A 56,071-nucleotide genomic window follows, 5' to 3' on the forward strand; every position below is an offset into this window, starting at 1 on the left:
GGCGCCAAGGCGGGCTGTCGATCCACCATCCGCTGATGAGGCGGACGGACGGATCGGAAAGACCAGTGTCACACGAGATCTGCCCGTAAACTCCGCCGGAGAGCGGAATTGGCCTCCTAAAAGAAGGCCCACACCCAAAGGTGCGTCCGGACATATCTTCTCTTCACGATGTCAGAAATCCTGCAAACCCTCACGCATGGCGGGATCTGCGAAACTTGCACTTTCTTCTCACGCGCGTCACCCGAACACCCATCATATCCAAAGAAATGGTGGAGCCAGACGGGATCGAACCGACGACCTCCTGCTTGCAAAGCAGGCGCTCTCCCAGCTGAGCTATGGCCCCAGCCGGTCATGATCGCCGGGCAAATGGTGGGCCTGGGTAGATTCGAACTACCGACCTCACCCTTATCAGGGGTGCGCTCTAACCGACTGAGCTACAGGCCCTTGCCATCCCATCGCCCGAAGACGACCGGATCCGTCAAGGACGCCGCCCCGGCGTACCCTGAGGCGAACCGGCAGTCCAGCACCCGAGCGCTGATCACGCGTATGTCGAAGAAAGAGAAACGAAGACGGCGACGACCGCCTTGTGTTTGATCGGCCGACCTGACTGGTCGGCCATGTTCCAAGAGATCCGAAACGGCAGTGCCTCATAAAGAGACGACCGTAAGGGATCTTCCTTAGAAAGGAGGTGATCCAGCCGCAGGTTCCCCTACGGCTACCTTGTTACGACTTCACCCCAGTCGCTGACCCTACCGTGGCCGGCTGCCTCCCTTGCGGGTTAGCGCACCGTCTTCGGGTAGAACCAACTCCCATGGTGTGACGGGCGGTGTGTACAAGGCCCGGGAACGTATTCACCGTGGCATGCTGATCCACGATTACTAGCGATTCCACCTTCATGCCCCCGAGTTGCAGAGGACAATCCGAACTGAGACGGTTTTTGGGGATTTTCCCACTGTCACCGCCATTGTAGCACGTGTGTAGCCCAGCCCGTAAGGGCCATGAGGACTTGACGTCATCCCCACCTTCCTCTCGGCTTATCACCGGCAGTCCCCTTAGAGTGCCCAACTGAATGCTGGCAACTAAGGGCGAGGGTTGCGCTCGTTGCGGGACTTAACCCAACATCTCACGACACGAGCTGACGACAGCCATGCAGCACCTGTCACCGATCCAGCCTAGCTGAAGGAAACCGTCTCCGGTAACCGCGATCGGGATGTCAAGAGCTGGTAAGGTTCTGCGCGTTGCTTCGAATTAAACCACATGCTCCACCGCTTGTGCGGGCCCCCGTCAATTCCTTTGAGTTTTAATCTTGCGACCGTACTCCCCAGGCGGGATGCTTAATGCGTTAGCTGCGCCACTGATGAGTATACCCACCAACGGCTAGCATCCATCGTTTACGGCGTGGACTACCAGGGTATCTAATCCTGTTTGCTCCCCACGCTTTCGCGCCTCAGCGTCAGTCTCGGACCAGTTGGCCGCCTTCGCCTCTGGTGTTCCTCCGAATATCTACGAATTTCACCTCTACACTCGGAATTCCACCAACCTCTTCCGGACTCGAGATTGCCAGTATCAGAGGCAGTTCCAGAGTTGAGCTCTGGGATTTCACCCCTGACTTAACAATCCGCCTACGCGCGCTTTACGCCCAGTAATTCCGAACAACGCTAGCCCCCTTCGTATTACCGCGGCTGCTGGCACGAAGTTAGCCGGGGCTTCTTCTGCGGGTACCGTCATTATCTTCCCCGCTGAAAGAGCTTTACAACCCTAGGGCCTTCTTCACTCACGCGGCATGGCTGGATCAGGGTTTCCCCCATTGTCCAAGATTCCCCACTGCTGCCTCCCGTAGGAGTCTGGGCCGTGTCTCAGTCCCAGTGTGGCTGATCATCCTCTCAGACCAGCTACGGATCGTTGCCTTGGTAGGCCGTTACCCCACCAACAAGCTAATCCGACGCGGGCTCATCCAATGGCAATAAATCTTTCCCCCGAAGGGCGTATACGGTATTAGCTCGAGTTTCCTCGGGTTATCCCGTACCACTGGGTAGATTCCCACGCGTTACTCACCCGTCTGCCACTCACTCCGAAGAGTGCGTTCGACTTGCATGTGTTAAGCCTGCCGCCAGCGTTCGTTCTGAGCCAGGATCAAACTCTCAAGTTGAATGAGAACTTTGATCGGCTATTGATCGCACGTCTTGACGAGGTCACACCGTCAAATACCCACCGCTCGCGCAGCGTGCATCGACATGTGAGCTCAGAGAAAACGTCGACCGCCGAAGTCTCGTTCAGCTCTCAATATCCTCCGAAAAGGACATCAGAGCCGGCGGACATCGCCGTCCACGCTTCTCTTTCTTCAATAAACCAGATTGTCAAAGAACAGGCGATATCAACCGCCCCGGTCGCTCAAGTGAGCCTCTCGCGACCGCCAGAGTTTCACCGGTCTCGCCGGGATACGCCCTGGATAAGAATGGAAGCCGGCGATGAAGCGTCGAGCTCCGAAGAGCAGTGCTCCCCGCCGCCGGTGTCGCGGTATATATTCAGGCCGCCCCGACCTGTCAACACCGAGTTTTAAAAACATCGGCGCTTTTCAGAAAAAGCCGTCGAAAGCCCGGATTTCCGCGGCTTTCACTCGGTCGCGTTGACAGGGGGCCCCCCCGCTGGCACGACGCGTCACGAAGCAGTCACATTCGCAACCCTATCGGAAGGCTGTCACACATCGCGCACGCGAGCTATACAGAGACGCGCATGCGGCGCGCATGCGGGGAAAGGAAAACGACGGGGTGCACCCTTTCTTGAAACAGCGCCCGGTTCCGTCCGTCGATCTGGGTGACGACGAACCGCTCTATCATCTCTCGCTGAAGCGGCGGCCAGACCGGCGGCGGCTCAGCCTGCGCTGGCTGGGTGGATCTGTCGTCACGGCCGTGTTCTCGGTGATCCTGGTCGGCGGCGCGCTGCAGGCGGCGATCGGGCTGAAGCCGGAAGGCATCATCCGTCCGGCCCTTGCCGCCATCGATCCGGGCCGTCTCGTCGGTGGCACCGTCGGGCGCAAGAGCGATCGTATTCGCGTCGAGCCCGACGGCGAAGAGCTGAAGCGCGTCATCCAGGTTTCGACCGTCACCCGCGTCGACGACCGCGAACACATCAAGGTCCGCCCCTTCGTGCATGTCAGGCGCGCGCTCGCCGCCCCGGTCTCCGAAGACATCGTCGCCCGGGTGCCGAAGTTCAACGCGCTCGCTTTGTTTGCGGAAAGCAATTCGCCGGAGCCGTCCGAGACGGCGGCAGCCGAGACGATCTACGGCGCCGAGGTCGACGGCGAAGTGACCATCAAGAGCGAGCCCTTTCCCGTCAACGCCAAACGCTACGACGAGACGGCGGCGCTGAAGACGGCCGAAGTGGAGCGCATCATCCGTGAGAACGCGCCCTTCCTCGCCGAAGGCGCCGTGGAAGTCGCCTCGCTTCCCTATGTCGATCCCGGCCGCTTCGACGTGAGTTCGGCCGATCCCCTCTCCCTCAACAACCTCGCCGTCGCCATCGTCCCGGAAAACGTCTCTCTCATCGAGAAGAACGACGAGGCACCCGTCGACGAGGCGATCGAGGAAAAGATCGTCCAGGTCGCGACCGGCGACGCGCTGACCAAGCTTCTGGAGGCCGAAGGCGCCACGGAGGTGGAGGCGGCCGAGATCCAGTCGACGATGATCGCCAATTTCGCCTTCGATTTCCGTGCCGGCCAGAAGCTGCGCCTCGGTCTTGCCGAGGACGAAGCGGGCCGCGTCCGTCCGGTGCGCGTCAGCCTTTATTCCAACGGCCAGCATCTGGCGACGGTGGCGCTCTCCGATGGCGGCGCCTATGTGGCGGCGGCCGAGCCGAACTTCAGCGACGGAGATTTCGAGACCGCCAACATCGCCGACACGCGCTCCCGCTCTTCTCTTCCGAGCGTCTACAGCGCGCTCTGGCGCTCCGCCCTCAGCCTCGATATGGAGCCCGAGCTTGCCGAAAAGCTCGTGCGCATCTTCTCCTTCGACACCGATCTGCAGAGCCGGACCTCGAGGCGCGACGAATTCGAGGCCGTCTACACGGGCGATCCCGACGCGGAGGAGCTCATCTACGCCTCGCTCACCGTCAACGGCGCCAAGCATCGCTTCTATCGCTACCGCGACGAGGAAGACGGCTCGATCGGCTATTACGATCCGGACGGCAAGAGCGCCAACAAGTTCCTCCTGCGCAAGCCGGTCCCGAACGGCGTCTTCCGGTCCGCTTTCGGCATGCGCAAGCACCCGATCCTCGGCCGCTACAAGCTGCATTCGGGCGTCGACTGGGCGGCGCCGCGCGGTAGCCCGATCATCGCCGCCGGCGACGGCATCATCGAGCGCGCCAGCTGGTTCTCCACCTATGGCCGGCGCGTCGAGATCAAGCACGCCAACGGCTATGTCTCCACCTACAACCACATGTCCGGCATCGCCAAAGGCATCAAGGTCGGCATGCGCGTCCATCAGGGACAGATCATCGGCTATATCGGCTCGACGGGTCTCTCGACCGGCCCGCATCTGCATTTCGAGGTTCTGGTCAACGGCCGCTTCGTCGACCCCTTGAAGATCCGCGTCCCGCGCGGCCACACTCTGACCGGTGCCGAGCTCGCCCGTTTCAACAAGGAGCGTCAGCGCATCGACGCCTTGATCGCACGCGACAATTCCTCCCGCGTCGCGACCCTCACCGACTGAGCCCGCAGCCCGGGCGCCGATCCCGAAAGGCGCCGGATCTCTCGTGGCGAAACCTGCCTGAAAGGAGCCTGACGACATGCGACGCGGCATCTTGATTGGACTTTGGATCGCGGTTGCCGCCGCTCTTGTCGGCGTCACGGCCCTCTGGGTCCTTTCCCGCAATCAGGGCGGCATCGCCGGCGGCGAACGGCTCGGCGCCGATTTCACTCTCGTCGATGAACAAGGCGCGCCGGTCACCGAAGAGATTTTTGAGGGCCATCCCTCCGCCGTCTTCTTCGGCTTCACCCATTGCCCCGATGTCTGCCCGACGACGCTCGCCGACATGGCGAGCTGGCGCGAAGCGCTCGGCGACAAGGCGGACGATCTCGCCCTCGTCTTCGTCACCGTCGATCCGGAACGCGACACACCCGAAGTGATGGCCGATTACGTCTCAGCCTTCGACGCCCGAATCCGGGGCATCACCGGCGAGCCTGACAAGGTGCGGGCCATGCTCGACGATTACCATGTCTTCTATCGCAAGGTGGAGACGGAGGGCGGCGACTACACCATGGACCACACCGCCTCGGTCTTCCTGCTCGACGGGGACGGTCGCCTCGCCGGCACCATCAATTTCAACGAGGACCGCGACGCAGCGCTCGCCAAGCTCAACCGCCTGCTCGACGGCGCTGCTTGAACGCCTGCCTGACGGCGCTGCTTGACGGCCGCGCTTGACGGTGAAGCGCGCGCCGGCGAAACATCGCCTCCATGAAGCTTCCCTTCGACGGCTCGCTCGCCTTCATCGCCGCCTCGGCCCTGCTCGCGCTCGCCGCGATCGTCTCCGTCTTTCTCGGCTGGCAGCTGAAATCGGATGCGATCTTCATGTCGGTGCTGGTCTCGGGCCTGCCCGGCTGTTTCGGCATCTGAGACGCCTGTCCCGTCCGCGATTCATCACCGCGGCGGGAACGTTTCGGCGGTCTTCCTCATTGCTTCGCTCGCGGGACCGTTGTCGGCATCCCGCCTTGTCTTAAGGTCACGATGACGCTTTCCATCCCGCCGCAGGTCGCGCCGATCCTGCTTCTGTCGGCATCCAATCTCTTCATGACGGTCGCCTGGTACGGGCATCTGCGCTTCACCGACCGGCCGCTGCCGCTCGTCATCCTCATTTCTTGGATGATCGCGCTGTTGGAATATTGCTTCGCCGTGCCGGCGAACCGCATCGGCTACCGCGCCTATAGCGCGGCGGAGCTGAAGACGATTCAGGAGGTCATCACCCTCGTCGTCTTCGTCGGCTTCTCCGCCATCTATCTGAAAGAGCCGATCACGCTCAACCAGCTCGTCGGCTTCGCCTTCATCGGGCTCGGCGCGTTCTTCATCTTCCGCGCGCCGCTCTAGGCTGCGCCTCCGGGTGGCGCTCCGTCAGCTTCGCCCGGCCATTTTCGAGGCCATCACCGAGATCGTCTTCACGTAGACGTCGGCTTTGTTCCACTGGTGCAGCACGTTGTAATTCGTCGTGCCCGGTTCCCAGCCCTGCCCCGGCTGCCAGCCATAGGCCCGGAGATAATTGGCGGTGGAGGCGAGCACGTCCGGCACCGAATTAATGAGGTCGCGCCGCCCGTTGCCGTCGCCGTCGACGGCGAAGCGCAGATAGGACGAGGCGAGGAACTGCGTCTGGCCGAGCTCACCGGCCCAGGCGCCGCGCATCTGCGAGGGAGCGATGTCGCCGCGCTGAACGATCTTCAGGGCCGCCAAGAGCTCGCCGGTGAAGAAGGCGGAGCGCCGGCAATCATAGGCGAGCGTGGCAAGCGACGGGAACGTCGCCATCGATCCGGAATTGCGGCCATAGCCGGTCTCCAGCCCCCAGATCGAAACGATCACCTCCGGCGGCACGCCGGTGCGCTTTTCGATCGACGACAGGAGCGACGAATACTGGCCGATGAGCTTGTGCCCCTTGCGGATCATCGCGTCGTTCACCCGCTTGCGGTAGAACTCGTCGAAGGAGAGCTTGAAGGAATGCTGGCCGCGATCGAGGCGAATGACCTTCGACTGATAGGAGACGCCCGACAGCGCCGAATCGATCACCCGCTGTGAGATGCCGGCTCTTGCCGCCTCCTGCTTGAAATCCTGCAGCCAGGCCGGAAAGCCCGCCGGCCCGTTGCCGCAGGATGCGGCCTGCGTCGTGGCGGAAAAACCTGCCGCCGCGCAGGCGAAAACCGCCGCGGCAACAACGCGTCTCATTGAAAGCATGAATATGCCCCTGCCCTGTCATCCAAACGCTGCGACGTTAGCGCAGCCGGGAAAGACAAAGTCTTAAGGGCCGCGGGAGTTCCCGGCAGAGGCGTGCGCCCCGCCGCTGAAACGAGGCCGCTCGCGTGAGATGCGGAAAAAATGCGGGACCGCACGAAAAAACGCCCTCCCCGGCTCCGGGAAGGGCGTTCGCATCTTGAATGAGAGAGCATGGCGCCTCGCCGGTGGCGGGGCGCCGTCGCCAAACAACCTCAGGCGGCGATCGATTCGCCCTCCGTGCCGGTCTTGGAGCCGACGACATGGAAGAGGAGCCGGTCGGACCCCGCCGTCACCTTGACCTCAGCGCCGTCGCGGATCTCGCCGGCGAGGATTTTTTCCGCCAGCGGATCCTGCACCTGCTTCTGGATCACCCGCTTCAACGGCCGCGCCCCATAGGCGGGGTCGTAGCCCTTGTCGGCGAGCCAGGCCGTGGCGCTGTCGTCGAGCGAGAGCTCGATCTTGCGGTCCTCCAGGAGCGTCTCGAGCCGCTTCAGCTGGATCGCCACGATCGCGGCCATCTGCTGACGCTTCAGCCTGTGGAACAGGATCACCTCGTCGACGCGGTTGAGGAATTCCGGCCGGAAGTTCGCCCGCACCACCTGCATCACCTCCTCACGCACGGCATCGACGTCCTCCGTCTCCTTGAGGTTGGAGAGGAACTCCGCGCCCAGATTGGAGGTCATGATGATGAGCGTGTTGCGGAAGTCGACGGTGCGGCCCTGGCCGTCCGTCAGCCGCCCGTCGTCGAGCACCTGCAGAAGCACGTTGAAGACGTCGGGATGCGCCTTTTCGATCTCGTCGAAGAGCACGACCTGATAGGGCCGCCGCCGGATCGCTTCGGTCAGCACGCCGCCTTCCTCGTAGCCGACATATCCCGGAGGCGCACCGATCAGCCGCGCCACGGAATGCTTCTCCATGAACTCCGACATGTCGATGCGCACCATGGCGCTCTCGTCGTCGAACAGGAAGTCGGCGAGCGTCTTCGTGAGCTCCGTCTTGCCGACGCCCGTCGGGCCCAGGAACATGAAGGAACCGATCGGCCTATGCGGATCCTGCAGCCCGGCGCGCGCACGCCTGACTGCGGTCGAAACCGCATGCACCGCCTCGGCCTGACCGATGACGCGCCGCGACAGCTCGTCCTCCATTCTGAGGAGCTTGTCGCGCTCGCCTTCGAGCATCTTGTCGACCGGAACGCCGGTCCAGCGCGACACGACATGGGCGATATGGTCGGGCGTCACCGCCTCTTCGACCAGTCCGCCGCCGCCCTCACCATTGGAGGCCTGCGCCTCGCGCTTTTCCGCTTCCTTCAGCTTCTTCTCGAGCTGCGGGATGACGCCATAGGCAAGCTCGCCCGCTTTGGCGAGATCGCCGCGGCGCTGCGCCTGTTCGAGATCGAAGCGCGCCTGGTCGAGCTCCTCCTTGAGCTTGGAGGCACCGGCGAGCTTTTCCTTCTCCGCCTGCCAGCGCTGGGTGAGCGCGGCCGATTCCTCTTCGAGGTCGGCAAGCTCTTTTTCCAGCTTTTCGAGCCGCTCATGCGAGGCCGCATCCGTCTCCTTCTTCAAGGCTTCCCGCTCGATCTTGAGCTGGATGATGCGCCGGTCGAGCTCGTCGAGCGCCTCCGGCTTGGAATCGACCTGCATGCGGAGCCTGGAGGCGGCCTCGTCCATCAGGTCGATCGCCTTGTCCGGCAGAAACCGGTCGGTGATGTAACGGTTGGAAAGCGTCGCCGCGGAAACGAGCGCCGAATCGGTGATGCGGACCCCGTGATGCACCTCGTACTTCTCTTTGAGGCCACGCAGGATCGAGATCGTGTCGGCGACGTTCGGCTCGTTGACGAAGACTGGCTGGAAGCGCCGCGCCAGGGCTGCGTCCTTCTCGACATATTTGCGGTATTCGTCGAGCGTCGTCGCGCCCACGCAGTGCAGCTCGCCGCGCGCCAGGGCCGGCTTCAAAAGGTTCGAGGCGTCCATGGCGCCTTCCGCCTTGCCCGCGCCCACAAGCGTGTGCAGCTCGTCGACGAAGAGGATGATGCCGCCGGCCGCCGCCTCGATTTCCGAGAGGACCGCCTTCAGCCGCTCTTCGAACTCGCCGCGATATTTCGCGCCGGCGATGAGCGCACCCATGTCGAGCGCGAGGAGCTTCTTCTCCTTCAGGCTCTCGGGCACGTCGCCATTGGCGATGCGCAGCGCCAGCCCTTCCGCGATCGCGGTCTTGCCGACGCCCGGCTCGCCGATCAGCACAGGATTGTTCTTCGTGCGCCGCGACAGCACCTGGATGGCACGACGGATCTCTTCGTCGCGGCCGATCACCGGGTCGAGCTTGCCCGCCCGCGCCTCTTCGGTGAGGTCGCGCGCATATTTCTTCAAAGCGTCATAGCCCTGCTCGGCAGACGCCGAATCGGCCGTGCGCCCCTTGCGGATGTCGTTGATCGCGTCGTTGAGCCCGTTTGCCGTCACACCGGCCTTGGAGAGAATCCCGGAGGTCGCCGCGCCCTTTTCGATGGCGAGCGCGAGAAGCAGCCGTTCGACGGTGACGAAGCTGTCGCCCGCCTTCTGCGCCACATCCTCGGCGGTCTGCAGAACCTTGGCGAGCGGCTGCGCCAGATAGAGCTGGCCGTTGCCGCCGGACACTTTCGGCAGCTTGGCGAGCGCCGCATCGTTGGCGAGCTGCGCCTCCTTCGGCCGGCCGCCGGCGTGCGAAATGAGGCCCGCCGCCATGCCTTCCGGATCGTCGAGGAGAACTTTCAAAAGATGTTCGGGAAGGAACTGCTGATGCCCCTGCCCCAACGCGTAAGTCTGCGCAGACTGGATGAAGCCGCGCGCGCGTTCTGTGTATTTTTCAAAATTCATCGTTTGACCCCTTCCGGCGCCGGGACCCGAAGCATCCCGCACCTGACATGAGATTGAGGCCTTCTTCGGAAGCGCCCCGTATCGGGACCTCATATGGGTGTGGCTGATTTGCCACGCAATGGTCGCGGGGCCGATTTTCGAGCCTCGGCAGCCGCTCTTTTGAGAGGGACCGAAAAGCCCGCATTTGCGCAGCCGGCAGCACCCAGAACCGCACATCCGCGCCCTCCGGCGCGCACCGCGGTTGACTTTCCCACCGCCGCAGCGGAAGCGAAGGCCCATGATCAAGGTCACCGCGCTTTACCGCTATCCCGTCAAAGGCCTGTCGCCGGAACGCCTCGCAGACGTGCGGCTCGACGAGGGCGAGACCATGCCCTTCGACCGCGCCTTTGCGATCGAGAACGGCCCTTCGGGCTTCGATCCGGAAAACCCGCAGCATCTGCCGAAAATCCGCTTTTTGATGCTGATGAAGAACGAGCGGCTCGCCACCTTCGAGAGCCGCTTCGACGAGGCGACGCAAGAGCTGTCGGTCAGGCCGAAGGATGGCGGCTCGGCCGGCTTTTCTGGCTCGCTGGCCACGGCGGAAGGCCGTGCGGCGCTCGAAGCCTGGGTGGCGGAAGAGTTCGCCGCGGAGCTGCGCGGTCCGCCGCGGCTTCTGCGCGTGCCCGGTCATTCCTTTTCCGACGTGAGCACGAAATCGCTGCATCTCGTCAATCTCGCAAGCCTGCGCGCATTCGAGGAAAAGCTCGGCCGCAGCCTCGATCCCCTGCGTTTCCGGCCCAACATCGTCATCGACGGGGCGCCGCCCTTTGCCGAATTCGACTGGATCGGCAAGACACTGGACCTGCCGGAGATCACTCTCTCAGGGCGAAAGCGCACGCAGCGCTGCGCCGCCACCAATGTCGATCCAAAGACGGGTGCGCGCGACGCGGCCCTCCCGCGAGCCCTCTTGGAGCTCTACGGCCATTCCGATTTCGGCATCTATCTCACGGCCGCAACCGCCGGCTCGCTGCGCGAGGGCGACGCGTTTTCGCTTCCGGCCTGACGGCCTGAAACGGCAGGGTGAGGCAGGCGCCGAACCCGTAAATCGCGCAGGGCGGTAAGGCCGTCCGCCCATTCCGCGGAGCCGATAGCGGATACGAAAAAGGCGCGGGCCGAGACCCGCGCCTGATATCAGTGTTTCGACGAAACGAAACTTATTCCGGAAAGGCTGCCAGAGCCGCAGCACCGTCGCGCGTCGGCTCGCCTTTTTCGTCGCTCTTGCCGTCGGCCTTCATCTCGACCTTGGCTTCGCCATTGCCATTGCCGTTGCTTTCGCCGTCGGCAGCCGCCGCCTTCTTGGTGCGGCGGCGTGGCTTCGGAGCCGGCGCGGCTTCGGCCGCCCCATCGTCGCCGTCCGCGCCGTTCTCGGCCGCCTTGGCGGCTTTGCTGGAGCGGGAAGCACGGGCGGGCTTGGGCTTCTCGGCAGCGGGCTCATCCGAGCTCGCATCGTCCGAGTTGCCGGTGTCGGCGCTCTCGGCGACCGCGGCCGGACGACGGCGGGTACGGCGCGGACGGCGCTCGCTGCGCTCCTCGCCATCACCCTCGTTGTCGTCGTCGTTGTCGCTCGATGCGGCCTGTTCGTCGCGATTGCGGCCGTCGCGATTTCCCCGCCGTCCATCATCGCGGCGTCCGTCATCACGACGGTTATCGTCCCGATTTCCCGAGCCGCGCGTCTCGCGCTCGTCGGAATCGCGGTCGTCCTGGCGCGAATCGTTGCGCGAGGGCTGGCGATGGCCGTTCATCGGACGGTAGTCGTCGCTATCGTCGTCGTCGTCCTGATCCTGATTGTTGACGCTTTGCTGCTGCGGCATGTTCGCCTGCGCAGCCATCAGGATGCGGTTGTAGTGTTCTGCGTGCTGAAAATAGTTCTCGGCCGAGACATTGTCCCCCGAAGAAAGCGCATCGCGTGCCAGCAAGGCGTATTTGTCGGCGATGTGCTGAGCCGTTCCACGAACTTTGACGTCCGGCCCATTCGATTCATAGCTTCTCGAAAGAGGATTAGGCCCCTTGCGGTTGCGTCCCCGCGACCGCCTGTTCTGATTATGCCTCATCAACCGTTCTCGCTGGTTTAGAGCTTTTTGATCCGTGCCCCTACTCGCCACGGCTTGACCGAGGCTGAGTTTTCCAATCGCACGATTCCCAATTCAGCCGGAGCTGCCCGTGTCTTTAATGACCATCGGTGGCGAAGACGTGCAAACGATCCGCGCTGGGGGCGAAAACTTCGCCTGTCTCAAGGACATTTGTGTGGCGTTGTGCCCCGGATCGCCTCTTGACCGTAGCGAGATTGACTTGGATTTCCAAGTTATTTTTTCGCATTGCGGCAGGCGAAAGCAGCGTGTGCAACACTGTCATCACAAGCTTTCCTGGCGCTGACCACACGCACGATTCCGGCAAGATCGACTGTCTCGGAACATGCAGAAAGTCCGTTTTCCTTGAGAAGTGCCGTGACACTCTCCGCCTGGCCCGCGCCGATCTCAAGGATAAGTGCACCGCCTGGTTTCAAAAATTCGGGAGCGACCTCTGCGATCGCCCGGTAGGCGGCCAGCCCGTCTTCGCCGCCATCGAGCGCCATCTTCGGATCGAAGCGTTCGACCTCCGGCATCAACGTCGCGACGACGTCGCTCTCTATATAGGGTGGATTGGAAACGATAAAAGTCAGGTTTTGCGGCGCGACCGCCTCTCCGAGATCGCGAAAGTCGCCGTGAAACGGCAAAAATCGCTCGTCGACCCCGTGCCTTGCGGCATTCTGCCGGGCCACATCGAGCGCTGCGGCGCTGAGATCGACCGCGACACATCGCGCTTCGCGAAGCTCCCGCAAGAGCGCCACCGCGATGGCGCCGCTTCCCGTGCCGAGATCGGCAAAGAGGAGCGGCTCACCACGCCCCTCGGCCCCAAGGAAGGCGAGTGCGGTTTCGACGGCATGTTCCGTCTCCGGCCGCGGCGTCAAAACGTCCGGCCCGACCAGAAACGAAAGCCCCCAGAATTCCGCTTCTCCAAGAATGCGGACGACGGGCTCGCGCGCCACACGGCGGGCGATGAAGGCGGAAAACCGCGCCTCCTCCTCGCTCGTCACCAGCGCATCACCCGCAGAAATCAGCTGTTCGGCGGAAATCCCGCAGGCGGCAGCAAGAAGCAGCCGCGCGTCGCGCCCCGGATCGGCGATGCCGGCCGCCTTCAGGGTTGCGCGCGCTTGCTTCACAAGCGCGTCGCGGCTTGGCGCCCCGCGACCGGCCGGACGGCTCGCTATCGCCCCGCCCTCACGCCTGCGTCCTCATGTCCCGCCTCATGCCCGGGCGCTCATGCCGGCTCGGCTTCGATCGCGGCAAGCCGGTTCGCCTGATCGTCGGCAACGAGCCCGTCGACGAGTTCGTCGAGCGCTTCGCCGGCCAGAACCTTGTCGAGCTTGTAGAGCGTCAGGTTGATGCGGTGGTCGGTCACCCGCCCCTGCGGGAAATTGTATGTACGAATGCGCTCCGAGCGGTCGCCCGTACCGACCTGGCTCTTGCGGGCCGAGGCGCGTTCGCTGTCGGCCTTCTCGCGTTCCATGTCATAAAGCCGCGCCTTCAGAACCTGCATGGCGCGCGCCCGGTTCTGGTGCTGCGACTTCTCCGACGAGGTCACGACGATGCCGGTCGGAAGATGCGTGATGCGCACCGCCGAATCGGTCGTGTTGACGTGCTGCCCGCCGGCGCCCGAGGCGCGCATCGTGTCGATGCGCAGATCTTCCTGGCGGATCTCGATATCGACGTCCTCCGCCTCCGGCAGGACGGCGACCGTCGCCGCCGAGGTATGGATGCGGCCGCCGCCTTCGGTCTCCGGCACGCGCTGCACCCGGTGCACGCCCGATTCGAATTTGAGCCGCGCATAGACGCTGCGCCCGGAGATGGAGGCGATCACTTCCTTGTAGCCGCCGACTTCGCCCTCCGAGACGGAGAGGATTTCGACCTTCCATTTCTTGAGGTCGGCATAGCGGCAATACATGCGGAAAAGGTCGCCGGCAAAAAGCGCCGCCTCGTCGCCGCCGGTGCCGGCTCTAACTTCCAGGATGGCGCTTTTGGAATCCGCCTCGTCGCGCGGCAGAAGCAGAACCCGGATCTCGTCGGCGAGCACGGCGATGCGCTTGCGCAGCGCATAGGCCTCTTCTTCGGCGAGTTCGCGCATCTCCGCATCGCTGTCGCGGTCGGCGGTCAGCGCCTCGGCGTCTTCGAGCTCCTGCTGGGCCGCAAGCAGCTCTTCGGCCTTGCCCGCCACCTCCTCGATCTCGGCAAGCTCGCGCGACAGGCGGATGAAGACCTCCGTCTCCGGCGCCTTGGTGAGTTCCGTGGTGATGGCGTTGCGGCGGGCGATGAGCCCGTCCAGTCGTTCTTTCGGTATCATCCGCTCTCTATAGCGAGAATTCGCTCACACGGGGATGCGTTCGATATTCGCCCAGGCCCGCAATTCGGTGCGGAGTTCCGAGGCGCTCACATCCCCGTCCAGCATGGCATTGAGCCGTTCGGCAAGGGGTTCGAGCCGCAATTCCAGGATCATCGCCTTGATCGGCCCGATCGACGACGGCGCCATCGACAGGGACCGATAGCCGAGCGCCAGAAGCGCCATGGCTTCGAGCGGCCGCCCGGCGATTTCGCCGCATACGGAGACCGGCTTGCCCATATCGCGCGCCCGATGCGCGACCTTGCGCAAGGGGCGCAGAAACGCCGGCGACAAGGCATCGAAACGGCCGGCAAGCCGCGTCGAGCCGCGGTCGGATGCCATCAGGAACTGAAACAGATCGTTGGAGCCGACCGACAGGAAATCGACTTTCGCCAGAAGCTCGTCGAGCTGCCACAGAAGCGACGGCACCTCCAGCATCGCCCCGAGCTCCACCTTGTCGGCGGTCGGATGGTCGTGGCGCCGCAAATGCGCCTCTTCGCTCCGAACGATCTGCGCGGCGCGTTCAAATTCCGACACCTCCGTCACCATCGGGAACATGAGGCGCAAAGTGCGTCCCGCCGCTGCCTTCAACAAAGCGCGGATCTGCGTCTTCAGAAGCGCCGGCCGGTCGAGGCCGAGCCGGATCGCGCGCCAGCCGAGCGCCGGATTTTCTTCCGGATGCGTGCGGATATAGGGCAGCACCTTGTCGCCACCGACATCGAGCGAGCGGAAGGTCACGGGCTTGTCGCCGGCCCCTTCCATCACGTCGCGATAAAACGCCTCCTGCTCGCCGAGCCGCGGAAACGACGAGGCGATCATGAACTGCAATTCGGTGCGGAAGAGCCCGATGCCCGACGCCCCCGATTCCATGAGATGCGGCAGATCCATCATCAGGCCGGCATTGATCATCAAGGAGACGTCGACGCCGTCCTTGGTCGAGGCCGGCGTGTCGCGCAGACGGCGGAACTGCTCCTGCCGCCGTGCCCGGAAGCGCACCTTGTCGATATAGGCGAGCTCGATATCGGCCGGCGGGCGCAGATGCACCTCGCCCGTCTCCCCGTCGACGATGACGGGATCGCCCGATTCGGCGAGCGCCACGACGTTTTCCACCTGGCCGACGGTGGCGATGCCGAGGGCCCGCGCCACGATCGCCACATGGTTCGTCGGCGCCCCGTCTTCGAGCACCAGGCCGCGCAGCTTGTCGCGGTCGTAATCGAGAAGTTCGGCCGCCCCCATATTGCGCGCGACGACCACCGCATCGGACGGCATCTGCGCGCTGCCCGGGCCGTGCGGGCGGCCCATCAGCGTGCGCAACAGCCGGTTGCCGAGATCGTCGAGATCATGCAGCCGGTCGCGCAGATAAGGATCGGCGCTGCGCGCGAGCCGCGCCCGCATATCGCTCTGCACCTTCTCCACCGCCGCTTCCGCGGTGAGGCCCGCCGCCACCGCCTCGCGCAGCCGCCGCACCCAGCCCTGATCCTGCGCGAACATCCGGTAGGCTTCGAGAATGTCGCGATGTTCGCCTTGGCCCGCCTCCACGCCGCGCGCCAGAAGATCGTCGACGGACAGCCTCAGGCTCCGCATCGCCTCGTCGAGGCGCACGAGCTCCTGATCGACATCTTCCGCAATGAGCTGCGTCACCACCACGCGCGGTTCGTGCAGAAGCACTTTTCCGAGCCCGATTCCCTCCGAAAACGCCGCGCCTTCCAGACGAAAGGGACGGTTGAGATCGAGGTCGGCGCCGGGCGTGGCGAGGTCTTCGATTTCGCCGGCGGCAAACATTTCGGCGAGCACCATGGCTGTCGTCTGCAGGGCTTCCACCTCCTCCTCGGTGTAGGAGCGGTGGGCGCGGTTCTGGACGACGAGTACGCCGAGAGTGCGGCCGGCGCGCAGCACCGGCACGCCGAGGAAGGAATTGTAGATCTCCTCCCCGGTCTCCGGCAGATAGGCGAAGGCCGGATGCTTCTGCGCATCGGGCAGATTGAGTGGCCGTGCCTCCGCCGCGATCAGGCCGACGAGGCCGCGGCCGACGCGCAAGGTGGCGCGGTGGACGGCCGAGGCCTTCAGACCTTCGGTGGCGAAGAGCTCGAGCGCCCCGTCGGCGCGCAGGATGTAGACGGAACAGACCTCCGTCACCATGTTGGCGGCGATCAGCCTGACGATCTTATCCAGACGATCTTGTGCGCCGATCGGCTCCGCCATGACTTCGCGGAGCCGCCTGAGCAGCACTCTCGGTCCGGCAAGCGTCTCTCGCATTGCGGGCAGACCCCCTCATCCCGTCGCCGTGCACAGTCTCTCACGGCCGCCCCGTCCCCCGTGGGCGCCGTATTCGACGTTAGCCCGTCAAGTCTTGTCCAGTTCGTATATTGAATGGAGGGTGCGTACGGCAAGTTCGGTATAGGCGGCGTCGATCAGGATGGAGATCTTGATCTCCGAGGTCGTGATCAACTGGATGTTGATGCCGCGCGCCGCGAGCGCCTTGAACGCCTCCGCCGCGACGCCCGCATGGCTGCGCATGCCGATGCCGATGACGGAGACTTTCGCAACGTCGCTCGACCCCGAGACCATCTCCATCGCCACGCCCGGCCGCATCCCCTCGATGAGGGCGAGCGCGCGCTCGAAATCGGTCGTGGTGACGGTGAAGGTGATGTCGGTGGTGCGCCCGTCCTCGGAAATGTTCTGCACGATCATGTCGACATTGATCGCCTGATCGGCGAGCGCGCCGAAAATGGTCGCGGCGACGCCGGGTCGGTCCTCGACGCGTCGGAGCGTGACCTTCGCCTCGTCCCTCGAATAGGCGATGCCGGTGACAAGCTGCTTTTCCACGATTTCGTCCTCGTCACAAATGAGCGTGCCTATGGGCAGATTGCCCTCGCCGACCTGCGGCGCTTCCGGGTCGTCGAAGGAGGAGCGCACGAAGGTTCTGACCCCGTGCACCATGGCGAGTTCGACGGACCTGACCTGCAGCACCTTGGCGCCGAGAGACGCCATTTCGAGCATTTCCTCAAACGCGATCTTCGGCAGGCGCCGGGCGCCCGATACGATTCGCGGATCCGTCGTATAGACGCCGTCGACGTCCGTATAGATGTCGCAGCGCTCCGCCCCGAGGGCCGCCGCGAGCGCCACCGCGCTCGTATCCGAGCCGCCGCGGCCGAGCGTGGCGATGCGGTTGTCGGGCGCGACGCCCTGAAAGCCCGCGACGACCGCCACCTGCTGGCGGCTCATGCGCTCGAGAAGCGTGCGGGAATCGATGTCGGCGATGCGCGCCACGCCGTGGGCGGCATCGGTGCGAAGCGGGATCTGCCAGCCGAGCCAGGAGCGCGCATCGACGCCGATCGATTGCAAGACGATGGCGAGAAGCCCGGCCGTCACCTGCTCGCCCGAAGCGACGACGGCATCGTATTCGCGCGCGTCGTGCATGAGGGAAGCTTCGCGGCACAATTTGACGAGCTTGTTCGTCTCGCCGGCCATCGCGGAAACGACGACGGCGACTTCGTGGCCGGCATCGACTTCACGTTTCACATGGCGCGCAACACGGCGGATGCGGTCGAGATCGGCGACAGAAGTGCCGCCGAATTTCATCACGAGGCGGGACATTTTCGGCTCGGCTAGGCCTGATGGAATTTGTGGGTACGACCCGCCAACAAAATGGCGCAAGGCCGCGGCCGGGCACCCCGGCGCGCCGCTTTTAGCCGGGAATGCGCCCGGGGGCAATCGGGGCGGGGCTTCTCCCTCTCCGCATCTCGAAGCTTGATCTGAATCAGCGCCGCCGCCGGCAGAGGGAGCATCATCGCAGGTTGCAGCAGCGAGCAGGGCGATGGCCGAAAATCCCGTCGAGATCGCACTTCTTTTGCGGCTTGCCGCAGCCCTTGCGATCGGCCTTCTGATCGGGCTTGAACGCGGTTGGGAGACCCGCCGCGCGGAGGGGCGCACCCGTGCCGCCGGCCTCAGAACCTTCGCCCTTTCCGGTCTCCTCGGCGGCGTATCGGCGGCCGTTGCGCTCCCGCTCGGCGGTTTCGTCTTCGCCGCCGCCTTCCTCGGCTATGCCGGGGCGCTCATTTCTTTCTCGATCCTGCAGGCAGAGGCGGAACACCGGTTCAGCATGACGACGGTCATCGCCGGCCTTCTCGCCTTTCTTCTCGGCGCGATGGCCGTCACGGGCGATGAACGCCTGGCGATCGCCGCCGCGGTCGCAGCCACGCTCATCCTGGCGCTGCGAGAGCCTTTGCACCGCTGGCTTGCGGGGCTCAGTTGGGAAGAGATCCGGGCCGTCCTCGTGCTTTGCGCCATGACCTTCCTGCTGCTGCCCTTCCTTCCCAATCGCACCATCGATCCCTGGAACGCGATCAACCCTCATGAGATCTGGCTGCTCGCCATCCTGATCGCCGTCATTTCGTTTGGGGGCTATGTGGCGGTGCGCCTCTTGGGAAGCCGTCTCGGCATCCTCGCCACAGGGCTCGCCGGCGGTCTCGCCTCCTCCACGGCAACCACCGTCACCTTATCGCGGATGGCGCGCGACGAGCCGGCCTCCGCCCATCTTCTCGCCGCAGGCATTCTCGTCTCCGGCATGGTCATGATGCTTCGCGTCGCCACGGTTGCGATCGCCCTCGCACCGGCCCTTGCAGCCGGTCTCGCGCCGCCCCTGGTGTCTGCCGCCTTCGGACTTGCACTCGGCGCCCTGGTTCTCGCCGGACGTCGCCATCGGGGCGTCGAGGCGCAGCTTGAGGTCGGCAATCCCCTCGCCCTCGGCGCCACGTTGAGGCTCGCCGGCCTTCTCGCCCTCATCATGCTCTCCGTCGGGCTGGTCTTGCGGAAAGCGGGCGAGACGGGCGTGCTCGCTGTCGCAGGCCTTTCGGGTCTCGCCGATGTCGACGCGGTGACGATTTCCATGGCGCGGCTGTCGCCAGGACCGCTCGGCGTGGCCACCGCGACCACCGCAATTCTCGTCGCCGTGTGCAGCAACACCCTGTCGAAGGCGGCGATTGCCGTCGCCATCGGCGGTTGCGGCGTCGGTATCCCTGTCGTCGCCGCAAGCCTGCTGGCGCTCGCCGGCCTCACGGCGATGGCCGCGTGGCTCGAGATCGCCTGAAAAGCGCGATCGCTCGCGCCCCTCGATTGTTGCCATGGAAAGCAGGTCGCAGCCGGGAAGGCTTGACTTCCGACCCGTTCGCCACCTCTTCTCCGCACGCGCCCAAGCGGAGGACATCATGCAGGCCGGCTCATCCACCATCGATCCCAAGGAAGTCGCCAAATTCGAGCAGAGCGCTCAGGATTGGTGGGGCGGCATCAAGAACAGCCCGCTGCATAAGCTCAATCCGGTGCGGCTCGATTATATCGTGCGCCATGTGTGCGAGCAGTTCGACCGCGACCCGCGTGCCCCGAAACCGTTTTCGGGGCTCGACATCGTCGATGTCGGCTGCGGCGGCGGGCTTCTCGCCGAACCGATGGCGCGTCTCGGCGCCAAGGTGACGGGCATCGATCCCTCCCCCGCCAACATCGAAGTGTCGACCGGCCACGCCGCCGAAAGCGGCCTCGTCATCGATTATCGCTGTGCGGCGGCGGAGGATCTCGCCGCCGAACGCGCTCTCTTCGATGTCGTCCTGTCGATGGAAGTGGTGGAGCACGTCACCGATGTGGAAGCCTATATCGCGGCCGCCGCAGCGCTCGTGAAGCCGGGCGGCCTCATGTTCCTCGCCACCTTGAACCGCACCATGAAATCCTTCGCGCTCGCCATCGTGGGCGTCGAATATGTGCTCGGCTGGCTGCCCCGCGGCACGCATGAGCACCATCGTTTCGTCAAGCCGCGCGAATTGGCCGACGCCTTGATGGCGGGAGGTCTCACGATCAAGGACGAGACCGGCGTCGTCTACAACCCGCTGACGGACAGAATGCGCCTGTCACGGGACATGGATGTGAACTATATGATGCTGGCAGAGCGGCCGGCACGCTGAGCGTCGACAGCCGCACGTTTGAGCCTTTTCTTTTCGAACCTGCCAGTCACGTGATCACCAGCGCCGAGATCTGGTCGTTTCTGACCGTCGTCATGATCGACGTCGTGCTTGCCGGCGACAATGCCGTCGTCGTCGGCATGGCGGCGGCGGCGCTGCCGGCGAAGCAGCGCACCAAAGTCATTGCGATCGGCATCGCCGCGGCGACCGTCATGCGCATCGCCTTTGCGCTCGTGGCCGTCGAACTTTTGGAGATCATCGGCCTGTTGCTGGCCGGCGGCATCCTGCTTCTCTGGGTGTCGTGGAAGCTGTGGCGGGAACTCGAGGCCGATCGCAGGGCCTGCCACGAGAGCGGGCATCACACCGCGTCCATCGAAAACCCGCAGCCCAAATCCATGGCTCAGGCGGTCTTTCAGATCATTCTGGCGGATCTGTCGATGTCGCTCGACAACGTTCTCGCCGTCGCCGGGGCCGCGCACCAGCACCCCTGGGTGCTCGCCTCGGGCCTCGTTTTGTCGGTCGCGCTGATGGGCGTCGCGGCAAGCCTCATTGCCGACCTCCTGCACAAGCAGCGCTGGATCGCTTACGTCGGCCTTCTGATCATCGTCTATGTGGCCGGCCACATGATCTGGGAAGGCGTCGAAGAGATCGCCACGGTCGTCGCCTGAGAGCCCGCCCCGGCGACCTGGCCGCTCACGCGGCCGCGCTCTTCAACACGGCGACGAAATGGATGGAGGCGGCCGCCACCACGAAGGCGTGCCAGATGGCGTTCTGGAACAGAAGCCGCTCCCAGACGTGAAAGATGACGCCCGCCGAATAGACGATGCCGCCGCCGATCACGAGCCAGACGACGGACGACGACAGCGCCTCCGTCAGCGGTCCGTAGGCGACGATGCCCGACCAGCCGAGGCCGAGATAGGCGACGAGCGCGACGCGGTCGAAACGGTGCGGCACGAAGAGTTTCCCGAAGACGCCCGCCGCTGCCACGCTCCACACGAAGGCGAGAAGCCACCAGGTTTCGCTCACCGCCATGAAGGGCGTGTAGGTGCCGGCGATCAGAAGGAAGATCGCCGAATGGTCGAGCCGCCTCAAGACGGCCTTCACGCTTCCCGCCGGCCACAGATTGTAGGCGGCCGAAATCCCGAGCGAGAGAACGAGCGTCCCGAGATAGACGCCCACCGCCGCCATTTCGCCGGCGGGCACGCGCCCGCTCAGGGCGAGCGGCACGGCGATCGCGGCCGCGATCGCCAGCGACAGGCCGAGCCCATGCACGATCCCGTCCGCCCACAATTCCGCCGGCGAATATTTGAACCGTGGTCCCGCCGCTCTGCGCATTCTGCCTCCTGTTCGCGACGCCGCCTGTCGCGATGGTTCGTCATCGTGGCTGATCATTGCGGCGCGTCATTCGCTTTCGAGAACCACTTAGCGGGCACGACTGCGGCAGCAAGGCGGCTGCCGAACACGCTTGCGTCAGCGACTGTTGCGCACCCGCCACAGACTGGAGCGGTTTCGCGCAACGTGCCGGAACCGCTTCTCCCGCCTTCAGGTTGTAGCGCCATCAATCTGAACGGAGACGATCATGCGATTTGCCAAAAACGCGACGCTCGCAGCGGCCGCTCTTGCAGCGCTCTCGACCACCGCCCTCGCCCAGAGCGCGGCAACCGCCACCACCGACCTCAACATCCGCTCGGGCCCCGGGCCGGAATATCCGATCGTCGGCTACATTCCGGGCGAGGACGAGGTCACCGTGAACGGCTGCCTCCAGGGCAGCAAATGGTGCACCGTCACCCATGAAGGCACGCAAGGCTGGGCTTATTCCGATTATCTGACGGCACCGATCAGCGGCGCGCCCGTCGTCATGACCGACCATTACGCCGATGCCGGCGTTCCCGTCACCACCTACGAGCCTTCGGGCGCCGAAACCGGCGGCACGGCGGGCGGCGCGACCGGCATGGTCGGGGGCGCCGTCGCCGGCGCCTTGATCGGCGGCCCGGTGGGTGCGGCGGCGGGCGCCGCGATCGGCGGGGCCGCTGGAACGGTCGGCGGCTCTGCGGCCGGCGCCATCATCGACCCGCCGGAGACCGTCACCACCTATGTGCAGACGAACCCGGTGCAGCCCGTCTATCTCGACGGCGAAGTCGTGGTCGGCGCCGGCGTGCCCGAAACCGTCACGCTGACGCCGATCCCGGATTACGACTACGAATACGCCTATGTGAACGGCCAGCCGGTCCTCGTCGAGCCGGGCAGCCACCGCATCGTCTACGTCGTCCGCTGATCCCGCATGAGAAGGCCCGGGACCCGGGTCTTCTCAACCCCACAGCGGGCCTCCCCCCGGCCCGCAAAGACCCAAACCGGAGACCCGCCCGCGTGGCGGGTCTTTCTGTGCGGCTCTCCTGAAATGCAGCCACCTGGCAAGATTGCACGATCTATGCCATATTGAATGGCATGTTTAGCGGACGTTTTGCCCGCGAAAACGCAGGAGCCTCAGATGACCTCGCAACCGGCAGCGAGCCTTCCGTCCAGGCGCCCGGCGCCGGGCACGCCCTTAGAGGGTGCCGGTCTCGTGGCGGCTTTTGTCGACGAAAAGGGCGGCATCGCCCTCGACGGCGTCGCGGAGCATTTCGGCATGTCGAAAACGCAGCTCGCCGAAACCATCGGCGTCAAGCGCGATACGCTCTACCGCACCTCCCGTCTCACGGCGCCGAAGACGCAGGCACGAGCCTTGGAAATGCTGGAAATTCTGGGCCGTATCGCCGGCTGGGCAGGCGGCGAGAGACAGGCCATGGCCTGGTACCGCGCCGAGCCGATCCCGGCCTTCGGCGACCGCACCGCGGAAGCTCTGGTGAAAGACGGCAAGGCCGCAGCCGTGCGCGATTATCTCGACCATATCGCGCTCGGCGGCTTCGCCTGAGCCACCTCACGCGGAGGAAACGATGCGCTGGCAGGGGATCGCCTACCGCGCCCATGATCCGCGCTTTGCCTTCGCGCCGACATGCGGCGAAGGCGCCGCCGCCAAAGGCGGCCGCTTCAATCCGGTCGGCACCCCGGCGCTCTATCTCGCGCTTACCCTGGAGGGCATGTTCGTCGAGATGGGCCACGGTTTCGGCCATCGCCTCGAGCCGCTGACGGTCTGCTCTTACGACATCGACGTCGACGATCTCGTCGATCTGCGCGACGAGCCATCGCGGGGCTAGGCCGGCGTGACATTGTCCGAGATGGCCTCGCCTTGGGCACTCGATCGGGCGGAAGGCCGCATTCCCGCCTCCTGGCGTCTGTCGCGCCGTCTCGTCGATGAAGGTGCCGCCGGCATTCTCGCCCCGTCCTTCGCACGCGGCGCACGGTCCGACATGGCCAATCTGGTCTTGTGGCGCTGGGGCCCGGACCTGCCGCACAAAGTGACCGTCCACGACCCGTCCGGCCGCCTCCCGAAAGACATCTCGTCCTGGAGTGCCGACGAGAGCTGAGGCTGCCACTCGCTGGCCACCCCCGCCCCGCGGACTGACTCACGCCCCCCGAACGAACCTAAGACGCGCGCTTCATCGCCTCGTCGGCGCAATGCAGGCCTTCCACCTCAATCGTCGCATGATCGATGTCGAAGCGCTCGGCGATTCGCGCCTTGATCGCCCGCACGGTGATATCGGTCGCCACCCCGTCGGCCAGCCGCGCATGCAGTGTCACCATCGGCCGCTCCTCGCTGATCGCCCAGGCATGCACGTGATGCACGTTGAGGACGCCTTCGACCGATTGCGGCAGATCGCGCTCGATCTCCCGGACATCGACGCCCGCCGGCGCGCCTTCGAGCAGGATATGCCCCGCCTGGCTCGTCACATACCAGGCGCTGCGCAGGATCAGGAGGCAGACGAGAAGCGACAGAAGCGGGTCGATCGGCATCCATCCCGTCATCAGGATGACAATCGCGGCGATGATCGCGGCGACGGAGCCCAACAGATCCCCGAGCACATGCAGGATGGCGCCGCGCATGTTGAGGTTCTGCTCCTCCGAGCTGTGCAGCACGAAGAAGACGGCAATGTTGATGATGAGGCCGAGGACGGCGATCACCAGCATCGGCGTGCCCATCACCTCGACCGGCGCATTGAAGCGCCGCACCGCCTCCACGATGATCCACACGCAGATGGCGAGAAGCGCGATGCCGTTGACGAAGGCGATCAGAACCTGAAAGCGGTCGAAGCCATAAGTGCGCTTCCAATCCGCCGGGCGCCGCGCGATGCGAAAGGCGAACCAGGCGAGCGACAAAGACGCGAAATCGGTGAGCATGTGGCCGGCATCGGCGAGAAGGGCGAGCGAGCCGGAGAGAAAACCGCCGATCGCCTCGGCGAGCATGAACGAGCCGGTGAGCGCGGCGGCGATCGCCATGCGCTTTTCGTTGCCGCCCGCCCCGTGCGCATGCGCATGGCCGTGAGCATGGGAATGCCCGTGCGCGTGATCATGGCCATGATGATGATCGTGATGTCCGCCGATGGGAGCCTCCCGTGCCAATCCCCGCCGGTTTAGAAAACTCGACGGAAAAGGTCTAGATTGCTTTCACGCGGGACGGGCGCGGCCTAGTTGAAATCTTCCGGCAGGACCGGCAGCGGCTGAAATTCGATGCCCTCGTCCTTGAGCTCTTTGATCTCTTCGCGGCTCGCCTCGCCATAGATGCCGCGCGGATCGCTTTCCTTGTAATGGATACGGCGCGCCTCTTCGGCGAAGCGGTTGCCGACGTAATCGGCATGCGCCTGAACATATTTGCGCACCTCGCGCATGGCCTCCAGAAGCGGCGCCGGCACGGTGGTCGCCACCTGCTGCCCCTTGCCGCCGCCGGCCGCGACAGGCGCATCCGCCGCACCCTGCTCGGGGGCAACGGCGTGCACCGGCTCGCGCTCGCGCCCGCCCGCGATCGCCGGCGCCATCAAGGCGCGTTCGACGGACGCCGAGCCGCAATGCGGACAGGAGAGAAGCCCGGCCTCCTGCTGCTCTTCGAAGGCCTTCGAACTTGCAAACCAGGCGTCGAAGCCGTGGCCCTCGTCACAACGCAAATCGTAATGGATCATGATGCCGACCTCATCGGCGGCGCGACGGATGGCGCAAGAGATGGCCCGACTGAGGGCTGCGTGAAATTACGCTCGTTGGCGAGCGAGGGAATGCGGCCTCTGGCCTCTGCCGATTGCGCCGTGTCGATGTCGGCGAGGATCACCTCTTCGCCGTCCCCGCCCGCCTCAGACAGAACCTCGCCCCAGGGCGAGACGATGATGGAATGCCCGAAAGTTTCCCGGCCGTCGCGATGGGTCCCCGCCTGGGCGGCGGAGATCATGAAGGCGCCGTTCTCGATCGCCCGCGCGCGTTGCAGAACGTGCCAATGCGCCTCGCCGGTCTTGCGGGTGAAGGCGGCCGGCGCCGTCAACACGTCCGCCCCCGCCTTGGCGAGCGCCCGGTAGAGCTGCGGAAAACGCACGTCGTAGCAGATCGAGACGCCGAGCGTGGCGAAGGCGAGCGGCACGAGCACCGCCTCGCCGCCCGCCGTATAGGTCGCCGATTCCCGCCAGCTCTCACCGCCCGGCAGATCGACATCGAAGAGATGGATCTTGTCGTAGCGTGCGAGGATGGCACCGTCCGGCCCGACCACGAAGCCGCGGTTGGCGATCTTCCCATCCTGGCTTTTCAGGGCGAGCGAGCCGACATGAAAGACGATGCCGAGCTCAGAGGCGAGCGCCCGGCAGGCGGCAAGCGTCGGATCGTCCGCTTCCGTCGTGATCGCCGCAAACAGCTTCTCGCGGTCGCGCTCGATGATGTTGCTCATCTCAGGCGTCTGCACGTAATCCGCCCCCGCCTCGGCGGCGCGGCGCGCCAGCCGCTCGATCGTGGCGATGTTCTCGGAAACGACATTCGTGGCATTGAGCTGCAGACAGGCTGCCTTGAAACTCACGACCCGGCCTCCTCGCCCGAAAGCATGGGCTCCAGCCGCCCCTGCCGGTCGAGCGCGTAAAGATCATCGCAGCCGCCGACATGCCGGCTGCCGATGAAGATCTGCGGAAACGTCTGGCGTTTCGAGCGGGCCATCATCTCGGCCCGCTTGTCGGGCTCGAAGGTGGCGTCGATCTCTTCGTAATCCGCGCCCTTCTCCTCAAGCAGGCGGATCGCCGAGCTGCAGAAGCCGCAAAACTGCCGGGTATAGATGGTGACTTTGGCCATGAATGCTCCAAGCGTTGCCCCAGATATAGCCTCACGGAAAACTTCCGCAACAGAACCATCGGCTTAACGCCGCGCACCAGGACCTGAGCCTCACCCGAGCGGGACGACGCCGGCGCGCGCGAAGGTGACGACGTCGACCTCCTGCGCCCCCGCCTTGAGAAGCGCCTTCGTTGCCGCCTTCACCGTCGCGCCTGAGGTGTAGACATCGTCGACGAGAAGAATGCGGTGGCCGGCGACGACGCCTCTTTGCGCATCACGCACCTTGAAGGCGCCGCGCAGATTGGCCTGCCGCTCCTTTTGCGACAGACCGACCTGCTGCCGCGTGCGCCGGCTGCGGATGAGCGCCCGCGGCACAAAACAAAGACCGAGTTCATCGGCGATGCCCTTGGCGAGCACGGCCGATTGATTGAAACGCCGCTGCCACAGACGCGAGCGGTGGAGCGGCACCGGCACCACGAGCGTGCCCTCGCGGGCGAGGCCTCTTGCAGGCCGCAAAGTCAGCGCGATGAGCGTGCGGGCGACGGCCGCCTGATCGTAATATTTGAACTGATGCACGAGATTGCGCGCCGTCTCGTCGAAGAGGACGGCCGAACGCGCCCGCGAAAACGGCGGCGGATCGGCAATCGCCTGCGCCGACAAAATCCCGTCTCCGAGATCGGCGGCGAAGGGAATGCCGAGCACCGGGCAGAACGGCTCTTCGATGAAGCGCAGCTTCGCCCAGCATTGCGGGCACAAGAGATCATGCGCGCCGACGGCCCGCCGGCAGACCGGGCAGAGCGGCGGCAGAAGCAGGTCCGCGACCTGTCTCGCCCCCGCTTTGACGATGTCGCGGAGACCGCTCCTGGCGCGGACCGGCTCCGATCCCGCCGCACGAAGAGACATGTCCCGTCGCATTGCGCTTCACCATCGCGCGTCTTGCGCTAGAACCCGAGCATGACCGCTCCCCCGATCCTCGACAAGCATCTCCTTCGCCGCCGCGAAGAGCGCGCCGCCCCCGCACCGGAGGGCATCGATTTCCTGATGCAACGGGCGATCGACGAAGTCGCCGTGCGCCTTGCCATGGTGGAGCGCCGTTTCGAACGGGCGGTCGCCGCCTTCGGCCGGGGCCCTGCGCTTGCAGAGGCCCTTCTGGCGAGCGGCAAGGTGGATCAAATCCTGTCCCTGGAGCAGAGCCTTGCCGCGGCCAGATTGCACCCCGGCCAGGTCGCCGTCACCGACGACGAGGCGCTGCCGCTGGCGCCCGAAAGCGTCAATCTCTTCGCCTCCGTCCTCAGCCTTCACAACGCCAACGATCTGCCGGGCGCCCTCATTCAGATCCGCCGCGCGTTGCAGCCCGACGGTCTCTGCCTCGCCGTCTTTCCGGGCGGCGGGACGCTCGCCGAACTGCGCCACGCCTTCATGCACGCGGAAGCCGAGATGATGGGCGGCGTCAGCCCCCGCGTCATGCCTTTTGCCGATATCCGGGATGTCGGCGCGCTCCTGCAGCGGGCGGGCTTTGCCCTGCCGGTCGTCGACCGCGAAGTGGTGACCGTGCGCTATCGCGAGCCCTTGACGCTGATGGCGGAGCTGAAGGCGATGGGCGCCTCCAATGTGCTGTCTGAACGCGCCCGCAAACCGGTGACGCGGGCGCTCATCGCCCGTGCGGCGGAAGCCTACCGCGAACTCTACGGCGATGGAGAAGGACGGGTGCCGGCGACGTTCGAGCTTTACGCCGTGTCCGGCTGGGCGCCGCATGAAAGCCAGCAGAAGCCTGCGAAACGCGGTTCGGCGCAGGTGAGTCTTGCCCATCTTCTGGAAGAGAAGAACCGGGAATGAGCGGCCGAGACTGAATGGGTGGGGAATGGGTGGGCCGGAGTGGGTCGGCCGAGAGACGCGTTCTAGCCCCAGCCCATCTCGGCGAAATGCTCCGCGATTCCGTCGTAAAGGGCCGTCAGCGCGGGAATGAAGACGCTGAAGCCCGCCAGGAGGGCAATGGTAACCAGCGAGCCGATGAGGGCGTATTCGATCGCGGTCGCGCCGGATTCGTCACGACGGAGCGAGGTCCAAGCCAAAGCGAGTTCGCGCAGGCGCGATCTCAGCATGTCGATCACAACAGATCGAGCAGATGGGAAATCAGCGGTTCGTCAGCTGGCGGCATGGCAAACTCTCTCATCTTTTGCGGCCGGACCCAGCGCAGTTCCTGTCCTTCGAGAGCCTGCGCCACGCCAGACCAGCGTCGGCAGACGTAGAGTGGCATCAGCAGATGAAGATTTGGATAAGCATGGCTGGCGAACGTCAGCGGCGCCAGACAGGCTTCCTGCACGTCGATCCCGAGTTCTTCGCGCAATTCCCGGATGAGAGCAGCTTCGGGACTTTCGCTTGCCTCGACCTTGCCGCCGGGAAACTCCCACATGCCGCCGAACTCCTTATGGTCCGGGCGGCGGGCCAGAAGCACGCGCCCGTCGGGATCGACAAGCGCCACGGCGACGACGAGGAGAAGCTTCATCGCGGCCTCGTTCAGCTGCGATAATCGCCGTTGATGGCGACGTATTCCTTGGTGAGGTCGCAGGTCCAGACGGTCGCCTGGCCAGTTCCGAGACCGAGATCGACCTTCACCGCAAGTTCGTCCCCCGTCATATAGGCGGAGGCCGCCTCTTCCGAGTAATCCGGGTCGCGCGCACCGTCGACGGCGACGCGATGCGGACCGAACCAGATGGCGAGCCGGTCGCGGTCGGCGGGCTCGCCCGCCTTGCCGACGGCCATCACCACCCGCCCCCAATTGGCGTCCTCGCCGGCAACGGCCGTCTTCACCAGGGGCGAATTGGCGATCGAAAGCGCGATCGTCTTCGCCGACGCATCGGTTTCGGCGCCCGTCACGGCGACTTCGAGGAATTTGCGCGCGCCTTCCCCGTCCTTCACCACCTGGAAGGCGAGCTCGCGACAGACCTCGGTCAAAGCCTCCATGAAACTCTGAAAATCGCCACTTCCCGGCACGATCTCCGCACCGGCGGTGCCGGTCGCAAAGGCGAGCAGCGTGTCGGACGTGGAGGTATCGCTGTCGACGGTGATCGCGTTGAAGCTCGTCTTCACGGCCTCCGACAATGCGGTCTGCAAGGCCATCGGCGAAATCTTCGCATCGGTGAAAACGAAGGCGAGCATCGTCGCCATGTCCGGCGCGATCATGCCGGCGCCCTTGGCGATGCCCTGCACGTTCACCGTCCGGCCCCCGATCGTCACCTCTTTGTGGGCGAGCTTCGGAAACGTGTCGGTGGTCATGATCGCTTCCGCCGCCTCGCGGAAACGATCGCCGCGCGCCTCTTGAGCGAGCGGGCCGAGATGCCGCCGGAACGGCTCCGGATCGAGCGGCTCGCCGATCACGCCGGTCGAGGCGAGAAAGATGTCTTCCGGCGCGCAGCCGAGCGCGTCGGCGGCCGCCTCTGCGCTCGCCTTCGTCGCGGCCGCGCCCTTGGCGCCGGTAAAAGCGTTGGCATTGCCGGAATTGACCACGAGCCCCGCGGCACGTCCGCGCGGAAGCTGCGCCCGGCACCAATCGACCGGCGCAGACGGGCATTTCGACCGCGTGAAGACACCGGCGACCGTCGCCGGCGGATCGAAGGCGATCAGAAGGAGGTCGGTGCGGCCCTTGTAGCGGATGCCGGCCGCAACCGTCGCAAGCCGAACTCCCTCAAGTTGCGGCAGCTCCGCGAATTCGCGGGGCGCCAGCGGCGAAACGCTTGCGCTCATTCTTACTGGTTCTGCCCCGCATCGGAATCGGAAGGAGCCCCGTCTTCGCCAGCCCCCTCATCGGAAGCGCCCTCTTCGGCCGCGCCTTCATCGGACCCGGCTTCGGCATCCGCCGCAGGCTCGGAGTTCGCCTTGTTGTAGACTTCGATGGTGGTGTCGTCGCGCAGCTTCGTCATCACCTCGTTGAACTTCTGCCGCACCAGAACGCCGCGCAGCTGTTCCTTGATGTCGTCAAGCGGCGGCGGGCTCGACATGCGCTTGTCTTCGAGCTTGATCACGTGCCAGCCGAATTCCGACTTCACCGGCTCCTTGCTGTATTCGCCGGGCTCCAGCTCGAACACGGCCTTGTCGAATTCCGGCACCATGCGGCCTTTCGGGAAATAGCCGAGATCGCCACCCTGCGGGCCGCTCGGACCGGTCGACTTTTCCTTGGCGAGCTCGGCGAAATCCTTGCCGGCATCGAGCTCTTTGATGATCTCTTCGGCTTCTTCCTTGGTCGTCACGAGGATGTGGCGGGCATGCACCTCTTCCTCGGGTTTGAAGCCGGAAATCTGCTTGTCGTACTCGGCCTTCACCTCGTCGTCGGTGACGGCGTTGACGATCTCCTTCTCCACATACTCGTTCCTGAGCGCGCGGGTCTTCAGGAATTCCAGGCGCTGGTCGAAATCCGGGGTCTTGTCGAGGCCCTTCTCGCGTGCCGCCTCCGCCAGGAGCTCCATGTCGACGAGGACGTCGACGAGAACGGCGCGCCGGCGCGGGCCGGGCACGCGGTCGAGTTCGTCGGAGAAATCGTTCGCCGCTTCCGACAGATCCTTTTCGGTGATGATCGTGTCGCCGACGCGGGCGACGGCATCGGGTGACGGCGCCTCCTGCGCCTGGGCTGACGCCATGAAGGCACCGGTCGCGATGACGAGAGCGGCGAGGGCGCCGCTCGCGCCGCCGATCTTGCACGACGTGTTCCGGATGGTCATGATAGGTCCTCGATCGACATCGGCGCGATGTCTGCGCAAGCGCCGCAGATTGACATGATTCACCTGCGTTCTTATCTCTCCCCCGGCCCGCCGTCCAGAAGCGGGGGCGCCGGCTCGACGGCTTTCAACGCTGATCCCCGCGCCACTTCAGAAGCGATGAGCGGCCTCACGACACGCCGACATCGGTAATTTGCCGACGAAGAGGATGTATTTATGCTGGGCTTGGGCAGTTTGGGCCGCAAGGTCTTTGGCACCCCGTCGGACCGCCGCGTCAAAAAGTATCGTCCCCTCGTCGATCAGATCAATGCGCTCGAGGACGAGACGGCAAGGCTGAGCGACGAAGAGCTCGCCGGCCGCACGCTGGAATTTCGCCAGCAGCTCGAAAACGGCGCCAAAGTCGACGATCTCCTGGTGCCGGCCTTCGCCACCGTGCGCGAAGCGGCCAAACGCGTTCTCGGCCAGCGCCCCTTCGACGTGCAGCTCATCGGCGGCATGGTTTTGAACGAAGGCGCCATCTCCGAAATGAAGACGGGTGAAGGCAAGACGCTCGTCGCCACCTTGCCGGTCTATTTGAACGCGCTCACCGGCAAGGGCGTCCACGTCGTCACCGTCAACGATTATCTGGCGAGCCGCGACGCGGACTGGATGGGCCGCATCTATCGCTTCCTCGGCCTGTCCGTCGGCGTCATCGTCCACGGCCTGTCGCAGGACGAGCGCCGCCGCGCCTACCGTGCCGACGTCACCTACGGCACCAACAACGAATTCGGCTTCGACTATCTGCGCGACAATATGGAATACGACCTCGGCGCCATGGTGCAGCGCGGGCACCATTACGCCATCGTCGACGAGGTGGATTCCATCCTGATCGACGAGGCGCGCACGCCGCTCATCATTTCCGGTCCGGTGGAAGACAAGTCGGAGCTCTATCAGGCGATCGACGCCATCATCCCGCAGCTGAAGCGGGAAGATTACGAGATCGACGAGAAGGTCCGCTCCGCCACGCTCACCGAAGACGGCACCGAACATGCCGAGCGTCTCCTGGAGGCCGCCGGGCTTCTGAAGGGCGACAACCTCTATGACGTGGAAAACGTCGCCGTCGTCCATCACCTCAACAACGCCTTGAAGGCGCACAAGATCTTCCAGCGCGACAAGGATTACATCGTCAAGAACGGCCAGGTCGTCATCATCGACGAATTCACCGGCCGCATGATGGAAGGCCGGCGCTATTCGGAAGGCCTGCACCAGGCGCTCGAGGCCAAGGAACACGTCAAGATCCAGCCGGAGAACCAGACGCTCGCCTCCATCACCTTCCAGAATTATTTCCGCCTCTACGAAAAGCTCGCCGGCATGACCGGCACGGCGATGACGGAAGCCGACGAGTTCATGGACATCTACGGCCTCGACGTCGTCGAGGTGCCGACCAATGTCCCGGTCGCCCGCATCGACGAGGACGACCAGGTCTTCCGCACGGTGGAAGAAAAATACGCCGCGATCATCGAGACGATCAAAGATTGCCGCGAGCGCGGTCAGCCTGTTCTCGTCGGCACCACCTCGATCGAAAAGTCGGAGCTTCTGGCGGAGCGCCTCAAGAAAGGCGGCATCAAGGACTTCAACATCCTGAACGCGCGCCATCACGAGCAGGAAGCCATCATCATCTCCCAGGCCGGCAAGCCCGGCGCCATCACCATCGCCACCAACATGGCCGGCCGCGGCACCGACATTCAGCTCGGCGGCAATGTCGACATGCGCCTCGCCGCAGAGCTCGGCGAGATGGAGGAAGGGCCCGAGCGCGACGCCAAGACCCAGGCGATCAAGGCCGATCTGGAGCGTCTGAAGCGCGAGGCGCTCGATGCCGGCGGCCTGATGGTGCTCGCCACCGAGCGCCACGAAAGCCGGCGCATCGACAATCAGCTCCGTGGCCGTTCCGGCCGTCAGGGCGACCCCGGCCGTTCGCAATTCTATCTGTCCCTGCAGGACGATCTGATGCGCATCTTCGGCTCCGACCGCATGGACGGGATGCTGACGAAGCTCGGCCTCAAAGAGGGCGAGGCGATCGTCCATCCCTGGATCAACAAGGCCTTGGAGCGGGCGCAGAGCAAGGTCGAGGCGCACAACTTCGACATCCGCAAGAACCTGCTCAAATACGACGACGTCATGAACGACCAGCGCAAGGTCGTGTTCGAGCAGCGCATCGATCTGATGCGCCAGCAGGAGACGGCGGAGACCGTCCGCGACATGCGCCACGAGACGATCGACGAGATCGTCTCCAAGCACATCCCCGAGCGCGCCTATGCCGAGCAATGGGATGTGGAGGGCCTGAAGGCGGAAGTCGCACAGATCCTCGCCCTCGATCTGCCGATCGACGAATGGGCGGCGGAGGAAGGCATCGCCGATGCGGAGATGCGCGAGCGCATCGAAAAGGCCGCCGACGAGCTGATGGCCCGCAAGGCGAGCCGTTTCGGCCCCGAGCTCATGCGCATGGTGGAAAAGCAGATCCTCCTGCGCACGCTCGACCAGCTATGGCGGGAACACTTGGCGCAGCTCGATCAGCTCCGCTCGGTCATCGGCTTCCGCGGCTACGGCCAGCGCGACCCGCTGAACGAGTACAAGACCGAAGGCTTCGAGCTCTTCCAGGCGATGCTCTCCGAGCTTCGCCGTGCCGTCACCGCACAGCTCATGCATGTCGAGCTCGCCGAGCGCGAGCCGCTTGAAGAGACGCTGCGCCCGCCGGAAGGCATCGCCCATCATGTCGATGCGACCACCGGCGAGGACGAATTCGCCATGGCCGATGGCGGCGGTTCGGAGCGGGCCGGCGCCGGCGCGCTTCCCGTCGGCGCGGGTGCGGTCGCCGCAAGCAGCGCCTATGCCGGCGGCGAAGGCGCAGGCGCGGCCACGATCGACCCGAACGACCCCTCCACCTGGGGCAAGGTCGGGCGCAACTCGCCCTGCCCATGCGGCTCCGGCAAGAAGTTCAAGCACTGCCACGGCGCGCTCGTTTAAAGAGCCCGGCCCTACAACCAGCGCTCTAGCCGGCCCCCACCTGGCCGGCTAGAATTGTTTTGAGCAACAGCCCAGGATGACATCACCGCTCGTGCCACAGGCGCGAGCGGCTCTCGGTGTCGGCCAAGGATCTTTCATGTCCTCAAGCACACTCGTCGACAGCGTCACCTCCTGGCTGGTCGAGCAGGCCTTTGGCGAGCCCGACCCGACCGAGCTTTTTCAAGGCATGTGCGACCGCATCTTCGGCGTCGGCATCCCGATCGGCCGCGCCATGGTCAATTGGACCACGCTCCACCCGCTCTTTCAGGTGGAGGCGGTCATCTGGCGCGAGGGCCAGGAAGTGGCCTTCGAGCAGATCGCCTACAATCCCGAGCCCGATCATGTCAGCGAAGCGTGGCGGCAAAGCCCTTTCAAGGTGCTTGTGGAGAGCGGCAGCGACGTCTTCCGGCGCGCGCTCCAGGGGCCGGAGAAACTCGTCGATTTTCCTGTCCTGCAGGAATTCGTCGACGAAGGCTTCACCGATTACATCGCCTTTGCGATCGATCTCGCCATCCCCGGCAAAGGCATAGCGCACTCCCGTAGCGGCATCATCGTCTCGTATTGCTGCACGCGCCCGAGCGGCTTTTCGGATGGCGAGATCGCGGCGCTGCAGCGTGTCACACGCCGCTTCGCCCTCTCCGGCAAGGTGATGATCCTGTCGCGCATGGCCGATACGATCGCGGAAACCTATCTCGGCCATCGCGCCGGCCCGCGCGTGCTCGGCGGCCAGATCCATCGCGGCGACGGCGAGACGGTGCCGGCGATCATCCTCTACAGCGACCTCAGAAACTCCACGGCCTTCGCCGAGCGCATCCCCCGCGCCGATTACATCGACCTGTTGAATTCCTATTTCGATTGCATCGCCGCCTCCATCGAAGAGGAAGGCGGCGACATCCTGAATTTCATCGGCGATGCCGTCATCGCGCTGTTCCCGCTCGATTGCTGGTCGTCGGAGAACGAGGCTGCGCAGGCCGCGAGCCGCGCCATCGAAAAGGGCTGGCAAAGGCTCGCGCTCTTGAACGAGGCCCGAATTGCGGCCGGTGAAGAACCGCTCGATTACGGCGTCGGGCTGACGCGCGGCAACGTCATGTTCGGCAATATCGGCACGGCCTCGCGCCTGTCGTTTTCGGTGATCGGCCCGATCGTCAATCAGGTTGCGCGCGTTCAGGCGATGACAAAGGTTTTCGGCGTGCCGGCGCTTGCCGTGCAGAAGGTGGCGGACCACGCCCCGGCTCATTGGACGCCCCTCGGCGAACACACGCTCAGAGGCTTTTCGGAGCCCGTGGCGCTCTATGCCTGGGCGGGGCCGACACCGCACCGCCTCCCCGAGCCGATCATGGAAACCGGGGATCCGAGCGCACCCCCGAAAAAGCGCGCCCATCGCCCACGCGAAAGCGCTGCCGAAATGGATTTCCTGGCCAACCGCGCCGTCCGCGCCAAGGGATGAGGTGGCAGGGAGTGTCCCTCTTTCTCTCCCCATAGCGCCAGAGATGAATTGCTTCGCGCCGCAACAGGCGACGCGTGAGGGAGATGCACGTGGGGGAAAGAGCGGGCAGGAGCAAGGTCATGAGCCGCGCTCAGAACAGGCGGCTCAGCACGCTTCAGCTGAAGGCCCAGGTTGCCCACACCCCCACGATGATGGCCGCAAGCCACATCACACGCTCGATCAAGAGGCCTCTTCGTCGCCTCAGAGCATATCGCCTGAGGATCGGCTCGCTTGCGGTAAATTCATTATATCCCTCAACGATTTCTGTGAGATGATCGTTTTCGAGGGTCTCATAGATCCTGGCGCGGTTTTCTCGATCCTCCCGAGAAATCGAAATCAGCCGCCGGGTGACATCCAGTCTGGATTTCAGCTTTGAGAATGAGGGAAAGCCTTCGAGGACGGCTTCCGGCCCAAGTTTGTCGACCGCAATCGCAAGGTCCGCGGCAATCTTGGAGGTGGCAGCATCAATCGCGTCGTGGCGTGCGCGACTGCAGTCGAAATAGGCATCCCGGAGGAGAGCGATAGCCTCCGAATCCTCCCCGTCAGGTAGGCGCTGTATCGCCTCCACGATGCGCCGACCAGCGTAGCGAAGCTCGTAAATAGCGGGATTGATGATCTCGCCATTTACTTGCTCGGCCAGCTTTATGGCCTTCTCAGCTCGATTCCACTCGTCACAGACAAGGCCGAGCTGCTTTTCCGCGTCACCCCCCAGTTCCACGACAACAACAGCCTCAATCAGAGGGCATCGCTCGCCGAAGCGAATCCATCGCCTTGTCGGCGTCCCGTGATTGTTTGAGGAGCTGCGGCATGGTCATGGACCACCCGTTTTGCGCTGAAACGTTCCCACGCGACTGCTTCTTGATAATGCGATCGGTCGCGGCAGCTTTCGCGTTGTCGTAGTCCTTCAGCGTCGCCCATTCGAAGATTCGAAATGTCATCACGGTGCATAAATAGGAATCGCAGGCGCCTTGCGCCAGCATGACTCCCCCTCCAGTCGATAGCGGGTCACCTACACGGTATTTGCGCATGGCGCACGAAGTCACGCAACGTATTTTCGGCCACACTTGTAAGTAACTCTCCGCCACCGCATTGTTCGGCGGCTCACAAGCAGCGCCACATCGCTGGCACGTTGTGCGCGAGCCCATCGCCCCGCAATACGCCGGCTTTTCGCCGATCCATCCCCGGCAGTGGCGTTATTGGTCGCTCGAGGAGAGCACGTGATCGATGAGAGAGATGCCGATAGGCGCCCGAACGATGACCGAGTGGATTGCTGTATTCCTCTGGGACAAGACATCGCCGTCGCGATGAGCCCCGTCTCCCGCGCGGACCCAAACACCCCTTCTGAACTCTGAGACATCCATGCCCGCCACGATCTCCCCTTACGAGGAAGCCGACCAGCAGGGCGTGCTCGATCTCATCCTGCCGATCCAGCAGCACGAATTTGCGATCCCGATCACGCTGGACGAGCAGCCGGATCTTCGTGCCATCGAGAGTTTCTACCGGGTCGGCAAGGGCGATTTCTGGGTGGCGAAAGAGGGGGAGCGCGTCGTCGGCACGATCGCGCTCAAGGACATCGGCGAAAACCAGGCCGCCTTGCGCAAGATGTTCGTGGCGGCGACCCATCGCGGTCGCCCGCAATCCGTCTCATCGAAGCTTTTGCAAACCGCGCTCGCCGCCGCGGCAGAACGCGGCCTCGCCGAGATCTTCCTCGGCACGACGGCAAAGTTTCTCGCGGCCCACCGCTTCTATGAGAAGAACGGCTTTGCGGAGATCGACAAGACCGAGCTGCCGGCAAGCTTCCCGCTCGTCGATGTCGACACGAAATTCTACCGGATCGCGATCCCCCCTCTTCCCGCAACACCGGACTCAGGCGACGGGCATCTCCCCGCGGGCGGCTAAGTCGCCCTCCCCTGAACGGCAGCCTCCCGTGCACGCACACCACGCACGCCGAGCGGATTTCGAAGCCGGTCCTTGAAATGTAAAACGTACGTTTTACATGGCGTGCGATGGAAACGAAAACCCGGCTCCTCGCCGCCGCCGAACAGCTCTTCGACCTGAACGGTTTCACCGCCACCGGAATGGACCGGCTGACGCAAGCCGCCGGCATGTCCACGCGCACCCTCTACAAGCACGCCGGCAGCAAAACCGACCTGATGGCCGCCGTTCTCGCCGAGCGCGATCTCCGCTTCATGCGCACGTTCCAGGGCCTCGAGAGCGTCGACGGCATCTTTGCGGCTTTGGAGACGTGGGTGCGGGAAGAAGGCGCCCGCGGCTGCCTTTTCCTGCGAGCCTTCGGAGAGACCGGCGGCAACATCCCGGAAGTGCGTGCCGCCGTTCTCGCCCACAAAGAAACCTTCCGCAAACGCCTGACCGAGATCCTCGTGACCGAACTCGGCGAGGCGGCCAGCGCGCACCTCACGGAGGAGATCCTGGTCCTCTACGAGGGCGCCACGGCAGCCTCTGTCTATCGGGGCCCGGCCGCGGTCGCGGCGGCACGCCGGGCAGCGGCAATCCTTGTCGCCGACGCTGACGCCGGACAACGCCCGTGAGCCCGACCCTTCACCTCGGCGCCGTCGGTTTCGGCCTGATCGCCGTCTGTTACGGCTTTGCCCGTTTTGCCTTCGGTCTGTTTTTGCCGGAGGTCGATGCCGATCTGTCGCTCGGCCCGGCGCTGTCCGGCATCCTCTCGGGCGGTTCCTTTCTCGGCTATTGCCTGACGATCATTGCCTCGGCCGTCCTCACCGAACGTTTCGGGGCGCGCGCCGTGGCGATTGCGGCGGCCCTCGTCGCCGCGGTCGGCATGGCCGCGATCGCCGCCGCGCCCAATTCCGCCTGGCTGGCCGGCGCCGTGCTTTTGGCAGGGTCGAGCACCGGCCTCGCCTCTCCGCCCATGGCCGCGGCCGTCGCAGCCTCGGTCCGGGCCGGGCGGCAGGACGCCACCAACACCGCGATCAATGCGGGTACCAGTGCTGGCGTCGCACTCTCCGGCCCCGTCGCCCTGGCGATCGGCGGGGAATGGCGCCTCGCCTTTGCGGGCTTCGCCGCACTTGCCGTTGTCGTGGCGCTCGCAGCCGCTGTCGCGGTTCCGCCGACGCGGCGCAACGCCGCGAAAGGCAGTCACCTGCCACCCGTAACCGGACCTTTGATGCGCCTCGTCGCAGCCTCTTTCCTCATGGGCGCCGCAAGCACCTCCCTCTGGTCCTTCGGCGGCGAGCTCGCATCGCAAAGGCTCGGCTGGGGCACGAGCGGCATCGGCGTTTTGTGGACCGCCATCGGCATTGCGGGAATTGCCGGCGCCTCGGCCGGCACCCTGGTGAAACGCTTCGGCATCGACCGGACGCATCGCGCCTTTCTGGTGATGATGGCGCTCGGCATCCTCGCGACCGGCTCGGCCCTCGCCACCCCCGCAACGACGCTCGCAGGCGGCGCTCTCTTCGGCGCGGCCTATGTGATGCTGACCGGAATCTACCTCGTCTGGGGTGTGACGGCACTTTCCGATCGCCCGGCGACGGGGCTGATGATCGGCTTTCTCACCATCGCCATCGGCCAGACGGCGGGAGCGCCCCTCTTCGGTTTCATCCTGGACGCCTTCGGGTCGGATCAGGCCGTCATCGTCTTTGCCGCCATCGGGCTCGCGGCCGGCATGATGGGCTACGAGCGCGTCGGCCTTTTCGGGGCTCCGGCCGCCCGAAGATGCCCCGAGGTCCGATGAGGCCGAGGCCGAAAACCCGCGCCACTTTAAGCCCGGATCGCGTGTGAACGGCATAGCGGGCGAAACGGCGGTCGCAACAAGACCCTCTAGGCCGTGCAGAGAATGCGCGAGCAAAAACGAAGAATGAGCACGCCCCAAACAAAAAACGGCGCGGTCGCCCGCGCCGCTCATGTGTTTTGAAGCCGTCTTTTGAAATCGCTGGCCTGGCCCGAAAGGGCCGCGGCCAGCGAGGCGCGCGCTACCAGACCTTCTTGATCAGCCGCGACAAGAGGCCGGCCTCTTCTTCCTGCTGCGGCGCGTAGGCGGTCGCCATCGGGGGCTCTCCGCTCGCCGGCGTCTCGGAGGCGACCTGCGTCTCCGCACCCGTCTTGCCGCTCTCGGAACGTTCAGGAATGCTCGCCGTCATCACAGGCGCATCGGCCGGCGTCGACATCGGGGCATTCTGCGGGGCGTTCGGCGTCGCCGCCTCGGCCGGCATCGTGCCGCGGGCGAGCGCCAGAAGCGTCGGCGGCACTTCGTTCTTCTGCCGCGGATCGCGCATCAGGTCGGCGACGGCGATCTTGGCATAGTCGCGGTCGTTGAGATTGCTCGCGATCTTGTCTTCGCGCAGCTCGTCCTCGGCGCGCTTCTTGGCAACCGCCAGGCGAACCGAATCGTCCACCTTCGGGGCGCAGGAGGCGCTCGGCGAATAGCTCATCCCGGCCTGGCGCTCGGTGCCGAAGACATACTGCTTCGAGCACACGGCGACTTTCGGCTCCTGGCGGGTGAGTTCGAAGACGTCGCTGCCTTCCTTCAGCATCTTCCAGAAGGCGTAATTCTCATTGCGGCGGTGCTTGGCGAGATTCTCCGGCGTCATGCGGAACGGGAAGGCATGCACCTGGAAGGATTTCTGGCCGCCCTGGAAGGCGAGCCGCGCCAGCGTGTAGATTTCCTGGATCTGGTCGTCGTCCATGGCGTAGCAGCCGCGCGACGAGCAGGCGCCGTGCACCATGAGATGCGAGCCGGTGCGCCCGAGCGAACGGTCATAGGCGTTCGGGTAGCCCATGTTGAACGACAGATAATAGGAGGAGTTCGGGTTCAGCTGCGCCGGCGTGATGGTATAAAAACCTTCCGGCGCCTGACGGTCGCCCTCCTGCTGCTTCGGCCCGAGCTTACCCGACCATTTGCAGATGTCGTAGGTTTTGAGGAGCGCGTAGCGGCCGGTCGCCTTCTCCTGCTTCCAAACCTCGAGCTCCGATTCTTCCTTGAACAGGCGAACCAGGATCGGGCTCGTTTCGCTCATGCCCTTTTTGGCGATGAGCGATTTGGTGGAATGCGAAAGCGGCCGAAGATGTTTGGCCATGCCCTCGAAATCGTTGCAGCCGGCCAGGATGAGTACCGCCAGACCTGTAACGATGAGAGCCGCGACGCGCGCAGCGCGTGAAAATAGTGCTGTCATCATGACCCGAAGAGCCTCTTCCCCTGTCTCTTGCGGATTTCTAAAGGCATATCGTTGCCGGGAGGTTTAAGCCAATGAAATGCGGCGATTTCCTGCTGGAGCGCAGGCGAATTTCGCCGAGTGTGACGGAATCGTCGCAGACACCGCGAATTTCGCGGTGTCTGGCACTTTTCCCCGGTCAAATTGGCCAAAACTCTTCGGACGCGGCTCAAGACCGCGGAATCAGCCGAGACTGCGTCCGATCGCCAGGAATTTTTCCCGTCGCTGCAGCCGGATATCGTGCGCCGGCAGGCCGCGGAATTCGCCGAGCGCGCCAGCGATCACGTCGCCCACGGCGGCGATCACGGCGTCCGGATCCCGGTGCGCACCGCCCACCGGCTCGTTGATGATAGAGTCTATCACCTTGAGATTCTTGAGATCTTCGGCCGTCACCTTCATCGCGGTGGCGGCCTCTTCGGCGCGTGTGGAATCCCGCCACAGGATCGATGCGGCCCCTTCCGGCGAGATCACCGAATAGATCGCATGCTCGAGCATATAGACGCGATTGGCGGTCGCGAGCGCGATCGCGCCCCCCGATCCGCCCTCTCCGATGATGACGGAGACATTCGGCACGCCGAGCCCGAGACAGGCTTCCGTGGAGCGCGCGATCGCCTCTGCCTGGCCGCGTTCCTCAGCCCCGACCCCCGGGTAAGCCCCTGCCGTATCTACGAAAGCGATCACCGGCAGGCCGAAACGATCGGCCATTTCCATGAGCCTGACCGCCTTGCGGTAGCCCTCCGGTCGGCCCATGCCGAAATTGTGCTTAAGCCGCGACTGCGTGTCGAAGCCCTTCTCCTGCCCGAGGACAGCCACAGGCTCGCCACGGAACCGCCCGAGACCGGCGAGAACCGCGCGGTCCTCGGCAAATTTCCGGTCGCCGGCAAGCAGCGTGAAATCCTTGATCAGCGAGGAGATGTAACGGCTCGCATGCGGCCGGTCGGGATGGCGGGCGACGAGCGCCTTCTGCCAGGGCGTCAACTTGGCGTAGAGGCCCTTCAGCGCATCCCGCGCTTTGGTTTCCAGATTGGCGATTTCCTCGTCGGTGGAAACGCTGTCATCACTCTCCTGCAGCCGACGCAGCTCCTGAATCTGGCCTTCGAGGTCGGCAACGGGTTTTTCGAAATCGAGGAAGTGGCGCATGTAAGGCAGTTGATCCTTAAGGTGGCCGCAAACTGGCGATGGGGCGTTGTCAAGTCAAGCGGAGGCGACAATCGGCCCCCATCTCATCGCCAGCCGGGCTTTGAGGGCGACATCATCAGCGCATGCGCCCGAGAGGGTGATGCTCCTGGACGAGCGTCTTCATGCGCTCCTCCAGAATATGGGTATAAATCTGTGTGGTCGAAATGTCGGCATGGCCGAGCAATGTCTGCACGGCCCTGAGATCGGCGCCGCCTGACAGGAGATGCGTCGCGAAAGCATGACGCAAGACATGGGGCGACAGGCGCGCGGGCGATATGCCGGCCTCGATGCCGACCTCCTTCAAGTCGCGCGCGAAAGCCTGGCGCGTCAGATGCCCGCAGGCCGAGGCCGCCGGAAACAGAAACGGGCTTCGGCCCGCCTGTCGCTCATCGAGGAGTGCGCGGTAATCGCGCATCGAAAGGCGGGCGTCTTCGTTCAAAGGCACGAGCCGCTCACGCCCCCCTTTGCCGGTCACGATCAGGAAAGGGCGCTCGCCGGTCGCCGCACTCGCCGGCAGCCCGACGAGTTCCGAAACCCGAAGGCCGGTGGCATAAAGAAGCTCCAGAAGCGCCCGCGTGCGTGCCGCCGCGAGGCGCCGTGCGGGCGGCGCCTCGCGACCTGCCCGCGCGCGCGCCGTATCCAGCAAGGTACCAACCTCTTCGACGGACAAGGTCTTTGGCAGGCCGCGCCGTGGCTTCGGACGATCGAGGACGATCGTTGGATCGTCGCTGCGCAACCCTTCGGACAGGAGGAAGCGAAAGAACTGGCGCAGCGCAGAAACCCGTCGGCTCTGTGTCGCCGGGCTCATGCCGCGTGCTGCAAGTGTGGCGATATAGTCGCGCACCCCGTCGCCGCCGACCTCGCGCAGGTCGCTGACGGTGCCAAGCGCATCGAGAAGGTCGCGCCGATAGGCCGCAAGCGTATTTGCAGAAGCCCCGCGCTCAGCCGCCAGCATCTCCAGAAACGCTTCGATATCCAGAAGATCGCGCGGTCGGCGCGGGCGCGGCCCAGTATCCCCCGCTGGGGACGAGGCCGCACTCACTGATTGACCCGCTCCGCAGGAATACGCACGCTCATCTCTCTGGGATTGGGCTCCACGAGAAGCGTCAGCGCTATCATGCCACCATAGACGATCGCGGCCAGAACCGCGATGACAAACAAGAAGCGAAAGAGACTTGGCATTCGAACCGCCCGTTTACGTGAGCCCCTTATCGCCGCTTCCGCTGCTATTTCAAGGGATGCACGGCAACAGATAAAGCTTTATAGCGAGCCGATTGTGGGCCGGGACGGGGCATGTTGCGAACTGACAGCAAGAAATATTCACGCATCGAGGAAGGCGCCGCGGAACGCGTCGTCGAGCGTTTGGGTGCGCGAAACATCGTCCTCGTGGGGATGATGGGCGCTGGCAAGACCAGCGTCGGCCGCCGCCTTGCTGCGACACTCAACCTGCCTTTCAAAGACGCCGACCAGGAAATCGAAGCAGCCGCCAACCTCACCATCGCCGACATTTTCTCAACTTACGGCGAGGCGCATTTTCGTGACGGTGAGAAAAAAGTCATCCGGCGTCTTCTCACCACCGGCCCGACAGTGATCGCAACCGGCGGAGGTGCCTTCGAAGACGCGGAGACACGTCAGGCGATCGCCAATGACGCCGTCTCCATTTGGCTCAAGGCCGATCTCGATCTCCTTTTCGACCGTGTCAGGCGCCGGTCGAACCGGCCGCTCTTGCGCAAACCGAACCCGAAGGAAATCCTGGCGGATCTCCTCGCCCGCCGAGAACCCACCTACGCCCTCGCCACGCTCACGGTCGCCTCGCGCGACGTGCCCCACCACACCGTCGTGGCAGACGTTCTTTCCGCCCTCGATAAATTTCTGACCAGCGAGAACCCATCATGAGTTCCGTACATGTGGACCTTGGCGAGCGCAGCTACGACGTCCTCGTCGCCGCCAACCTCATCCCCAATCTCGGACGCCACATGGCCGCGCGGATGGACGCCCGCCGCGCCGCGATCATCACAGACGAAAACGTCGGCGGCCTTTACCTTGACCCCGTCCGCCGGGCCCTAAGCGATGCGGAAATCGACAGCGTCGAGATCGTCGTCGCGCCGGGGGAAGCCTCCAAGAGCTTCTCCACCCTGGAACGCGTTGTGAGAGAGCTGCTCGCAGCCCGGCTCGAACGCTCCGACATCGTCATCGCGCTTGGCGGCGGCGTCGTTGGCGACCTCGCGGGCTTTGCGGCTGCAATCACCCGTCGAGGCATGAGCCTCGTCCAGGTGGCGACAAGCCTTCTTGCACAGGTGGATTCATCCGTCGGCGGCAAAACCGGCATCAATACGCCGGAAGGCAAAAACCTCGTCGGTGCCTTCTTCCAGCCACGGCTGGTCCTGGCCGATACGAGCGCACTCGATACCCTCCCGCCGCGCGAGTTTCGTGCCGGTTATGCCGAAGTCGCAAAATACGGCTTGATCGACGATGCGGATTTCTTCTCGTGGCTCGAGGACAACAGAGAGGCCGTCTTCGCCGGCGAGGAGGCACGCGGGGAAGCCATCCGCCGCAGCGTCGCGGCAAAGGCGCGCGTCGTCGCCGCCGACGAGCGTGAAGCGGGAACACGCGCCCTCCTCAATCTCGGACATACCTTCGGACATGCGCTTGAGGCTGCTTGCAACTACGACGCCAGCCGCATCATCCACGGCGAGGGTGTGGCCATCGGTATGGCCATGGCCCATCGCTTTTCGGTCCAGCAGGGGCTTTGTGCGCCGGAGGCGGCGGAGCGCGTCGAGAGGCATCTTGCCGCCGCGGGTCTGCTAACCCACATGAACAGCATTCCGGGAAGCGGATTTTCCACCTCGGAATTGATGGATCACATTGCCCAGGACAAAAAGGTCAAAGCTGGCCGCCTCACCTTTATCTTGAGCCGAGGGATCGGTGAGGCTTTCATCGCGGAGGATGTCGCGCCTCACTCGGTTGAGACGTTCCTCGCCGATGAGCTCGCGGCCGAGCCTGCACCCGCCCTTCAGACAGGAGAATAACCCATGTGGCTCGCAGCCACTCTGCTTGCCATTGTCATTCTGCTTTTCCTTTCCGCCTTCTTCTCCGGATCGGAGACCGCTTTGACGGCGGCATCACGCGCCCGCATGCACCAGATGGAGCGGTCGGGCGATGCCCGAGCGGGCATCGTTTCGCGTCTGATCGATCGCCGCGAACGCATGATCTCCTCGCTGCTTCTCGGCAACAACCTCGTCAACATCCTGGCATCCGCCCTCGCAACGGCCGCCTTCATCGACATTCTGGGCGATGCGGGTGTGGCGGCGGCGACCTTCGTGATGACGGTCCTGGTCCTCGTCTTTGCAGAGGTTTTGCCGAAGACCTGGGCAATCACGACGCCGGACCGCTTCGCGCTTGCCGTCTCGCCCTTCGTCTCAACGGTCGTCCGGGTTTTTGCGCCTGTCGTGATGGCAGTTCAGCGCTTCGTATCGGCGCTCTTGCGTCTCTTCGGCGTCGCCGCGAGCCATGACGTGCTCTTGTCCGGCCACGAGGAACTTCGCGGCGCCGTCGATCTCCTGCACCGCGAAGGCAGCGTGCAAAAGGGCGCCCGCGACATGCTGGGCGGCCTTTTGGACCTCAACGAGCTCGATGTCTCCGACGTCATGGTTCACCGCACAGCGATGCAGGCCCTCAACGCCGATGATCCGGCAGAGAAGCTCGTCACCCAGGTGATCGAGAGCCCCTTCACACGCCTGCCCTTGTGGCGCGGCGAGACCGAAAACATTGTCGGAATCCTGCATGCCAAGGACGTCTTGAGGGCCCTAGCGGCAGCCGGCGGCGATGCAACCGCTCTCGATATCATGGCGGTCGCCTCAAAGCCCTGGTTCGTGCCTGACACGACCTCTCTGCAGGCGCAGCTCAACGAGTTCCTGCGCCGCAAGATTCACTTCGCGCTCGTCGTCGACGAGTATGGGGAGGTGATGGGCCTGATCACGCTCGAAGACATCCTGGAGGAAATCGTCGGCGAGATCGCCGACGAGCATGACGTGGAGATCCAGGGCGTGCGCCAGCAGCCGGACGGCTCCATTATCGTGGAAGGCACGGTGCCGATCCGCGATCTCAACCGCGCCTTCGACTGGAACCTGCCGGATGAGGAGGCGACAACCATGGCGGGCCTCGTGATCCACGAAGCGCAGACCATTCCCGAAGCGGGGCAGGAATTCACCTTCCACGGCTTCCGCTTCAAGGTTCTGCGCAAGACACGGAACCGACTGACGCAGATAAGGGTGACACCGGTCACGCCGGTGGCGACGGCACAGGCGACGAGCTTGCCGGTCTAGGCCGCCCGTTCCATTCAGGAGGCCGGCCATCTACCGGCCTTCGCCCGGCGCATACGCCCTTACGGCCAGCGCGTGCACTCTGGCCTTCAGCTCTTCAGCCAGGATCTCATTGATCATGCGATGGCGTTCAACGCGGCTCTTCCCTTCGAAGGCCGCAGACACAATATGGATGCGGAAGTGGCTCTCACCCTCAGGATGCGCGCCACCATGACCGGCATGAAGATGCGATTCATCGGTAATGGTCAGCTCCTCGGGGGAAAGGGCACCATTAAGTTTGTCTTCCATTTTTTCACGAACGCTCATCGTTCCTCCGGTTCTGTCTGATTGGCGTTGAGGTACGGCTTGAGAGGGCCCGCCGGGGCGGGCATATTGATTCCATGAAGCTTGAATCGGACCTGTTCGACAAGATTAGAACCCGCAAGGGAACGAAGAAGCCCAAGCAGGAAGAAAGGGCGACGCGCGTCTGCGAAGCCGAAGGCTGCAATGCGCCCGCGACGCATCGCGCACCCAAGGGACGCGACGCAGAAGGCGAGTATTTTTGGTTCTGCCTGGAGCACGTGCGCGCCTACAACAAATCGTACAATTATTTCGCCGGGCTCGACGACACCGACGTCCAATCCTTTCAGAAGGAATCGATCATCGGCCACAGGCCGACCTGGCGGATGGGCTCCAACGCGCGCTCAGATGAGGGCCCACGGCCCGGAGGACGCGCCAAATACGGCTTTACCGGCAAGACCGACGACCCGTTCCATCTTTTCGGCGAGGGCTTCAGAAGCCGCCCGTCCGAAGAGCCGACCCGCCGCACCGTGCGCAACATGGAGAGGAAGTCGCTGGCGACTCTGGGCCTTGACGAGACCGCTGGCCCCGACGAAGTAAAGGCCCGGTACAAGACGCTCGTGAAGCGCCATCACCCCGACGCCAATGGCGGCGACCGTTCTCTGGAGGAGAAACTCCGGGAAATTATCCAGGCCTACAGCTATTTGAAGAGCGTCGGTTTCTGCTAGATCAGGGTTCTCTGACGCCGTGAAAAGAGCCGGCGCATACGGCGCCGAAAGAAGGAATTTGTCATGCAGGAAGCCGTCGAGAACACCCCCGCCGTCCCCGATATGAAGGTGTCGGTCAGGCAGGTCTTCGGCATCGATTCAGACCTCGAAGTCCCGGCCTTTTCGCAGGGTGATCCGCACGTCCCCGATCTCGACGAGGATTATCTTTTTGACCGCGAGACGACCTTGGCGATCCTTGCGGGGTTTGCCCATAACCGCCGTGTGATGGTCACGGGCTATCACGGTACCGGCAAGTCGACGCATATCGAACAGGTCGCAGCGCGCCTCAACTGGCCGTGCGTGCGCGTCAATCTCGACAGCCACATCAGCCGCATCGATCTCGTCGGCAAGGACGCAATCGTCGTGCGCGACGGTATGCAGGTGACCGAATTTCGTGACGGCATCCTGCCCTGGGCGATCCAGACCAACACCGCCCTCGTCTTCGATGAATACGATGCAGGCCGGCCGGACGTGATGTTCGTCATTCAGCGCGTGCTGGAGGTTTCCGGTCGTCTGACGCTTCTCGACCAGAACCGGGTCATCCGTCCGCATCCAGCGTTCCGTCTTTTTGCGACCGCCAACACGGTCGGGCTTGGCGACACGTCGGGCCTTTATCACGGCACGCAACAGATCAATCAGGGTCAGATGGACCGCTGGTCGATCGTCACCACGCTCAATTATCTGCCGCACGACAACGAGGTCGACATCGTTCTCTCGAAGGTTGCGCATCTGCGCAATCCGGAAGGCCGCGACCAGGCAAGCCGGATGGTGCGTGTCGCGGATATGACCCGCAACGCTTTTGTCAACGGCGATCTGTCGACAGTCATGAGCCCGCGGACGGTGATCACCTGGGCGGAGAATGCCGAGATCTTCTCAGATTTGGGCTTCGCCTTCCGCGTCACCTTCCTCAACAAATGCGATGAGCTCGAGCAGCCGCTTGTGGCCGAATTCTATCAGCGCTGTTTCGGCAAGGAGCTGCCGGAATCGGCAGCCAACCTGGTTCTGAGCTGAGGCGCGGCACACGGCATGAGCGGACGCAACAAGGAAACTCCGACAGACCCGTTCAAGCGGGCTCTGTCGTCCTGTGTGAAGGCGGTGGCCGGCGACCGCGAACTCGAGGTCGTCTTCGCGTCCGATCGGCCGCAGCTTCTCGGCCACCGCGTGCGCCTGCCCGAGCCCGCCCGGCGCATGAGCGCCAAAGACATCGCCATCACCCGAGGGCTCGGCGATGCCATGGCGCTTCGCCTCGCCTGCCATGACGACAAAATGCACCGTCGCTTTGCGCCGCAAGGTGAGCAGGCGCGAGCAATCTTCGATGCCGTGGAACAGGCCCGCTGCGAGGCGATCGGCGCGCGGCGCATGACGGGCGTGCGTGAAAACCTCTCCGCGATGCTGGAGGACAAATACCACCGCGGCCAGTATGAAGAGATCCGCGACCGTGCCGACGCGCCACTGGAAGATGCGCTCGCTCTGCTGATGCGCGAGCGGCTCACCGGTCAGGCGCCGCCGAAAAGCGCGGAAAAGGTCGTCGAGCTGTGGCGCGACTTCATCGAGGAGCGGTCCAGCGCCGAACTCGACCGGCTGTCGCAATCGATTTCCGACCAGAACGCCTTTGCCCGCGCACTCCGCGATCTGCTCGCTTCCCTCGACATGGGCAGCGAGGCGGGTCAGGACGGCGAAAGCGAGGAGGATGACGGCGGAGACGACAGCGACGAGACCTCCGACACGAGCGAAGGAGCGCGCGGCGAAGCCGACGACGACAACGACGCCTCCGCCGAGCCGCAAGAGACGGAGGCTTCCGGCGAGGACGACGACGAGGTCTCCGAGAGCGAGCGCACCGAGCAGACGACCGAAGAGTTTCTGGAGGCTGAGGATTCGGCCGAGACCGACCCCTTTGCCGATGGACGCCGGCCGGACTTTTACGGTCAGAACACCCCGGTCAGCGATTACAACGTCTACACCACAAAACACGACGAGGTGGTGGCCGCGCAGGATCTCTGCCCGCCCGAAGAGCTCGATCGTTTGCGCTCTTATCTCGACAAGCAGCTGGTGAGCCTGGCAGGCGCCGTTGCTCGCCTCGCCAATCGGCTGCAGCGGCGGCTTCTGGCGCAGCAGAACCGTGCCTGGGACTTCGATCTGGAAGAAGGCGTGCTCGATCCCGCAAGACTGTCGCGCGTTGTCACAGATCCGTTCGCCTCTCTGTCTTTCAAACAGGAGCGTGACACGGAATTTCGCGACACCGTGGTGACTTTGCTTCTCGACAATTCCGGCTCCATGCGCGGGCGCCCGATTACGGTTGCCGCGATCTGCGCCGACGTTCTCGCCCGCACGCTCGAACGCTGCGGTGTCCGTGTCGAGATCCTGGGCTTTACGACGAGGGCATGGAAAGGTGGTCAGGCGCGCGAAGAATGGCTGCGCGCCGGCAAGCCGCCGCATCCCGGCCGTCTCAACGATCTCCGCCACATCATCTACAAAAGCGCCGACGCGCCCTGGCGGCGCTCAAGGCGCAATCTCGGACTGATGATGCGCGAAGGGCTGTTGAAGGAGAATATCGACGGCGAGGCGCTCGATTGGGCGCATCAGCGGCTTCTGGCAAGGTCGGAACAGAGGCGCATCATGATGGTGATTTCCGACGGCGCGCCGGTCGACGATTCCACGCTCTCGGTCAATTCCGGCAATTACCTCGAAAAGCATCTCCGCCACGTCATCGACGAGATCGAGAACCGCTCGCCGGTTGAGCTTATGGCGATCGGCATCGGCCACGACGTGACGCGCTATTACAAGCGTGCCGTCACGATCGTGGATGCAGAGGAGCTTGCCGGCGCCATGACGGAAAAGCTCGCGGAGCTGTTTGAAGCAGACATTCCCGGCGTCACGCGGCCCCCGCGAATGCGCCGCAATCGCGCCGCGTAACGCGGCTCAGAGCTTCGAAAACGCCAGAGACAAAAAAAGCGGGCCTCGCCCGCTTGATCCGCATTCTGCCAGAGCCCCGGCCCGATCCGTGTCAGCCGCGCGCGATACCGGTGTGCGGCTGCCACGGCGTCACCATACGGATGAGGAAACCGTAGGGAACGAGCGCCAGAGCCGCGATCAGAAGCTTCACGGAAAAATCGCCGAGCGCCCAGGACACCCAGCGCGGCACCTCGATCAGAGGAATGGCGCCGAAGAGGGGCGCCGTCTCGATCGCGAACGCATCGTTTGCACCGAGAATCCCGAAGACCGCGGCGAAGGCGAGCGAAAAGAAGATCACCGTATCGAGGGCGGAGCCGATAAGGCTCGACACCACAGGCGCGCGCCACCAGCGCCCGGCCCGCAGGTGATGAAAGATACCGACATCCATCATCTGAGCGGCGAGAAAAGCCGAGCCCGAGGCGACCGCGATCCGCGGCGTGGCAAGAACGGTGGAAACGATGACAGCCAGAAGGAAACCGACGAACACGACCCGACGGGCCGCCTGCGGTCCGAAGGTGCGGTTGGTCATATCATTGACGAGGAACGCGAGCGGATAGGTGAACGCGCCCCACGTCAGAAGATCGGCCAGGTTGTAACCGCCGATATGCCCCTGCACCGGGTACTGAACGAGAATGTTCGACGCCACCACGACCGCAGCCATGGCGGCGACCGCGGTCAGAAAACCACGTCTCCGGTGCGTCGGGAAGATGGCCGTCAAATCAGGCCGCAGCCGCGTCGGCGCTGGCCGCCTTCTTGGCGATCTCGCGCTTCAGAAGCTTCGCCTTCGGCGACAGCTCGTCGGCCTGCGCCTTGAGAAGGAAAGCGTCGAGCCCGCCACGATGCTCCACACTGCGCAGAGCGGCAGCAGAGATGCGCATCCGCACAGCGCGCCCGAGCGCATCGCTCATCAGCGACACATTGCACAGATTGGGAAGGAACCGACGCCGGGACTTGTTGTTGGCGTGGCTCACATTGTTGCCGGTCAGGACGGCCTTGCCGGTCAGCTCGCAACGGCGCGCCATGGAGAACCTCATGATCTGATCTGGAGGGCGGACCGTCCTGCGCATGACGCAGCCGGGACGGCACTTCAAGCCCGGTTTTTCGAAAGCGCTCCTATAAGGAGTGTGGCCGCAAGGGTCAAGTCATCAGCCACAGCGGGGCTGGTATAAACCCGAAATACAGGCCCGAAAAAGGCCGGCTTTCGTCCTTAGGCGGAAGACAAGGGTGCCCCGCCACCAAAATGGAGCTTCCGCCAATGCGGCATCCGCACACTCGAAGCGCCTTCTTCCTGCCGATGGTCGCAGGCCTCACCATGCTGGCGGGTGCGGCACTTTCCGCCCCACCGGCTGCCGCGACCACACTGACGGTGCGCTACGGCGCCTCTCTCATGGGTGTCCCGGTCGGCAAGGTGAAGGCCAGTCTGAGCGTCGACAAACGCAGCTATCATGCGGAAGGATACGCGAAGGCAACCGGCTTCAGCCGGCTTTTCTCCGATGCGCGCGTCAATGCCGAAGCCACCGGCACCCTCACGGATGCCCCAGAGGCGCAGAGCTATCATCGCCATTGGGTGGAAGATGGAGAGGCTGAGGATTTGTCGCTCTCCTTCGCCAATGGTCGTGTGAGCGATCTTCGTTTCAAAGCCGACAAGCCTCCCAAAGAATATGCCGATCGCGTGCCGTTGAGACCGGAGCACAAGACAGGTGTGATCGATCCTTTGAGCGCGCTCGTGATGCCGATCGCCGGCCGACGGGGAAAGGACCTGTGCGAAGAACGAACGCCGGTCTTCGAGAACAACAAGCGCTTCGATATCACGATGCGCTTTGCGCGCACCGAGCGTTACAACGGCGGCAGCAAGAGCTATTCCGGCCCGGTCGTCGTCTGTGCCGTTCGCTATGTTCCCATCGCCGGCCATCGCGCGCACAAGAAGAGCGAGCGCTTCATGGCAGCAAACAAGGACATGGAAGTCTGGCTCGCGCCGATCGAGACGGTGGGACTAGCGATCCCCGTAAAGATGCGGGTGCGAACGGAATTGGGCGTTCTCACAGCCACGGCCGACCGCCTCAATGTGCGGTGAATGTCCCGTTTTGAGACGAAATCGTTAAGAAGCGCCTTTGCCCCCTTGATCATTGAGGGCGCATGGCCGCACGGTGGCCCGCAGATCTTGCGCTCTGCGGACGCTATCCCCCATATGTGGAGAGAACGGAAGTTGAACTTGTTGAACCTGCCGATTCGTCGGCGATTCGTTCGTCAAAACGGCCTATGCTTGAACCAGCTGCCGTCCTGCGGCGGGCGGGCGTTTGCTTTTTGCTAACCTTGTTTCAAGGCCCCGACCGCATATGTCACCAGCTCTCGCTAACACGCTTGTGAGCTTCAAGGTCGAGCCCGTGGAACGAATCCTGAATCCGGACGAGTCGTCGATTCGATCCGCTTTTGTTCAAGAGTCGTTCGAGTCGGGCCGGAACCATTAAGTCAAGCCGCGCTCGCGCATTCGAACTCGTCCCAACGGTTTTCGCCATCGCCTGATGAATGTGACATCCGACAATCCACGGCAGTGGAGCGCCCGCAACGTCACAGCGGTGCTCGGCCCCACCAATACCGGCAAGACGCATCTCGCCATCGAGCGCATGCTCGGTCACGAGACCGGCATCATCGGCCTGCCGCTCAGGCTTCTGGCGCGGGAGGTCTATAGCCGCGTCGCGCAGCGCGCCGGCGCCGACAAGGTGGCCCTCGTCACCGGCGAGGAAAAGATCGTCCCGGCGGAACCGCGCTATTGGGTCTCCACCGTGGAGGCGATGCCGCGCAACACGGATGCCGCCTTTGCGGCCATCGACGAGATTCAGCTCGCCGCCGATCTCGAACGCGGTCACGTCTTCACCGACCGAATCCTGTCGCTGCGCGGCAGCCAGGAAACCTTGCTGCTGGGCGCATCGACGATGCGCGGCGTCATCGAAGGCCTTCTGCCGGGCGCGCATATCGTCACACGCCCGCGCATGTCGGTCCTCGCTTATGCTGGGCAGAAGAAGCTGACACGCCTGCCGGAACGCTCCGCGATCGTCGCCTTCTCGGCCGACGAGGTCTATGCGATCGGCGAGCTGATGCGCCGCCAGCGCGGCGGTGCGGCAGCCGTTCTCGGCGCCCTTTCGCCACGCACGCGCAATCGTCAGGTGGAGCTTTATCAATCAGGCGATGTCGATTTTCTGGTCGCCACCGACGCGATCGGCATGGGCCTCAATCTCGATGTCGATCATGTCGCCTTCGCATCGGCCCGCAAGTTCGACGGGTACCAGCACCGCCCCCTGACGGCCGCCGAACTCGGCCAGATCGCCGGGCGCGCCGGGCGTTACATGCGCGACGGGACATTCGGCGTGACGGGGACGGTCTCTCCCTTCGAGCCGCCCCTGGTGGAAGCGCTGGAAAGCCACCGTTTCGAAGGGGTTCGGGTGCTGCAATGGCGCAACGACCGGCTCGATTTCTCGTCCCACGAAGCCCTGCGCGCCTCGCTGGAACAGGCACCGAAGCATCCTTTTTTGACGAAATCGCCGCCAGCGGCGGACCAGGTCGCGCTTGAGCTTCTGGTGCGCGATGACGACATCACCGACCGACTGACGCACCCGAAGGCCGTGGAGCGTTTGTGGGATATCTGCCGGCTGCCTGATTATCGACGCATTGCGCCTGCTCAGCATGCCGGACTGATCGGTTCGATCTTCACTTTTCTTATGGACAAAGGCTCTGTTCCACCCGACTGGCTTGCGCCGCAGGTGAAGCGGGCCGACCGCACCGATGGCGACATCGACACATTGTCGGCGCGCATCGCAGAAATTCGTACGTGGACCTTTGTGGCCAATCAGCCGGACTGGCTTGCCGACCCGACTTATTGGCGCGAAGAGACGAAGCGCGTTGAGGATAGGCTATCTGACGCACTTCACGACAGGCTTACAAAACGCTTTGTCGATCGGCGAACTAGCGTTCTGATGCGCCGGTTGAAGGAGAATACAATGCTTGAGGCCGAGATCACCCCGGGGGGCGACGTGCTGGTGGAGGGCGAGCATGTCGGCACGCTGATCGGCTTTCGCTTCACACCCGACGCCAAGGCGGAGGGGTCGGATGCAAAAACGGTTCGCACAGCGGCAGCGAAGGCGCTGGGCACGGCGGTCGCCGAGCGGGCTGAGCGTCTGTCCCGTTCAGACGATGCGGGATTCTTGCTGACGTCCGGCGCGATCATCCGCTGGCACGGCGAACCCGTGGCGCGTTTGATTGCCGAAGCTGAACCTTTGAAGCCGCGGATCCTGCTCCTTGCTGACGAGCAGCTCACGGGCCCAAGCCGCGAGAAAGTCGAGGCCCGGCTGACCGTCTGGTTGTCCAATCAGATCGGCACGCATCTGAAACCGCTTCTCGAACTGGAAGCCGATGAGAGTCTCTCCGGTCTGGCCCGCGGCATCGCCTATCAGCTGAAGGAAAAGCTCGGCATTCTGGACCGCCGCGACGTGCTCGAAGAAGTCCGCTCGCTCGACCAGGACGCCCGTGCCGGTCTGAGGCGCCACGGCGTCCGCTTCGGCGCCTACCATATTTATCTGCCGATGCTGCTGAAGCCGGCGCCGGCAACTCTGCTGGCGGAGCTCGAAGCTCTGCACAAAGGCCGCGACGACCGCGACAGCATCGCCGAGGTGGCCTCCGTCTCGGCTTCCGGCCGCACCTCCGTCAACGTCGACCCAGAGATCGATCCGGCCATTTACCACCGGTTCGGCTACCGCATCTTCGGGCGTCGCGCCGTGCGCATCGATATTCTCGAGCGATTGGCCGATCTCATCCGTCCCGCCCTCACCTGGCGGCCTGGCCGTGAGATCGAACCGCCCGCAGGCGCGATCGAGGAAGGCGGCGGTTTCACCGTCACGTCCGCGATGACGTCTCTCCTCGGCGCCTCGGGCGAAGATATGGGTGTCATCCTGAACGGCCTCGGCTACCGCGTCGAGCGGCGCCCCTTGCCGCAGACGCCTGCAACGGAAGAGTCAGCTCAAAAAGCGGAAGCCGCCACAGCAGCGGACGGCCAGGACGTGGCCGCGACCGCCGAGGCGGCAGAAACCGAAGCGCCCGTCGCAGCCACCGATGCAGAGGTAGCCGCGCACACAGAATGCGCCGAAGTCGCAGAAGCCCCCCGCGAAGAAACGCCCCTGGAGGGGAGCGAAGTCGCAACCGGGGCAGGATCTGACGCCGGCATGGTCGCCGACGAAGGCGCGGCGAGCCCGCTCGCACCGGAAGACGCAGCACCTGCGCCCGAGACGGAACCCACAGCGGAGCAACTCGCGGAAACGACCGGCGCCACGAATGCGGACGCTTCCTCCGAGGGGACAGGCGAGGCACAGCCCGTGGCCGAAGAACAGCCCGAGACCGAAGAAAAGGCCGAGCCGGCCTTTTTGGAGATCTGGCGCTATGGCGGCATGCCCCGGCGCGAGGAGCGTCGGCCCAGCAAGGCGAAGCGCTCTCCACGCCGAGCCACAGGCCGCGGCGGCGCCCAGAAGCCGGCAACCGAGGGCGGGGAAGCGGCGGCGGCCCCGCACGGCCCGGCCCCGTCCAAACCGCAGCACAAAAAGGGCAAGTTCCGCCACCGCGGCGAGCAGGGGCTACCCAAGCGTCCGCCCCAGCGTCCCCAGAGGCAGGAACGGGAAAAGCGGGCCGATCCCGACAGCCCGTTCGCGGCCCTTGCCGCGCTGAAGGAGAAGCTCGGCTCCTCCGACAAGTAGGAGAGCCGGAAAGGCCGAAA

50 protein-coding genes, 2 tRNA genes, 1 rRNA gene and 1 pseudogene are annotated in these 56,071 nt (G+C 64.4%); 25 read left to right on the forward strand and 29 right to left on the reverse strand.

Translation table 11 applies throughout. From position 1 onward, the window contains the following. Positions 1–267: 267 nt before the first annotated feature. The 3 genes from L0F51_RS10670 to L0F51_RS10680 form a co-directional block, all read right to left on the reverse strand. Positions 268–343, reverse strand: a tRNA-Ala gene (locus L0F51_RS10670). A gap of 24 nt (positions 344–367) precedes the next feature. Then, positions 368–444 (reverse strand) — tRNA-Ile (locus L0F51_RS10675). 237 nt (positions 445–681) lie between these two features. Then, a 16S ribosomal RNA gene (locus tag L0F51_RS10680) occupies positions 682–2,149 on the reverse strand. Positions 2,150–2,768: 619 nt separating this feature from the next. Between L0F51_RS10680 and L0F51_RS20165 the strand changes: the two genes are divergently transcribed. The 4 genes from L0F51_RS20165 to L0F51_RS10700 all read left to right on the forward strand — a co-directional run bounded on the left by L0F51_RS20165 (position 2,769) and on the right by L0F51_RS10700 (position 6,077). Continuing rightward, the gene (locus L0F51_RS20165) at positions 2,769–4,706 is read left to right on the forward strand and encodes a M23 family metallopeptidase (protein WP_234629120.1); all 1,938 of its coding nucleotides are present in this window, start codon (positions 2,769–2,771) and stop codon (positions 4,704–4,706) included. Positions 4,707–4,782: 76 nt separating this feature from the next. Then, complete coding sequence (locus tag L0F51_RS10690; protein ID WP_234629121.1) at positions 4,783–5,379, forward strand: SCO family protein; 597 nt, start codon at positions 4,783–4,785, stop codon at positions 5,377–5,379. Between the two features lie 71 nt (positions 5,380–5,450). Next, positions 5,451–5,609, forward strand: a complete 159-nt coding sequence (locus tag L0F51_RS10695) for a hypothetical protein (protein WP_234629122.1) — start codon at positions 5,451–5,453, stop codon at positions 5,607–5,609. Positions 5,610–5,720: 111 nt separating this feature from the next. Continuing rightward, positions 5,721–6,077 (forward strand): DMT family protein, encoded by a 357-nt coding sequence (locus L0F51_RS10700; protein ID WP_234629123.1) that lies wholly within the window; start codon positions 5,721–5,723, stop codon positions 6,075–6,077. Positions 6,078–6,101: 24 nt separating this feature from the next. Here L0F51_RS10700 and L0F51_RS10705 read toward each other — a convergent pair whose 3' ends face one another. Together L0F51_RS10705 and clpB are read right to left on the reverse strand one after the other, a co-directional pair. Next, complete coding sequence (locus L0F51_RS10705) at positions 6,102–6,929, reverse strand: lytic transglycosylase domain-containing protein (protein WP_370642348.1); 828 nt, start codon at positions 6,927–6,929, stop codon at positions 6,102–6,104. A 251-nt stretch (positions 6,930–7,180) separates the two neighbouring features. After that, positions 7,181–9,817, reverse strand: a complete 2,637-nt coding sequence (clpB, locus tag L0F51_RS10710) for an ATP-dependent chaperone ClpB (RefSeq protein ID WP_234629124.1) — start codon at positions 9,815–9,817, stop codon at positions 7,181–7,183. Positions 9,818–10,094: 277 nt separating this feature from the next. Here clpB and L0F51_RS10715 point away from each other — a divergent pair, with 277 nt between their 5' ends. After that, a complete protein-coding gene (locus tag L0F51_RS10715) occupies positions 10,095–10,859 on the forward strand; it encodes an MOSC domain-containing protein (protein ID WP_234629125.1) in 765 nt (254 codons plus the stop codon). Positions 10,860–11,010: 151 nt separating this feature from the next. Here L0F51_RS10715 and L0F51_RS10720 read toward each other — a convergent pair whose 3' ends face one another. From L0F51_RS10720 to L0F51_RS10740, 5 genes are all read right to left on the reverse strand, one after another. Then, positions 11,011–11,907 (reverse strand): DUF4167 domain-containing protein, encoded by an 897-nt coding sequence (locus L0F51_RS10720; protein WP_234629126.1) that lies wholly within the window; start codon positions 11,905–11,907, stop codon positions 11,011–11,013. Between the two features lie 251 nt (positions 11,908–12,158). Beyond that, positions 12,159–13,055, reverse strand: coding sequence for a peptide chain release factor N(5)-glutamine methyltransferase (prmC, locus tag L0F51_RS10725; RefSeq protein WP_234629127.1), 897 nt, complete (start codon positions 13,053–13,055; stop codon positions 12,159–12,161). 98 nt (positions 13,056–13,153) lie between these two features. Continuing rightward, positions 13,154–14,233, reverse strand: a complete 1,080-nt coding sequence (gene prfA / locus L0F51_RS10730; protein ID WP_234629128.1) for a peptide chain release factor 1 — start codon at positions 14,231–14,233, stop codon at positions 13,154–13,156. Between the two features lie 24 nt (positions 14,234–14,257). After that, positions 14,258–16,525: a phosphoenolpyruvate--protein phosphotransferase gene (ptsP, locus tag L0F51_RS10735; RefSeq protein ID WP_234629129.1), complete on the reverse strand. Its 2,268-nt coding sequence runs from the start codon at positions 16,523–16,525 to the stop codon at positions 14,258–14,260. A gap of 87 nt (positions 16,526–16,612) precedes the next feature. Then, complete coding sequence (locus tag L0F51_RS10740) at positions 16,613–17,866, reverse strand: aspartate kinase (RefSeq protein WP_234629130.1); 1,254 nt, start codon at positions 17,864–17,866, stop codon at positions 16,613–16,615. A 220-nt stretch (positions 17,867–18,086) separates the two neighbouring features. Here L0F51_RS10740 and L0F51_RS10745 point away from each other — a divergent pair, with 220 nt between their 5' ends. The 3 genes from L0F51_RS10745 (at position 18,087) to L0F51_RS10755 (ending at position 20,885) form a co-directional block, all read left to right on the forward strand. Then, positions 18,087–19,358 (forward strand): DUF4010 domain-containing protein, encoded by a 1,272-nt coding sequence (locus L0F51_RS10745; protein ID WP_234629131.1) that lies wholly within the window; start codon positions 18,087–18,089, stop codon positions 19,356–19,358. A 115-nt stretch (positions 19,359–19,473) separates the two neighbouring features. Next, complete coding sequence (gene ubiG / locus L0F51_RS10750) at positions 19,474–20,220, forward strand: bifunctional 2-polyprenyl-6-hydroxyphenol methylase/3-demethylubiquinol 3-O-methyltransferase UbiG (protein ID WP_234629406.1); 747 nt, start codon at positions 19,474–19,476, stop codon at positions 20,218–20,220. Between the two features lie 92 nt (positions 20,221–20,312). Next, a complete protein-coding gene (locus tag L0F51_RS10755; RefSeq protein WP_234629407.1) occupies positions 20,313–20,885 on the forward strand; it encodes a YjbE family putative metal transport protein in 573 nt (190 codons plus the stop codon). Positions 20,886–20,910: 25 nt separating this feature from the next. Here L0F51_RS10755 and L0F51_RS10760 read toward each other — a convergent pair whose 3' ends face one another. Beyond that, entirely contained in the window at positions 20,911–21,552 is a 642-nt protein-coding gene (locus L0F51_RS10760; RefSeq protein ID WP_234629132.1) for a hemolysin III family protein, read from the reverse strand. Between the two features lie 244 nt (positions 21,553–21,796). Here L0F51_RS10760 and L0F51_RS10765 point away from each other — a divergent pair, with 244 nt between their 5' ends. The 3 genes and pseudogenes from L0F51_RS10765 (at position 21,797) to L0F51_RS10775 (ending at position 23,681) form a co-directional block, all read left to right on the forward strand. Further along, complete coding sequence (locus tag L0F51_RS10765) at positions 21,797–22,492, forward strand: DUF1236 domain-containing protein (protein WP_234629133.1); 696 nt, start codon at positions 21,797–21,799, stop codon at positions 22,490–22,492. 213 nt (positions 22,493–22,705) lie between these two features. Further along, a complete protein-coding gene (locus tag L0F51_RS10770) occupies positions 22,706–23,128 on the forward strand; it encodes an antitoxin Xre/MbcA/ParS toxin-binding domain-containing protein (protein WP_234629134.1) in 423 nt (140 codons plus the stop codon). Positions 23,129–23,150: 22 nt separating this feature from the next. Next, a pseudogene (locus L0F51_RS10775) lies at positions 23,151–23,681 on the forward strand (RES family NAD+ phosphorylase). 58 nt (positions 23,682–23,739) lie between these two features. On the opposite strand, the gene L0F51_RS10780 reads toward L0F51_RS10775, so the two are convergent. The 5 genes from L0F51_RS10780 to L0F51_RS10800 form a co-directional block, all read right to left on the reverse strand. Next, positions 23,740–24,591: a cation diffusion facilitator family transporter gene (locus L0F51_RS10780; RefSeq protein WP_234629135.1), complete on the reverse strand. Its 852-nt coding sequence runs from the start codon at positions 24,589–24,591 to the stop codon at positions 23,740–23,742. A gap of 188 nt (positions 24,592–24,779) precedes the next feature. Further along, on the reverse strand, positions 24,780–25,268 hold the full coding sequence (locus L0F51_RS10785; protein WP_234629136.1) for a DUF1178 family protein: 489 nt from the start codon (positions 25,266–25,268) through the stop codon (positions 24,780–24,782). Further along, on the reverse strand, positions 25,265–26,140 hold the full coding sequence (locus L0F51_RS10790) for a carbon-nitrogen hydrolase family protein (protein ID WP_370642350.1): 876 nt from the start codon (positions 26,138–26,140) through the stop codon (positions 25,265–25,267). The genes L0F51_RS10785 and L0F51_RS10790 overlap by 4 nt, the downstream gene beginning before the upstream one ends. After that, positions 26,137–26,406: a glutaredoxin 3 gene (gene grxC / locus L0F51_RS10795; protein WP_234629137.1), complete on the reverse strand. Its 270-nt coding sequence runs from the start codon at positions 26,404–26,406 to the stop codon at positions 26,137–26,139. Before grxC ends, L0F51_RS10790 begins: the two co-directional genes overlap by 4 nt. Before the next feature lie 90 nt (positions 26,407–26,496). Then, complete coding sequence (locus tag L0F51_RS10800; protein ID WP_234629138.1) at positions 26,497–27,288, reverse strand: ComF family protein; 792 nt, start codon at positions 27,286–27,288, stop codon at positions 26,497–26,499. Positions 27,289–27,339: 51 nt separating this feature from the next. On the opposite strand from L0F51_RS10800, the gene L0F51_RS10805 reads away from it, so the two are divergent. Continuing rightward, the gene (locus L0F51_RS10805) at positions 27,340–28,221 is read left to right on the forward strand and encodes a methyltransferase domain-containing protein (RefSeq protein WP_234629139.1); all 882 of its coding nucleotides are present in this window, start codon (positions 27,340–27,342) and stop codon (positions 28,219–28,221) included. Positions 28,222–28,283: 62 nt separating this feature from the next. Here the strand turns inward: L0F51_RS10805 and L0F51_RS10810 are convergent, their stop codons facing one another. From L0F51_RS10810 to L0F51_RS10825, 4 genes are read right to left on the reverse strand one after another with little or no spacing between them, the layout of a single operon-like run. Further along, entirely contained in the window at positions 28,284–28,487 is a 204-nt protein-coding gene (locus tag L0F51_RS10810) for a Flp family type IVb pilin (protein WP_234629140.1), read from the reverse strand. Positions 28,488–28,492: 5 nt separating this feature from the next. Beyond that, positions 28,493–28,891 carry an 8-oxo-dGTP diphosphatase MutT gene (mutT, locus tag L0F51_RS10815; protein WP_128290911.1) on the reverse strand — a complete coding sequence of 133 codons (399 nt, stop codon included), beginning with the start codon at positions 28,889–28,891 and terminating at the stop codon, positions 28,493–28,495. An 11-nt stretch (positions 28,892–28,902) separates the two neighbouring features. Further along, positions 28,903–30,129, reverse strand: a complete 1,227-nt coding sequence (gene argJ / locus L0F51_RS10820; RefSeq protein ID WP_234629141.1) for a bifunctional glutamate N-acetyltransferase/amino-acid acetyltransferase ArgJ — start codon at positions 30,127–30,129, stop codon at positions 28,903–28,905. Between the two features lie 2 nt (positions 30,130–30,131). After that, the gene (locus tag L0F51_RS10825; RefSeq protein WP_234629142.1) at positions 30,132–31,100 is read right to left on the reverse strand and encodes a peptidylprolyl isomerase; all 969 of its coding nucleotides are present in this window, start codon (positions 31,098–31,100) and stop codon (positions 30,132–30,134) included. A 213-nt stretch (positions 31,101–31,313) separates the two neighbouring features. Here L0F51_RS10825 and secA point away from each other — a divergent pair, with 213 nt between their 5' ends. Together secA and L0F51_RS10835 are read left to right on the forward strand one after the other, a co-directional pair. Next, positions 31,314–34,100, forward strand: coding sequence for a preprotein translocase subunit SecA (gene secA, locus L0F51_RS10830; RefSeq protein ID WP_234629143.1), 2,787 nt, complete (start codon positions 31,314–31,316; stop codon positions 34,098–34,100). A 136-nt stretch (positions 34,101–34,236) separates the two neighbouring features. After that, positions 34,237–35,586: an adenylate/guanylate cyclase domain-containing protein gene (locus L0F51_RS10835; RefSeq protein WP_234629144.1), complete on the forward strand. Its 1,350-nt coding sequence runs from the start codon at positions 34,237–34,239 to the stop codon at positions 35,584–35,586. A 154-nt stretch (positions 35,587–35,740) separates the two neighbouring features. Here L0F51_RS10835 and L0F51_RS10840 read toward each other — a convergent pair whose 3' ends face one another. Both L0F51_RS10840 and L0F51_RS10845 read right to left on the reverse strand, forming a co-directional pair. Next, positions 35,741–36,343 carry a hypothetical protein gene (locus tag L0F51_RS10840; protein ID WP_234629145.1) on the reverse strand — a complete coding sequence of 201 codons (603 nt, stop codon included), beginning with the start codon at positions 36,341–36,343 and terminating at the stop codon, positions 35,741–35,743. Between the two features lie 13 nt (positions 36,344–36,356). Further along, positions 36,357–36,605 (reverse strand): hypothetical protein, encoded by a 249-nt coding sequence (locus tag L0F51_RS10845; RefSeq protein ID WP_234629146.1) that lies wholly within the window; start codon positions 36,603–36,605, stop codon positions 36,357–36,359. Between the two features lie 379 nt (positions 36,606–36,984). Between L0F51_RS10845 and L0F51_RS10850 the strand changes: the two genes are divergently transcribed. From L0F51_RS10850 to L0F51_RS10860, 3 genes are all read left to right on the forward strand, one after another. Next, positions 36,985–37,524, forward strand: a complete 540-nt coding sequence (locus L0F51_RS10850; RefSeq protein ID WP_234629147.1) for a GNAT family N-acetyltransferase — start codon at positions 36,985–36,987, stop codon at positions 37,522–37,524. A gap of 107 nt (positions 37,525–37,631) precedes the next feature. Then, the gene (locus tag L0F51_RS10855; RefSeq protein ID WP_234629148.1) at positions 37,632–38,174 is read left to right on the forward strand and encodes a TetR/AcrR family transcriptional regulator; all 543 of its coding nucleotides are present in this window, start codon (positions 37,632–37,634) and stop codon (positions 38,172–38,174) included. After that, a complete protein-coding gene (locus L0F51_RS10860; protein ID WP_234629149.1) occupies positions 38,171–39,337 on the forward strand; it encodes an MFS transporter in 1,167 nt (388 codons plus the stop codon). Before L0F51_RS10855 ends, L0F51_RS10860 begins: the two co-directional genes overlap by 4 nt. A 238-nt stretch (positions 39,338–39,575) precedes the next feature. Here the strand turns inward: L0F51_RS10860 and L0F51_RS10865 are convergent, their stop codons facing one another. The 4 genes from L0F51_RS10865 to L0F51_RS10880 form a co-directional block, all read right to left on the reverse strand. Continuing rightward, the gene (locus L0F51_RS10865; RefSeq protein ID WP_234629150.1) at positions 39,576–40,778 is read right to left on the reverse strand and encodes a murein L,D-transpeptidase family protein; all 1,203 of its coding nucleotides are present in this window, start codon (positions 40,776–40,778) and stop codon (positions 39,576–39,578) included. A gap of 219 nt (positions 40,779–40,997) precedes the next feature. After that, positions 40,998–41,954 (reverse strand): acetyl-CoA carboxylase carboxyltransferase subunit alpha, encoded by a 957-nt coding sequence (locus L0F51_RS10870; protein ID WP_128290901.1) that lies wholly within the window; start codon positions 41,952–41,954, stop codon positions 40,998–41,000. Positions 41,955–42,069: 115 nt separating this feature from the next. Then, on the reverse strand, positions 42,070–42,972 hold the full coding sequence (locus tag L0F51_RS10875; RefSeq protein WP_255701414.1) for a site-specific tyrosine recombinase XerD: 903 nt from the start codon (positions 42,970–42,972) through the stop codon (positions 42,070–42,072). Between the two features lie 59 nt (positions 42,973–43,031). Next, on the reverse strand, positions 43,032–43,175 hold the full coding sequence (locus L0F51_RS10880) for a histidine kinase (RefSeq protein WP_092814517.1): 144 nt from the start codon (positions 43,173–43,175) through the stop codon (positions 43,032–43,034). A 111-nt stretch (positions 43,176–43,286) separates the two neighbouring features. Here L0F51_RS10880 and L0F51_RS10885 point away from each other — a divergent pair, with 111 nt between their 5' ends. Genes L0F51_RS10885 through L0F51_RS10895 form a run of 3 tightly spaced genes read left to right on the forward strand, consistent with a single transcriptional unit; the run spans position 43,287 to position 46,318 of the window. Continuing rightward, positions 43,287–43,889: a shikimate kinase gene (locus tag L0F51_RS10885; RefSeq protein WP_128290900.1), complete on the forward strand. Its 603-nt coding sequence runs from the start codon at positions 43,287–43,289 to the stop codon at positions 43,887–43,889. After that, a complete protein-coding gene (gene aroB / locus L0F51_RS10890) occupies positions 43,886–45,022 on the forward strand; it encodes a 3-dehydroquinate synthase (protein WP_234629151.1) in 1,137 nt (378 codons plus the stop codon). The genes L0F51_RS10885 and aroB overlap by 4 nt, the downstream gene beginning before the upstream one ends. 3 nt (positions 45,023–45,025) lie before the next feature. After that, on the forward strand, positions 45,026–46,318 hold the full coding sequence (locus tag L0F51_RS10895; protein ID WP_234629152.1) for an HlyC/CorC family transporter: 1,293 nt from the start codon (positions 45,026–45,028) through the stop codon (positions 46,316–46,318). Positions 46,319–46,348: 30 nt separating this feature from the next. Here the strand turns inward: L0F51_RS10895 and L0F51_RS10900 are convergent, their stop codons facing one another. Continuing rightward, positions 46,349–46,621 (reverse strand): BolA family transcriptional regulator, encoded by a 273-nt coding sequence (locus L0F51_RS10900; RefSeq protein WP_234629153.1) that lies wholly within the window; start codon positions 46,619–46,621, stop codon positions 46,349–46,351. 74 nt (positions 46,622–46,695) lie between these two features. Between L0F51_RS10900 and L0F51_RS10905 the strand changes: the two genes are divergently transcribed. The 3 genes from L0F51_RS10905 (at position 46,696) to cobT (ending at position 50,274) form a co-directional block, all read left to right on the forward strand. Then, a complete protein-coding gene (locus L0F51_RS10905; protein ID WP_234629154.1) occupies positions 46,696–47,322 on the forward strand; it encodes a J domain-containing protein in 627 nt (208 codons plus the stop codon). A gap of 63 nt (positions 47,323–47,385) precedes the next feature. Beyond that, positions 47,386–48,372 carry a cobaltochelatase subunit CobS gene (gene cobS, locus L0F51_RS10910; RefSeq protein ID WP_234629155.1) on the forward strand — a complete coding sequence of 329 codons (987 nt, stop codon included), beginning with the start codon at positions 47,386–47,388 and terminating at the stop codon, positions 48,370–48,372. A gap of 15 nt (positions 48,373–48,387) precedes the next feature. After that, positions 48,388–50,274 carry a cobaltochelatase subunit CobT gene (gene cobT, locus L0F51_RS10915; protein WP_234629156.1) on the forward strand — a complete coding sequence of 629 codons (1,887 nt, stop codon included), beginning with the start codon at positions 48,388–48,390 and terminating at the stop codon, positions 50,272–50,274. 91 nt (positions 50,275–50,365) lie between these two features. On the opposite strand, the gene L0F51_RS10920 is transcribed toward cobT, so the two are convergent. Together L0F51_RS10920 and rpmB are read right to left on the reverse strand one after the other, a co-directional pair. Beyond that, positions 50,366–50,974, reverse strand: a complete 609-nt coding sequence (locus L0F51_RS10920; protein WP_234629410.1) for a VUT family protein — start codon at positions 50,972–50,974, stop codon at positions 50,366–50,368. 58 nt (positions 50,975–51,032) lie between these two features. Beyond that, positions 51,033–51,335 (reverse strand): 50S ribosomal protein L28, encoded by a 303-nt coding sequence (gene rpmB / locus L0F51_RS10925; protein ID WP_092814541.1) that lies wholly within the window; start codon positions 51,333–51,335, stop codon positions 51,033–51,035. A 233-nt stretch (positions 51,336–51,568) separates the two neighbouring features. Between rpmB and L0F51_RS10930 the strand changes: the two genes are divergently transcribed. Together L0F51_RS10930 and L0F51_RS10935 are read left to right on the forward strand one after the other, a co-directional pair. After that, positions 51,569–52,387: a DUF3108 domain-containing protein gene (locus L0F51_RS10930; RefSeq protein ID WP_234629157.1), complete on the forward strand. Its 819-nt coding sequence runs from the start codon at positions 51,569–51,571 to the stop codon at positions 52,385–52,387. 448 nt (positions 52,388–52,835) lie between these two features. Continuing rightward, entirely contained in the window at positions 52,836–56,051 is a 3,216-nt protein-coding gene (locus tag L0F51_RS10935; RefSeq protein WP_234629158.1) for a helicase-related protein, read from the forward strand. Positions 56,052–56,071 lie beyond the last annotated feature (20 nt).

Source organism: Afifella sp. H1R (assembly GCF_021462425.1).
GTDB lineage: Bacteria > Pseudomonadota > Alphaproteobacteria > Rhizobiales > Afifellaceae > Afifella > Afifella aestuarii.

What these genes read in the sequence shown, in the direction of transcription:
- L0F51_RS10835 (WP_234629144.1), top strand. Translation starts at nt 34,237, where the DNA reads ATGTCCTCAAGCACACTCGTCGACAGCGTCACCTCCTGGCTGGTCGAG.
- argJ (WP_234629141.1), bottom strand. Translation starts at nt 30,129, where the DNA reads ATGAGCGCAAGCGTTTCGCCGCTGGCGCCCCGCGAATTCGCGGAGCTG.
- L0F51_RS10930 (WP_234629157.1), top strand. Translation starts at nt 51,569, where the DNA reads ATGCGGCATCCGCACACTCGAAGCGCCTTCTTCCTGCCGATGGTCGCA.
- L0F51_RS10885 (WP_128290900.1), top strand. Translation starts at nt 43,287, where the DNA reads ATGTTGCGAACTGACAGCAAGAAATATTCACGCATCGAGGAAGGCGCC.
- L0F51_RS10805 (WP_234629139.1), top strand. Translation starts at nt 27,340, where the DNA reads ATGACCGCTCCCCCGATCCTCGACAAGCATCTCCTTCGCCGCCGCGAA.
- L0F51_RS10825 (WP_234629142.1), bottom strand. Translation starts at nt 31,100, where the DNA reads ATGACCATCCGGAACACGTCGTGCAAGATCGGCGGCGCGAGCGGCGCC.
- L0F51_RS10755 (WP_234629407.1), top strand. Translation starts at nt 20,313, where the DNA reads ATGATCGACGTCGTGCTTGCCGGCGACAATGCCGTCGTCGTCGGCATG.
- L0F51_RS10920 (WP_234629410.1), bottom strand. Translation starts at nt 50,974, where the DNA reads ATGGCTGCGGTCGTGGTGGCGTCGAACATTCTCGTTCAGTACCCGGTG.
- clpB (WP_234629124.1), bottom strand. Translation starts at nt 9,817, where the DNA reads ATGAATTTTGAAAAATACACAGAACGCGCGCGCGGCTTCATCCAGTCT.
- grxC (WP_234629137.1), bottom strand. Translation starts at nt 26,406, where the DNA reads ATGGCCAAAGTCACCATCTATACCCGGCAGTTTTGCGGCTTCTGCAGC.
- L0F51_RS10865 (WP_234629150.1), bottom strand. Translation starts at nt 40,778, where the DNA reads ATGATGACAGCACTATTTTCACGCGCTGCGCGCGTCGCGGCTCTCATC.
- L0F51_RS10700 (WP_234629123.1), top strand. Translation starts at nt 5,721, where the DNA reads ATGACGCTTTCCATCCCGCCGCAGGTCGCGCCGATCCTGCTTCTGTCG.
- L0F51_RS10695 (WP_234629122.1), top strand. Translation starts at nt 5,451, where the DNA reads ATGAAGCTTCCCTTCGACGGCTCGCTCGCCTTCATCGCCGCCTCGGCC.
- L0F51_RS10880 (WP_092814517.1), bottom strand. Translation starts at nt 43,175, where the DNA reads ATGCCAAGTCTCTTTCGCTTCTTGTTTGTCATCGCGGTTCTGGCCGCG.
- aroB (WP_234629151.1), top strand. Translation starts at nt 43,886, where the DNA reads ATGAGTTCCGTACATGTGGACCTTGGCGAGCGCAGCTACGACGTCCTC.
- L0F51_RS10715 (WP_234629125.1), top strand. Translation starts at nt 10,095, where the DNA reads ATGATCAAGGTCACCGCGCTTTACCGCTATCCCGTCAAAGGCCTGTCG.
- cobT (WP_234629156.1), top strand. Translation starts at nt 48,388, where the DNA reads ATGAGCGGACGCAACAAGGAAACTCCGACAGACCCGTTCAAGCGGGCT.
- L0F51_RS10745 (WP_234629131.1), top strand. Translation starts at nt 18,087, where the DNA reads ATGGCCGAAAATCCCGTCGAGATCGCACTTCTTTTGCGGCTTGCCGCA.
- L0F51_RS10740 (WP_234629130.1), bottom strand. Translation starts at nt 17,866, where the DNA reads ATGTCCCGCCTCGTGATGAAATTCGGCGGCACTTCTGTCGCCGATCTC.
- L0F51_RS10780 (WP_234629135.1), bottom strand. Translation starts at nt 24,591, where the DNA reads ATGGCGATCGCCGCCGCGCTCACCGGCTCGTTCATGCTCGCCGAGGCG.
- secA (WP_234629143.1), top strand. Translation starts at nt 31,314, where the DNA reads ATGCTGGGCTTGGGCAGTTTGGGCCGCAAGGTCTTTGGCACCCCGTCG.
- L0F51_RS10770 (WP_234629134.1), top strand. Translation starts at nt 22,706, where the DNA reads ATGACCTCGCAACCGGCAGCGAGCCTTCCGTCCAGGCGCCCGGCGCCG.
- L0F51_RS10850 (WP_234629147.1), top strand. Translation starts at nt 36,985, where the DNA reads ATGCCCGCCACGATCTCCCCTTACGAGGAAGCCGACCAGCAGGGCGTG.
- L0F51_RS10705 (WP_370642348.1), bottom strand. Translation starts at nt 6,929, where the DNA reads ATGCTTTCAATGAGACGCGTTGTTGCCGCGGCGGTTTTCGCCTGCGCG.
- L0F51_RS10690 (WP_234629121.1), top strand. Translation starts at nt 4,783, where the DNA reads ATGCGACGCGGCATCTTGATTGGACTTTGGATCGCGGTTGCCGCCGCT.
- L0F51_RS10810 (WP_234629140.1), bottom strand. Translation starts at nt 28,487, where the DNA reads ATGCTGAGATCGCGCCTGCGCGAACTCGCTTTGGCTTGGACCTCGCTC.
- L0F51_RS10870 (WP_128290901.1), bottom strand. Translation starts at nt 41,954, where the DNA reads ATGCGCCACTTCCTCGATTTCGAAAAACCCGTTGCCGACCTCGAAGGC.
- cobS (WP_234629155.1), top strand. Translation starts at nt 47,386, where the DNA reads ATGCAGGAAGCCGTCGAGAACACCCCCGCCGTCCCCGATATGAAGGTG.
- ptsP (WP_234629129.1), bottom strand. Translation starts at nt 16,525, where the DNA reads ATGCGAGAGACGCTTGCCGGACCGAGAGTGCTGCTCAGGCGGCTCCGC.
- mutT (WP_128290911.1), bottom strand. Translation starts at nt 28,891, where the DNA reads ATGAAGCTTCTCCTCGTCGTCGCCGTGGCGCTTGTCGATCCCGACGGG.
- L0F51_RS10845 (WP_234629146.1), bottom strand. Translation starts at nt 36,605, where the DNA reads ATGCTGGCGCAAGGCGCCTGCGATTCCTATTTATGCACCGTGATGACA.
- L0F51_RS10855 (WP_234629148.1), top strand. Translation starts at nt 37,632, where the DNA reads ATGGAAACGAAAACCCGGCTCCTCGCCGCCGCCGAACAGCTCTTCGAC.
- L0F51_RS10720 (WP_234629126.1), bottom strand. Translation starts at nt 11,907, where the DNA reads ATGAGGCATAATCAGAACAGGCGGTCGCGGGGACGCAACCGCAAGGGG.
- prfA (WP_234629128.1), bottom strand. Translation starts at nt 14,233, where the DNA reads ATGATACCGAAAGAACGACTGGACGGGCTCATCGCCCGCCGCAACGCC.
- L0F51_RS10765 (WP_234629133.1), top strand. Translation starts at nt 21,797, where the DNA reads ATGCGATTTGCCAAAAACGCGACGCTCGCAGCGGCCGCTCTTGCAGCG.
- L0F51_RS10800 (WP_234629138.1), bottom strand. Translation starts at nt 27,288, where the DNA reads ATGTCTCTTCGTGCGGCGGGATCGGAGCCGGTCCGCGCCAGGAGCGGT.
- L0F51_RS10895 (WP_234629152.1), top strand. Translation starts at nt 45,026, where the DNA reads ATGTGGCTCGCAGCCACTCTGCTTGCCATTGTCATTCTGCTTTTCCTT.
- L0F51_RS10785 (WP_234629136.1), bottom strand. Translation starts at nt 25,268, where the DNA reads ATGATCCATTACGATTTGCGTTGTGACGAGGGCCACGGCTTCGACGCC.
- L0F51_RS10760 (WP_234629132.1), bottom strand. Translation starts at nt 21,552, where the DNA reads ATGCGCAGAGCGGCGGGACCACGGTTCAAATATTCGCCGGCGGAATTG.
- L0F51_RS10935 (WP_234629158.1), top strand. Translation starts at nt 52,836, where the DNA reads ATGAATGTGACATCCGACAATCCACGGCAGTGGAGCGCCCGCAACGTC.
- L0F51_RS10900 (WP_234629153.1), bottom strand. Translation starts at nt 46,621, where the DNA reads ATGAGCGTTCGTGAAAAAATGGAAGACAAACTTAATGGTGCCCTTTCC.
- rpmB (WP_092814541.1), bottom strand. Translation starts at nt 51,335, where the DNA reads ATGGCGCGCCGTTGCGAGCTGACCGGCAAGGCCGTCCTGACCGGCAAC.
- L0F51_RS10905 (WP_234629154.1), top strand. Translation starts at nt 46,696, where the DNA reads ATGAAGCTTGAATCGGACCTGTTCGACAAGATTAGAACCCGCAAGGGA.